The 55,163-nt window shown below is 64.6% G+C and carries 59 protein-coding genes and 3 tRNA genes (2 of these 62 cut by a window edge); 31 read left to right on the forward strand and 31 right to left on the reverse strand.

Translation table 11 applies throughout. The features are described 5' to 3' along the window. On the reverse strand, window positions 1–1,025 hold the 5' portion of the coding sequence (locus HNP60_RS09135) for an MFS transporter (protein WP_184152742.1). The gene continues 157 nt to the left of window position 1, outside the view; 1,025 of the gene's 1,182 nt are visible here — the first part of the coding sequence; it begins with the start codon at window positions 1,023–1,025; the stop codon falls past the left edge of the window. 122 nt (window positions 1,026–1,147) lie between these two features. Here HNP60_RS09135 and HNP60_RS09140 point away from each other — a divergent pair, with 122 nt between their 5' ends. Continuing rightward, window positions 1,148–2,059: a LysR family transcriptional regulator gene (locus tag HNP60_RS09140; protein WP_420825226.1), complete on the forward strand. Its 912-nt coding sequence runs from the start codon at window positions 1,148–1,150 to the stop codon at window positions 2,057–2,059. Between the two features lie 76 nt (window positions 2,060–2,135). On the opposite strand, the gene HNP60_RS09145 is transcribed toward HNP60_RS09140, so the two are convergent. From HNP60_RS09145 to HNP60_RS09260, 24 genes are all read right to left on the reverse strand, one after another. Further along, on the reverse strand, window positions 2,136–2,912 hold the full coding sequence (locus HNP60_RS09145; protein ID WP_184152745.1) for an SDR family NAD(P)-dependent oxidoreductase: 777 nt from the start codon (window positions 2,910–2,912) through the stop codon (window positions 2,136–2,138). 6 nt (window positions 2,913–2,918) lie between these two features. After that, complete coding sequence (locus HNP60_RS09150) at window positions 2,919–3,125, reverse strand: hypothetical protein (RefSeq protein WP_014076326.1); 207 nt, start codon at window positions 3,123–3,125, stop codon at window positions 2,919–2,921. Beyond that, window positions 3,122–4,684 (reverse strand): phytoene desaturase family protein, encoded by a 1,563-nt coding sequence (locus HNP60_RS09155; protein ID WP_184152748.1) that lies wholly within the window; start codon window positions 4,682–4,684, stop codon window positions 3,122–3,124. The genes HNP60_RS09150 and HNP60_RS09155 overlap by 4 nt, the downstream gene beginning before the upstream one ends. Window positions 4,685–4,744: 60 nt before the next feature. After that, the gene (locus tag HNP60_RS09160) at window positions 4,745–5,890 is read right to left on the reverse strand and encodes a serine hydrolase domain-containing protein (protein WP_184152750.1); all 1,146 of its coding nucleotides are present in this window, start codon (window positions 5,888–5,890) and stop codon (window positions 4,745–4,747) included. Between the two features lie 16 nt (window positions 5,891–5,906). Next, window positions 5,907–6,668, reverse strand: a complete 762-nt coding sequence (locus tag HNP60_RS09165; RefSeq protein WP_184152753.1) for a glucose 1-dehydrogenase — start codon at window positions 6,666–6,668, stop codon at window positions 5,907–5,909. Next, window positions 6,665–7,075, reverse strand: coding sequence for a nuclear transport factor 2 family protein (locus HNP60_RS09170; RefSeq protein WP_184152756.1), 411 nt, complete (start codon window positions 7,073–7,075; stop codon window positions 6,665–6,667). Before HNP60_RS09170 ends, HNP60_RS09165 begins: the two co-directional genes overlap by 4 nt. Beyond that, on the reverse strand, window positions 7,072–7,557 hold the full coding sequence (locus tag HNP60_RS09175; protein WP_184152758.1) for a nuclear transport factor 2 family protein: 486 nt from the start codon (window positions 7,555–7,557) through the stop codon (window positions 7,072–7,074). The genes HNP60_RS09170 and HNP60_RS09175 overlap by 4 nt, the downstream gene beginning before the upstream one ends. After that, window positions 7,554–8,006 (reverse strand): 4-carboxymuconolactone decarboxylase, encoded by a 453-nt coding sequence (pcaC, locus tag HNP60_RS09180; protein WP_184048925.1) that lies wholly within the window; start codon window positions 8,004–8,006, stop codon window positions 7,554–7,556. Before pcaC ends, HNP60_RS09175 begins: the two co-directional genes overlap by 4 nt. A 12-nt stretch (window positions 8,007–8,018) precedes the next feature. After that, entirely contained in the window at window positions 8,019–9,230 is a 1,212-nt protein-coding gene (locus tag HNP60_RS09185; protein WP_184152761.1) for a serine hydrolase, read from the reverse strand. Window positions 9,231–9,327: 97 nt separating this feature from the next. Beyond that, a complete protein-coding gene (locus HNP60_RS09190) occupies window positions 9,328–10,221 on the reverse strand; it encodes an NAD(P)-dependent oxidoreductase (protein ID WP_184152764.1) in 894 nt (297 codons plus the stop codon). Next, window positions 10,218–11,036: an N-acyl homoserine lactonase family protein gene (locus HNP60_RS09195; RefSeq protein ID WP_184152767.1), complete on the reverse strand. Its 819-nt coding sequence runs from the start codon at window positions 11,034–11,036 to the stop codon at window positions 10,218–10,220. The genes HNP60_RS09190 and HNP60_RS09195 overlap by 4 nt, the downstream gene beginning before the upstream one ends. Continuing rightward, window positions 11,033–12,214, reverse strand: coding sequence for a cytochrome P450 (locus tag HNP60_RS09200; RefSeq protein ID WP_184152770.1), 1,182 nt, complete (start codon window positions 12,212–12,214; stop codon window positions 11,033–11,035). The genes HNP60_RS09195 and HNP60_RS09200 overlap by 4 nt, the downstream gene beginning before the upstream one ends. Then, window positions 12,214–13,113 (reverse strand): MBL fold metallo-hydrolase, encoded by a 900-nt coding sequence (locus tag HNP60_RS09205; RefSeq protein WP_184152773.1) that lies wholly within the window; start codon window positions 13,111–13,113, stop codon window positions 12,214–12,216. The genes HNP60_RS09200 and HNP60_RS09205 overlap by 1 nt, the downstream gene beginning before the upstream one ends. A gap of 63 nt (window positions 13,114–13,176) precedes the next feature. Next, the gene (locus HNP60_RS09210) at window positions 13,177–14,820 is read right to left on the reverse strand and encodes a GMC family oxidoreductase (protein WP_184152776.1); all 1,644 of its coding nucleotides are present in this window, start codon (window positions 14,818–14,820) and stop codon (window positions 13,177–13,179) included. Window positions 14,821–14,927: 107 nt separating this feature from the next. After that, a complete protein-coding gene (locus HNP60_RS09215; protein WP_014076339.1) occupies window positions 14,928–15,080 on the reverse strand; it encodes a hypothetical protein in 153 nt (50 codons plus the stop codon). Window positions 15,081–15,124: 44 nt separating this feature from the next. Beyond that, window positions 15,125–15,898, reverse strand: coding sequence for an MBL fold metallo-hydrolase (locus HNP60_RS09220; protein ID WP_184152779.1), 774 nt, complete (start codon window positions 15,896–15,898; stop codon window positions 15,125–15,127). Window positions 15,899–15,903: 5 nt separating this feature from the next. Next, a complete protein-coding gene (locus tag HNP60_RS09225; RefSeq protein WP_184156984.1) occupies window positions 15,904–16,686 on the reverse strand; it encodes a TatD family hydrolase in 783 nt (260 codons plus the stop codon). Further along, the gene (gene metG, locus HNP60_RS09230; protein ID WP_184152781.1) at window positions 16,686–18,251 is read right to left on the reverse strand and encodes a methionine--tRNA ligase; all 1,566 of its coding nucleotides are present in this window, start codon (window positions 18,249–18,251) and stop codon (window positions 16,686–16,688) included. The genes HNP60_RS09225 and metG overlap by 1 nt, the downstream gene beginning before the upstream one ends. A 121-nt stretch (window positions 18,252–18,372) precedes the next feature. After that, window positions 18,373–18,804: a hypothetical protein gene (locus tag HNP60_RS09235; protein WP_184152783.1), complete on the reverse strand. Its 432-nt coding sequence runs from the start codon at window positions 18,802–18,804 to the stop codon at window positions 18,373–18,375. 246 nt (window positions 18,805–19,050) lie between these two features. Beyond that, the gene (locus HNP60_RS09240; RefSeq protein ID WP_184152786.1) at window positions 19,051–20,049 is read right to left on the reverse strand and encodes a DNA polymerase III subunit delta'; all 999 of its coding nucleotides are present in this window, start codon (window positions 20,047–20,049) and stop codon (window positions 19,051–19,053) included. Then, complete coding sequence (tmk, locus tag HNP60_RS09245) at window positions 20,046–20,675, reverse strand: dTMP kinase (protein ID WP_184152789.1); 630 nt, start codon at window positions 20,673–20,675, stop codon at window positions 20,046–20,048. The genes HNP60_RS09240 and tmk overlap by 4 nt, the downstream gene beginning before the upstream one ends. 8 nt (window positions 20,676–20,683) lie before the next feature. Next, a complete protein-coding gene (locus tag HNP60_RS09250) occupies window positions 20,684–21,841 on the reverse strand; it encodes a D-alanyl-D-alanine carboxypeptidase family protein (protein ID WP_184152792.1) in 1,158 nt (385 codons plus the stop codon). A 48-nt stretch (window positions 21,842–21,889) separates the two neighbouring features. Continuing rightward, entirely contained in the window at window positions 21,890–22,969 is a 1,080-nt protein-coding gene (locus tag HNP60_RS09255; protein WP_184152794.1) for a septal ring lytic transglycosylase RlpA family protein, read from the reverse strand. Further along, complete coding sequence (locus HNP60_RS09260; RefSeq protein WP_260394802.1) at window positions 22,953–23,975, reverse strand: lytic murein transglycosylase; 1,023 nt, start codon at window positions 23,973–23,975, stop codon at window positions 22,953–22,955. Before HNP60_RS09260 ends, HNP60_RS09255 begins: the two co-directional genes overlap by 17 nt. A 283-nt stretch (window positions 23,976–24,258) precedes the next feature. Here HNP60_RS09260 and HNP60_RS09265 point away from each other — a divergent pair. Together HNP60_RS09265 and HNP60_RS09270 are read left to right on the forward strand one after the other, a co-directional pair. Beyond that, window positions 24,259–24,348: transfer RNA gene (locus HNP60_RS09265), tRNA-Ser, on the forward strand. Window positions 24,349–24,530: 182 nt separating this feature from the next. Then, window positions 24,531–24,761, forward strand: coding sequence for a hypothetical protein (locus HNP60_RS09270; RefSeq protein ID WP_184152800.1), 231 nt, complete (start codon window positions 24,531–24,533; stop codon window positions 24,759–24,761). A gap of 222 nt (window positions 24,762–24,983) precedes the next feature. Here the strand turns inward: HNP60_RS09270 and HNP60_RS09275 are convergent, their stop codons facing one another. The 3 genes from HNP60_RS09275 to HNP60_RS09285 form a co-directional block, all read right to left on the reverse strand. After that, the gene (locus HNP60_RS09275) at window positions 24,984–25,463 is read right to left on the reverse strand and encodes an SRPBCC family protein (protein WP_184152803.1); all 480 of its coding nucleotides are present in this window, start codon (window positions 25,461–25,463) and stop codon (window positions 24,984–24,986) included. Continuing rightward, window positions 25,432–25,803, reverse strand: coding sequence for an ArsR/SmtB family transcription factor (locus tag HNP60_RS09280; protein ID WP_184048851.1), 372 nt, complete (start codon window positions 25,801–25,803; stop codon window positions 25,432–25,434). The genes HNP60_RS09275 and HNP60_RS09280 overlap by 32 nt, the downstream gene beginning before the upstream one ends. Window positions 25,804–25,915: 112 nt before the next feature. Beyond that, a complete protein-coding gene (locus tag HNP60_RS09285; protein WP_184152806.1) occupies window positions 25,916–27,004 on the reverse strand; it encodes an Acg family FMN-binding oxidoreductase in 1,089 nt (362 codons plus the stop codon). A 197-nt stretch (window positions 27,005–27,201) separates the two neighbouring features. On the opposite strand from HNP60_RS09285, the gene HNP60_RS09290 reads away from it, so the two are divergent. The 5 genes from HNP60_RS09290 to hemA all read left to right on the forward strand — a co-directional run bounded on the left by HNP60_RS09290 (window position 27,202) and on the right by hemA (window position 31,137). Then, a complete protein-coding gene (locus tag HNP60_RS09290) occupies window positions 27,202–27,543 on the forward strand; it encodes a hypothetical protein (RefSeq protein WP_184152809.1) in 342 nt (113 codons plus the stop codon). A gap of 30 nt (window positions 27,544–27,573) precedes the next feature. After that, a complete protein-coding gene (folD, locus tag HNP60_RS09295; RefSeq protein WP_184152812.1) occupies window positions 27,574–28,497 on the forward strand; it encodes a bifunctional methylenetetrahydrofolate dehydrogenase/methenyltetrahydrofolate cyclohydrolase FolD in 924 nt (307 codons plus the stop codon). A 57-nt stretch (window positions 28,498–28,554) separates the two neighbouring features. Beyond that, window positions 28,555–28,872, forward strand: coding sequence for a YnfA family protein (locus tag HNP60_RS09300; RefSeq protein ID WP_184152815.1), 318 nt, complete (start codon window positions 28,555–28,557; stop codon window positions 28,870–28,872). Window positions 28,873–28,998: 126 nt separating this feature from the next. Continuing rightward, window positions 28,999–29,811, forward strand: a complete 813-nt coding sequence (murI, locus tag HNP60_RS09305; RefSeq protein WP_184152818.1) for a glutamate racemase — start codon at window positions 28,999–29,001, stop codon at window positions 29,809–29,811. A gap of 105 nt (window positions 29,812–29,916) precedes the next feature. Then, window positions 29,917–31,137 (forward strand): 5-aminolevulinate synthase, encoded by a 1,221-nt coding sequence (hemA, locus tag HNP60_RS09310; protein ID WP_184156986.1) that lies wholly within the window; start codon window positions 29,917–29,919, stop codon window positions 31,135–31,137. Window positions 31,138–31,203: 66 nt separating this feature from the next. Here hemA and HNP60_RS09315 read toward each other — a convergent pair whose 3' ends face one another. After that, on the reverse strand, window positions 31,204–33,255 hold the full coding sequence (locus HNP60_RS09315) for a putative bifunctional diguanylate cyclase/phosphodiesterase (protein ID WP_184152821.1): 2,052 nt from the start codon (window positions 33,253–33,255) through the stop codon (window positions 31,204–31,206). Between the two features lie 119 nt (window positions 33,256–33,374). Here HNP60_RS09315 and moaA point away from each other — a divergent pair, with 119 nt between their 5' ends. From moaA to HNP60_RS09335, 4 genes are all read left to right on the forward strand, one after another. Further along, the gene (gene moaA, locus HNP60_RS09320) at window positions 33,375–34,406 is read left to right on the forward strand and encodes a GTP 3',8-cyclase MoaA (RefSeq protein ID WP_420825227.1); all 1,032 of its coding nucleotides are present in this window, start codon (window positions 33,375–33,377) and stop codon (window positions 34,404–34,406) included. A gap of 13 nt (window positions 34,407–34,419) precedes the next feature. Next, the gene (locus HNP60_RS09325) at window positions 34,420–35,190 is read left to right on the forward strand and encodes an NAD kinase (protein WP_014076359.1); all 771 of its coding nucleotides are present in this window, start codon (window positions 34,420–34,422) and stop codon (window positions 35,188–35,190) included. Between the two features lie 66 nt (window positions 35,191–35,256). Continuing rightward, a tRNA-Asn gene (locus tag HNP60_RS09330) sits at window positions 35,257–35,331 on the forward strand. Between the two features lie 182 nt (window positions 35,332–35,513). Continuing rightward, window positions 35,514–36,746: a tyrosine-type recombinase/integrase gene (locus HNP60_RS09335; RefSeq protein WP_184152826.1), complete on the forward strand. Its 1,233-nt coding sequence runs from the start codon at window positions 35,514–35,516 to the stop codon at window positions 36,744–36,746. Here the strand turns inward: HNP60_RS09335 and HNP60_RS09340 are convergent. Then, window positions 36,747–36,820 (reverse strand) — tRNA-Trp (locus tag HNP60_RS09340). Window positions 36,821–36,909: 89 nt separating this feature from the next. Here HNP60_RS09340 and HNP60_RS09345 point away from each other — a divergent pair. The 16 genes from HNP60_RS09345 to HNP60_RS09420 all read left to right on the forward strand — a co-directional run bounded on the left by HNP60_RS09345 (window position 36,910) and on the right by HNP60_RS09420 (window position 48,533). Continuing rightward, complete coding sequence (locus HNP60_RS09345) at window positions 36,910–37,113, forward strand: helix-turn-helix transcriptional regulator (RefSeq protein ID WP_184152829.1); 204 nt, start codon at window positions 36,910–36,912, stop codon at window positions 37,111–37,113. Then, on the forward strand, window positions 37,110–37,316 hold the full coding sequence (locus HNP60_RS09350; RefSeq protein ID WP_184152832.1) for a hypothetical protein: 207 nt from the start codon (window positions 37,110–37,112) through the stop codon (window positions 37,314–37,316). Before HNP60_RS09345 ends, HNP60_RS09350 begins: the two co-directional genes overlap by 4 nt. Next, window positions 37,309–38,022 carry a hypothetical protein gene (locus HNP60_RS09355; RefSeq protein ID WP_184152835.1) on the forward strand — a complete coding sequence of 238 codons (714 nt, stop codon included), beginning with the start codon at window positions 37,309–37,311 and terminating at the stop codon, window positions 38,020–38,022. Before HNP60_RS09350 ends, HNP60_RS09355 begins: the two co-directional genes overlap by 8 nt. Beyond that, window positions 38,019–38,183 carry a hypothetical protein gene (locus HNP60_RS09360; RefSeq protein WP_184152838.1) on the forward strand — a complete coding sequence of 55 codons (165 nt, stop codon included), beginning with the start codon at window positions 38,019–38,021 and terminating at the stop codon, window positions 38,181–38,183. The genes HNP60_RS09355 and HNP60_RS09360 overlap by 4 nt, the downstream gene beginning before the upstream one ends. Continuing rightward, window positions 38,180–40,303, forward strand: coding sequence for a terminase gpA endonuclease subunit (locus HNP60_RS09365; protein WP_184152841.1), 2,124 nt, complete (start codon window positions 38,180–38,182; stop codon window positions 40,301–40,303). Before HNP60_RS09360 ends, HNP60_RS09365 begins: the two co-directional genes overlap by 4 nt. 70 nt (window positions 40,304–40,373) lie before the next feature. Next, the gene (gene gpW, locus HNP60_RS09370) at window positions 40,374–40,595 is read left to right on the forward strand and encodes a gpW family head-tail joining protein (protein WP_184152844.1); all 222 of its coding nucleotides are present in this window, start codon (window positions 40,374–40,376) and stop codon (window positions 40,593–40,595) included. Window positions 40,596–40,702: 107 nt separating this feature from the next. Next, entirely contained in the window at window positions 40,703–42,316 is a 1,614-nt protein-coding gene (locus HNP60_RS09375) for a phage portal protein (RefSeq protein ID WP_184215000.1), read from the forward strand. 2 nt (window positions 42,317–42,318) lie between these two features. Beyond that, entirely contained in the window at window positions 42,319–43,614 is a 1,296-nt protein-coding gene (locus HNP60_RS09380) for a S49 family peptidase (RefSeq protein WP_184152850.1), read from the forward strand. A gap of 12 nt (window positions 43,615–43,626) precedes the next feature. Beyond that, window positions 43,627–44,085 (forward strand): hypothetical protein, encoded by a 459-nt coding sequence (locus HNP60_RS09385; RefSeq protein WP_184152853.1) that lies wholly within the window; start codon window positions 43,627–43,629, stop codon window positions 44,083–44,085. Between the two features lie 39 nt (window positions 44,086–44,124). Beyond that, on the forward strand, window positions 44,125–45,225 hold the full coding sequence (locus HNP60_RS09390) for a major capsid protein (RefSeq protein WP_184152856.1): 1,101 nt from the start codon (window positions 44,125–44,127) through the stop codon (window positions 45,223–45,225). 64 nt (window positions 45,226–45,289) lie between these two features. Further along, entirely contained in the window at window positions 45,290–45,682 is a 393-nt protein-coding gene (locus HNP60_RS09395; protein ID WP_184152859.1) for a hypothetical protein, read from the forward strand. Between the two features lie 2 nt (window positions 45,683–45,684). Next, the gene (locus HNP60_RS09400; protein WP_184152862.1) at window positions 45,685–46,059 is read left to right on the forward strand and encodes a hypothetical protein; all 375 of its coding nucleotides are present in this window, start codon (window positions 45,685–45,687) and stop codon (window positions 46,057–46,059) included. Next, window positions 46,056–46,667, forward strand: coding sequence for a hypothetical protein (locus HNP60_RS09405; protein WP_184152865.1), 612 nt, complete (start codon window positions 46,056–46,058; stop codon window positions 46,665–46,667). Before HNP60_RS09400 ends, HNP60_RS09405 begins: the two co-directional genes overlap by 4 nt. Continuing rightward, the gene (locus HNP60_RS09410) at window positions 46,664–47,209 is read left to right on the forward strand and encodes a hypothetical protein (protein ID WP_184152868.1); all 546 of its coding nucleotides are present in this window, start codon (window positions 46,664–46,666) and stop codon (window positions 47,207–47,209) included. The genes HNP60_RS09405 and HNP60_RS09410 overlap by 4 nt, the downstream gene beginning before the upstream one ends. Window positions 47,210–47,270: 61 nt before the next feature. Continuing rightward, window positions 47,271–48,035, forward strand: coding sequence for a phage tail tube protein (locus HNP60_RS09415; RefSeq protein ID WP_184152871.1), 765 nt, complete (start codon window positions 47,271–47,273; stop codon window positions 48,033–48,035). Between the two features lie 15 nt (window positions 48,036–48,050). Next, window positions 48,051–48,533, forward strand: a complete 483-nt coding sequence (locus HNP60_RS09420) for a phage pre-tape measure protein (protein WP_184152874.1) — start codon at window positions 48,051–48,053, stop codon at window positions 48,531–48,533. Window positions 48,534–48,603: 70 nt separating this feature from the next. Here HNP60_RS09420 and HNP60_RS19755 read toward each other — a convergent pair whose 3' ends face one another. After that, the gene (locus HNP60_RS19755; RefSeq protein ID WP_221416050.1) at window positions 48,604–48,753 is read right to left on the reverse strand and encodes a hypothetical protein; all 150 of its coding nucleotides are present in this window, start codon (window positions 48,751–48,753) and stop codon (window positions 48,604–48,606) included. 26 nt (window positions 48,754–48,779) lie between these two features. Here HNP60_RS19755 and HNP60_RS09425 point away from each other — a divergent pair, with 26 nt between their 5' ends. The 3 genes in view from HNP60_RS09425 to HNP60_RS09435 are tightly spaced (at most 5 nt apart) and all read left to right on the forward strand, a layout consistent with a single transcriptional unit that may run on beyond the window. Then, entirely contained in the window at window positions 48,780–52,886 is a 4,107-nt protein-coding gene (locus HNP60_RS09425) for a phage tail length tape measure family protein (protein ID WP_184152877.1), read from the forward strand. A gap of 3 nt (window positions 52,887–52,889) precedes the next feature. Next, complete coding sequence (locus tag HNP60_RS09430; RefSeq protein ID WP_184152880.1) at window positions 52,890–54,155, forward strand: hypothetical protein; 1,266 nt, start codon at window positions 52,890–52,892, stop codon at window positions 54,153–54,155. A 5-nt stretch (window positions 54,156–54,160) separates the two neighbouring features. Beyond that, window positions 54,161–55,163, forward strand: the 5' portion of a protein-coding gene (locus tag HNP60_RS09435) for a hypothetical protein (RefSeq protein WP_184152883.1). It continues 2,603 nt past the right edge of the window; the window shows 1,003 of its 3,606 coding nt (coding positions 1–1,003); it begins with the start codon at window positions 54,161–54,163; its stop codon lies beyond the right edge, outside the window.

Genomic DNA, 55,163 nt, shown 5'->3' on the forward strand with positions numbered 1-55,163 from the left:
GCGCCGATCGCATTGCCGAGATTGAAGGCGCCGATGTTGACGGCGGACGCCAGATTGGGTGCCTCGGCCGCCGCCGTCATCACCCGCACCTGCAACGGCGGCACAAGCGCGAAGCTGGCCACACCCCACAGGAAGACGAGGACCGCCGTTGGAGCGGCATAGGGCATGAGCATGGCGAACAGCATGAGGATGACCGTCAGCGAGGCCAGCGTGACGATCAGCGTACGGTCGACCGAACGGTCGGCATAGCGTCCGCCCAGCCAGTTGCCCACCGTCAGGCCAACGCCATAAGTGACCAGCATGGCGGTCACGAAGCCGAGCGAGGCGTGAGTCTGCTCACGCAGGATCGGTGCGATATAGGTAAAGACCGTGAACATGGCGCTGGACCCGAGGACCGTCAGGCCGAGGGCTGAAAGCACTGGCCCCCTCGAAAGGACGCGCAGCTCCGCCCGCATGTCGCCACCAGCCGGCGCCGGCAGCTTTGGAAGCGTGAGGCGCAGGGCGACCATCGTCACCACGCCGAGGCCGGAAATGCCCCAGAAGGCCGCGCGCCAGCCCAGCCCCTCGCCTGCCCAGGTGGCGAGCGGCACGCCGACCACATTGGCGATCGTCAGCCCCATGAACATGGCCGCGACCGCCCCGGCCTGCTTGTGCGGCGGGACAAGGCTCGCCGCGACGATCGACCCGACGCCGAAGAAAGCGCCGTGGTTCAGCGAGGTGATGACCCGTGCGATCAGCAGCAGCCCGTAGCTGCCTGCAATAGCGGAGAGCAGGTTGCCGGCGGTGAAGATGGCCGCGAGGCCGATCAGCAATGTGCGACGCGGGACGCGCCCCGTGGTCAACGTCATCAGCGGCGCGCCCAGCATGACGCCGATCGCATAGGCACTGATGAGAAGGCCTGCCGCGGGAATGGAAATGCCGAGGTCGCCGGCCATCACCGGGAGCAAGCCCATCGGCGCGAACTCGGTCACCCCGATGCCGAAGGCACCAACCGCGAGGGCGAGGAGCGGTGGATTGAATTTCATCTTTGGTTGCTCCCGATCCGGAGGTGAACAAGGCAGGATTTGAGTTCAACGCACAGATGGCTTGCCCGACGCGATTGCGGTAGAGAGGGCTGACACGAAGGATTTTTGCACTGGACGCAAAGATGCAGTTCAACTCCGATCGAGCCCGTTCACTTGAAGTGTTTGCCGCAGTAATCGAGCACGGCAGCTTCTCGGCCGCCGGTCGGGTCCTCGACCTGACTCCGTCGGCCGTCAGCCGAACGATCGACCGAATCGAGCAGCGGCTCGGGGTGAGATTATTGCTCCGAAGCACGCGGGCCCTCACGCTGACCGCCGAGGGCGCGGCCTATCTCAGCGCCGCGCGGCGCATTCTGGCCGACCTGGACGATGCCGAGCAGGCGATTGCGGATCGCGGGGCGCCGCGCGGACGGTTGCGGGTCAGTGCGTCACAGGCCCATGGCCGGCTCTGCATCGTCCCTCTGCTCAAGCCCTTCATGGCGCTTCACCCGCATATCCTGGTTGACATCAGCCTCAGCGACCGGCTCGTCGACATCGCTGGCGGCGAAGCCGATGTGGCGATCCGCTTCGGCCCGCTGGCCGACAGCGCACTGACGGCCCGCAAGCTCGGCGAGAATGGCCGGATCATTGTCGCGTCCCCGGCCTATCTGGCCGAGCACGGCACGCCGCTCGTCCCGGAGGATCTCCATCGGCATAACTGCCTCAATTTCAATTTCAGGCGCGCCGAACCGGTCTGGCCGTTTCGCAGGGACGGGCAGGACTATGCGCTGAGCGTCACGGGCAGCGTCGAGGCGAACAACGGAGAAACGCTCGGTCAGCTTGCCGCCGACGGGGTGGGCATCACGCGCGTGGGACGGTTCAGCGTCGCGCCGGAGATCGCATCGGGCCGGCTCATTCCCCTTCTCGAAGACTTCAACCCCGGCGACGTCGAATCCATTCACGCCGTCTTTGTCGGCGGCGCCAACATGCCGGCACGAGTCCGCGTGTTCGTGGACTTCCTTGTCGAGCGCCTGGGACCCGCTCATCCCCAGGGTTGATCGAGGTTCAGCACTGGCGCTCTGCGAGTAGAGGTCCATGATCCGGGTCGGTTACCCTTCCCCAACCGGCCCGACCTCAGTGCTTGATCGTGCACAGGGCCCCGCCGTCCACCGGCCAGGCGGCGCCGGTGACGAAGCTCGCTTCATCCGAGAGCAGGAACGAGACGACATGGCCGACTTCGGCCGGCTTGCCGCAGCGGTTCATGACGGACACCCAGCCGAGCGTATCAAGGCCCTTCTGCAGGTCGCCATCAAACATCTGCACCAGGACCTCGTTCAGCAGCGGCGTCTCGATCACGCCCGGTTCCACGCAATTCACCCGAATGCCTTTCGGGCCAAGATCCGCCGCTGCCGTCCGGGTGAGGCCGACCACGCCATGCTTCGCCGCATTATATGCCGCGCCACCTGCGAGACCCCGTTCCGAACCGATGGACGCCGTGTTGACGACGGCTCCACTGCCCTGCGCCACCATCTGCGCGAGCACGAAGCGCAGGCCGAGGAACACGCCCCGGAGATTGACCGCCAGAATGCGGTCATATTCATCGATCGGATATTCGTGGATGGGCGTGATGACTCCTTCCACTCCGGCATTGTTGAAGAAGCCATCGATGCGTCCGTGTTTCGCGACGGTCTGGTCGACATAGGCGCGCACGTCGGTTTCGCTGGCGCAATCGGCACGGATGAAATCCACCTCGCCGATCTTCGCGAGCTCGGCGGCCCGCTCCTCCAGCGAAGCGGCGATGTCGACCATCACCACCCGCGCGCCTTGTGCGGCGAGAATGCCCGCGGTGGCATAGCCGATCGCGCCGGCGGCACCGGTGATGATGATGACGCGATCCTTGTGGCTGGGCATGGCCGGTTATCCTTTGCGAAAGGGAAGCGTGAGGAGAAAGAGGATGAGGCGCGGTGACAGCAGCTTCAGGGCAGCGCGCGCTTCCTGCGGCTTGAGCCGGGCGCTCATCGGCATGGTGCCGAACACCTTGCCCTTGATGACGAGATCATTGCCGTCCCGCTCGATGGCCGAAACCTGCATGAGCTCGGACTTGTCGGACGAATAGATCTTCATCCCACCCGTACCTTGTCGAAATCGACTCCAAGGTCGTCGAACATCACCTGCGCGGTGGCCCTGCCCGCGCCGAACACGCCGCCGCCGGGATGCTGGAACGGCCCCACGAGATAGAGCCGGTCCACGCCCGGCACGCGATACTGCCCCAGTTCCGGCGTCGGCCGATGCGCGCCGGACTGGTAGGTCGTCGTCGCGATGCCATGGAGATCGCCGCGCATGAAGCTGGGCGAGGTGCGCTCCATGTCGACCGGGGAATCCACATGCGCCTCCAGCAGGATCTCGCGGATGTTGGGAATGAACCGGGCCATGCGGTCGATCATCACCTCGGCATAAGCGCGCTTGCTGTCGTCCCAGCTCTGCCCGTCCGGCCGATGATAAGGCACATAGTCCCAGGCATGGAGCACGGCCTTGCCTTCAGGCGCGCGACTGGCATCGAACTGCGAGAGCGAGCCAAGGCCGATGAGCGGCGTGCGGACGAAGCCGCCATAGCGCAGGTCATCGAAGGCGCGGCGCAGCGTCTCGTAGCTGTCCGGCATCAGCTCGACCATCACGGCATCGACATCGGGCGCCGAGAAGCGCAGCGGCGCGTCGAGCGCGGCGTGAATGGTGATGCAGGCCGCGTCGGTGATCTGGGTGCGCAGTGCGCCGCTCGCCGCCTGTGCGTCCATGCCCGGCACCATGTCGGGCAGCAGATGCGGATGGATGGCGCCAATCACGGCCTCCCGTGCTGCGTGCCGCGTCCCGTCATCCAGCACGACACCGGTCGCGCGACCACCCGCGCTCGTCACTTCCCGCACCGATGCGCTGGCGATCACGGCGCCGCCATGATCCTCGATGCAGCGGATCAGCGAAGCGGTCAGGCTCCCGGAGCCGCCCCGTGCCACGCCGAAGCCGAAGCGCTCGAGAAAGCCGAGGAACACATACATGCCGATGCCGGTCGCCTTCTCGTCGGGCGAGACGAGGTTCTCACCGGCCACCCGCGCGAAATGCATGCGCACCTCGTCGCTCTCGAACAGCTCGCACAGATGATCGTGGCTCGACATCTGCATGACGCGCCAGAGCTCGCGTCCTTCATGGCTGCTGTCGAGCATCGCATTGCCCGCGCCGACGGGCATGGGCGGCGTGTAGAGCGACGCCTGGATCATCGGCAGCCATTGGGCCGCCTGCGCGGAGATCTGCCGGAAGGCCTCCGCATCCTTCTGCGAGAAGCGCGCGATCGACGCGGCTGACCGCTCCGTATCGCGATACAGCTTCAGCGTCCGCCCATCCTCGAAGACGGACATCATGGGCACGTCCGGGAACAGATAAGTGAGGCCATAGCGGGACTTGAGGCCCAGCTCGTCATTCACCAGCATCGGATTGCCCTGAATGAAGATGTGGCTCATCGAGTGCTGGTCGTGCCGGAATCCCGGAAGCGTCAGCTCGCGCGTGACGACACCGCCGCCGAACCAGGCATTGCGCTCGAGCACCAGCACCTTGCGGCCGGCCACGGCGGCATAAGCGGCCGCGACGAGGCCATTGTGGCCGGAGCCGATCGCGATGACGTCGTAATCAGCCATGGTCCCGCTTCATCCTCTTCGAGCCGCGACGGCGCGGCATGTCAAACTCCGCCCGGATGCTCACACGCATGCCGAGACCACCAGGTCGGACAGTTTCTGGAAACGCGCGATATTCGCCGCCTGCGTCATCACGCCGGCCGTCAGGCACGCGAAGCTCACATCCAGCGCCGGGTCCACCCAGAAGAGTGCGCTCCCCGCGCCATAATTGCCGAACGTCTCCGGACTGGTGAGCGTGCCGAGCTGATGATGCCCGATGCGCGTCCCGCGGACGTTGAAGCCCAGCCCCATATAGGCGGGCATTTCCTCCCACCCCATGCGCAGGTGGACGGCGCGATACAGTTCGTTGGGGAAATCGCCCGTGTGCACCTGCCGCGCGAGCCGCACCATCTGCGGGGAGAGGATGCGCACGCCATCCAGCTCGCCGCCGCGCCGAAGCATCTCCGCGAAGCGGGAGAGGTCGGGCACGGTCGATGCGCAGCCGACATGGGGCGCTTCCACGTCCGGGTCCTCGAACAGCGCATGATCGCCGGGGATGGTGCGCGAGAGATGCCGGATGGGAACCGTGCCGCGCATGTCGGGCCGGACGTGGCGCGCATTCAGGTCCGCGCGCAGGCCCATGGAACTGTCGGTCATGCCGAGCGGTTCGAACAGGTCCTCGCGCAGGATGTCCCGGAAGCGCCGCCCCTTGGGATCGGTGCGCCGCAGCGCTTCCCCCATCAGCACATGGTTCGCGAGAGGCGAATAATCGCAGCGGGTGCCCGGCTCCACCGTGCCATGGACATGCGCGATCACGGCTTCGAAGAGCTCGTCCAGCCGGTCGAGATACATGTCCGGCCGGGGCATCCAGACCCCCGGCATCCCGGCGGTGTGGGACAGGAGATGGAAGAAAGTCGCGCGGTTGCGCGGCTCGCCGGTGAATTCGGGGAGGATGTCGCTTACCCGCGTCGTGAGGGCGAAGCGGCCTTCCTCAATGGCGCGCAGGATCAGGATGTTGGTGAAGGCCTTGCTGGTCGAGAAGATGGAGAAAACGCTGTCCTTCGACAGTCTTTTCTCCCCCGCGCCATCGGCAAAGCCGATCGCCTCGTCGAAACCGATGACGCCGCCCCGCATCACGCGCAGCACCGCGCCATAATAGGCGCCGGCGCCCACGTCGGCCTCTATCACTGCCTTGAGGTGATCCAGCCGCTCCCGCCAGAAACCGCTCATGCTCCCCTCCCCGGCCCTAGCCCGCCGCGATGATGCCGCCGTCGATGGCCAGCATCGCGCCGTTGATGAAGTCCGCATCCTCGCCGATCAGGAACGCGACAGCCCGGGCGACATCCTCCGGGCGCCCATTGCGGCGCAGCGGTATCCCGGCGGCACGACGCTCATAATCTTCCGCCGAAACGAAACCCGCCGTCGCGGGCGTGGGCACGGAGCCCGGCGCGATGGCATTCACCCGGATGCCCCGTGGGCCGAGCTCGCCGGCAAGGACGTTGGTGAGCGCGGCCACCGCGCCCTTGATCGCCGTATAAGCGCCCGTGTTGGGACGCCCGCGATAGGCAACGGGCGAGCTGTAATTGATGATCCATCCCTTGCTCGCCTCGGGATCGCGATGCGCCAGAAACGCCTGCACGCCCCAGAAGACGGACTTGAGACCGCTCGCGATCATGCGGTCCAGCGTCTCCTCGGTCACCCGCTCGATCGGCTCATAGACCAGATAGGAAGCATTGTTGATGAGCGTATCGACTGGCCCATAAGCCCGCGCGAATGCCGCCATGGTCTCATGAAAGACCTCGCGCGCGCCAAGGTCGCCGCCATAAGCAACCGCTTCGCCACCGGCGGAAATGATGCGCGCGGCGACTTCCGCCGCAGCCTCCTCATTGATGTCGCAGACCGCCACCACCGCGCCAAGGCTGGCGAGATGAGCGGCGATCGCCTCGCCCAGTCCCCTGCCGGCGCCCGAGATCAGGACGTTCCGGCCCGCAAGGCTCCCCGCGCTCACAGGCCGAACAACCGCGCCACATAATGGCTGTCCATATATTCATGGAGATAGCCGATCTTGCCGTTGTTCATGCGGAAGACCCAGGAATAGCGATTGTGATAGGTCCGCCCGTCCTGCAGCTTCCCGTCCGAATAGCTCTCGACCGCGACGAAATCCCCGTCCGAGAAGATGGTCTGGACATGGACCTTGGGGTCCCCCTGCGCGAACATGCCGCGCACCGGCGCCAGAAAATCATCGATGATCTGGTTGCCCCGGTAGGATCCGGCGCCGGGAATGTCCTTCACCATCGGCTCCCAGACGCTGTCCTCGTCGAGAAAGGGCCGCAGCCGGTCGAGATCCCCGCTCGACAGTGCCTCGAAGAAATCGAGCGCCAGTTGCTCATTGGCATTTTTCGCGGTCACGCTCATTGGGGCGGCACTCCCGTCTCTTCGATGCTCGGCACGGGAATCGCGGGCACATGGCCACCCTGATAGAGCGCGACGTTGCCGATGCGGGATTTGAACTTCCAGCCGTTCCCGGTCTTCACGAACAGATCGTCGAACGAACCGATGAACACCCCCTCGCCCTCGCGCGGCCATGGCGCATCCGGATCGGCGGCGGACATCATGGTGACATAGCTGTTGCCCTTCGCTTCCGTCGGCGAGAGCACGGTGATGAGGATATTGGTCATCACATGGCGCGTGAGGCGCGCCTTGCGGTCCCGGAAGATGGCGTGGACCTTGTCCCTGCCATAATAAGGATGGGCGGGATCGAGCGGCCGGGCAAAGACGCAATCCTCAACGAACAGCCCGGCCAGCGCCTCATGATCCAGGTCATCGTTGAACTTCGCGAATTCGAGGACGAGCCGGGCGCAGGCCCGCTCGATCTCCGCGACCTCGGCAGCGTTCATCCCTTGCCTCCCTTTGCCTTGGGCTTCGCGGCCTTGCTTCCCTTGCCCTTGGCGCCGGACTTGCCCGGTTTCTCCGCATCGATTTCGGCAAAGGCCTCCCCGGCGATACGGAAGCTGTCGACTGCTGCGGGCACGCCGCCATAGATCGCGACCTGAAGCAGCACTTCGCGGATCTCTTCCCGGCTGAGGCCATTGTTGAGCGCGCCGCGCACATGGGCCTTGAGTTCGTGGGAGCGATTGAGGATCGCGATCATGCCCAGGTTGAGGAGGCTGCGGTCCCGCCGGGAGAGCCCCTCACGCCCCCAGACTTCGCCCCAGCAATATTGCGTGACCAGTTCCTGCAACGGCTTGTTGAACGCGTTCATGTTGGCCAGCGCGCGGTCGACATAAGCGTCGCCCAGCACCGACCGGCGAATATCGAGCCCCTTGTCGAACATGTCCTTGTCCATCAGTCGGTCCCTTCAAAGCGCGGAATAGAGAGCATCGATCAGGCGCCGGGCACGCGGCCCGTTGTCGCCCACCGAGTGAAGCTTGTTGCAGCAATAAGAGAAGCCGATCCGCGCATCCGGATCGCCAAAGCCGATCGAGCCGCCGATTCCATGATGGCCAAAGCTGCGCGGGTTCGGCCCCATATAGACCGCTTCCGGCGTGTTCAGCAGCACCCCGAGCGCCTGATGATAAGGCCGCTCCTGCAGCAGCTCGGTCTGGTTGTGCTGTTCCTCGATCATTCGCTCCAGGCCATCCCGGCTCAGGAGCGTGAGCCCGTCGATCTCGCCCGGGTCCACCACCGCGCCGTAGATGCGCGCAACGCCGCGCGCATTGCCGTGGCCATTGCCGCTGGCGATCTCCACTTCGCGCCAGAGCGGCTTGTTGAGCGTGACATGCCAGGGCTCATCCGGGTTCTGGCGGAACGCGAGGGGACGCAGCACCTCCCCGGTCCATTCCGGATCGGCCGTCAGTTCGACATCCTTGGCGGCGAACAGGCGCGCATTCATGTTGGGCATGATCTCGGCCACGGTCGCCTGCTCGGCCGCACTCATCCCGCCGATCCAGTATTCCGCGCCCAGCGGCTGCGCGATCTCCCGGCGCAGGAAAGGGCCAACGGTAAGCCCGCTCACGCGCCGCATCACCTCGCCCAGCAGATAGCCCTGATTGTGGACATGATAGGCGGCCCGCGTCCCCGGCTGCCAGAGCGGCGTCTGCACTTCCAGCGCCTTCACATAGGCTTCCCGGTCGAACATGCCGCCGGGATACATGGGATCGTCCGTGAGCACGGGGATCGCCGCGCGATGATCGAGCAGCCAGCGGACAAGGATCTTCTCCTTGCCGTTCTGCCCGAACTCGGGCCAGTAATCGGCCACCGGACGGTCGATGTCGATGAGGCCGCGATCGACCAGCATGTTGAACGCGATGCCGGTGATGCCCTTGGCGACGCTCATCATGCAGACCGTGCTGTGGGCATCCCATCCGGTGGTCATCGCGCCGTCGCGCCAGCCGCCCCAGAGATCGACGACGGTCTTGCCATCGATCACGACGGAACAGCCGGCGCCGATCTCCTCTTCCTGCCGGAAATTGTCGCCAAACGCCCGCAGCACCGGCTCGAAGCCATTCGCGACGAATCCCTCGATCGCGAACTGCGCACCCCGCGCGTGGATGTTCTCGTTGACCTGCACGCTCTCTCCTTCCGACGCCAGCGTCGTCGCTTCTAGGCCCGTCCACCCCGTCCCGGCTTGGGTCCGAGCGAAAGGCGCTTGTCGGTCCGCGAACGGCTCATGCCGGCCGCTCCGGGTCGAGCCCGGCATCCGCCTCGACTACCTTGGCCATGGCTGTGAAGTCCGCGTCCGGCCCGACTTCCTCGAGCACCCGGCCCAGCAGGTCCCGCACCTGTGCACCGAGCGCCAGATGCACGCCCAGCGCTTCCGCTTCCTCGACGCACAGGCGCATGTCCTTGTGGCTCAACGCGGCGGCGAACCCGAAGTCGAAGGTCCGCGGGAGGACAGCGCGCGGCCATTTGTCGCGGGTGGCGCTGTTGACCCCGGTCGACTGGTTCAGCACGTCGATCATCCGGGCGGGGTCCAGCCCGGCCTTGATGCCCATCGTCATGCCTTCCGCAGTCACCGCGATGGCAACGGCCCCCAGCAGATTGTTGATGAGCTTCATCGTCTGCCCCGCACCGGGGGCCTCGCCCATGTAGAACAGTTTACCGAAATGGCTGAGGACAGGCTCGACCTGGGGCCATGACGCTTCCGGACCGCTTGCCATGAGCGAGAGCCGGCCGTCGCGCGCGCCCGCAACGCCACCGGAGACCGGCGCGTCGAAGCTGGCAATGCCGTTCGCGGCAAGCCCCGCGTCGAGGCGCTTGGCCATGGCCGGGCCGGATGTCGAGAGATCGACGACGATCTCCACCGCCCGTCCGTCCGCCACGCCATTGGGGCCAAGCAGGACTTCATGCACGATATCCGGCGTCGGCAGGCTGACCAGCACGATCTGCGCCGCATGCGCCACGTCGAGCGCGCTGTCGGCGGCCTCCGCCCCCTGCGCGGCCATGGCGCGGACGGCATCTGTCGAGACGTCATGGACGATGACAGGCAGGCCCGCCGCGCAGAGCCGCGCGCACATGCCCGCGCCCATGCGCCCGAGGCCAATGAAACCGATGCTGCTCAATCGAAATCTCCAATGGGTTTGCGCGGCGGCAGGTCCACGCGCGCGACATCCGGCGCTTCCCCGGCCGGAAACGCGGCCAGAACCAGCGGATCATGGCCGGGAATGATATGGTCGAGCCCCGGCACGAGCGCCCGCAGGCGCGCATGCGCGGCCAGATAGGCCGGCACGTCCACGACGATCGGAAAGGGCGTCTCGCGCAGCAAATTGGCATAGAGATGCGCCACGTCCGAGGCGAGGATCACAGGGCCGCGCGCCGTGCTCACTTCCACCGCCTGAAGCCCTGCCGTGTGCCCCGGCAGCAGCCGCAGGCTGACGCCTGGTGCCACCGCCGCATCGCCATCGTGAAAGACCAGCCGGTCGCCAAACAGCAGATGCACCATCTCCGCCACCGGCCCGGCATCGAACGGCGCGCGCACATGGCCATGGGTCATGGCCCGTCCGGTTGCGAACGCCATTTCCCTGTCCTGCACATGGAAACGCGCGTTCGGGAAGAGCCCGAGCGACCCGGCATGGTCATAGTGGAGATGCGTGAGGATCACGTCTTCGACAGAGGCCGGATCGATCCCGATGGCGCGCAGCCCGTCTTCCACCGGCCGGATCATCGTCCGCCCACGCCGTGCGGCGGCCTCCGCCCCGAATCCGGTATCGACCAGAAGCGGCGCCATGTCGTCATGCTCGATGACCCACACGAAATAATCGAGCGGCATCATGGCGGCATGATCGTCCGCTCCGCCACCCAGGAAATTCTCCCGCGCCGGCCGCTCGTGCCGGGCATAGCGGATCGTGTGGATGCGGTGATGCGGCGCGTGCGTCATCTGAAATGCAGGCGCACCGGCACGCGGGCGGGGCCATGGCCCACCGTGGTCATCCAGGGCTCGACCGGGCCGGTCAGCTCGATGCTTTCGAGTTCCTGCGCGAGCACCCCGAGCAGCGCGTCTGCTTCCATATAGGCAAGAGTGCGACCGACGCAGGCGTGAATGCCGTAGCCGAAGCCGAGACTGTGCCGCAGGTCGCGTCCGATGCGGTAATCCAGCGGATCGTCCCAGAAGCGCGGATCGCGATTGGCGGCGGCGAACATCAGCCCCACCCGCGTCCCCGCCGGCACCACCATGTCGTCTACCGGCACATCCACGGTCGTGATCCGTCCCGCCATGCGCGATGGGCTGTCCCAGCGCAGGCTCTCGTCGAAGGCGTTGCGCACCAGCTTCGGGTCTGCCTGCACCTTCGCGAATTCCTGAGGAAACTCCGCCCAGGCGCGCAGGGCATTGGCCATGGTGATGTAGGTGGTGTCCGCACCGGCAGAGAGGATCGTCTGCAAAAGCAGCTTGGCTTCGTCCAGCGTGATCTTCTCTTCATCCGCCGCCCTGAAGAGCAGCATGCCGAACCCGTCGGGGTCCAGCGCCTCACGATCGCAGACCTCGTTGAGCCATGCGATGACCGGCCCGAAATCCTCCACCATCGCTTCGCGGAACAGCGCGTTCTCTGGCCCCATGGTCGCCCAGACCATGTTGGAAAAGCCATGCATGTGCGTGCGGTCGCCGGGCGGCAGACCAAGCGCATCCGGGAAGACGGTGTAGACGAAACGGCGCGTAACATCTTCCACGGCATCGATTTCCTGCCCGTCGCGTGCCTTCAGCTCGGCAACCAGTGCCTGCGCGCCCGCCGTGAAGATCGTCTTCATCGCGTCGAGCGTCCTGGGCGAGAGCGCATCGCCGATCACCCGGCGCACCCGCGTATGCCGGGGCGGATCGTCCGTGAGCAGAATCTCGGGCCGGAGCGATGCCGGATCGTGCCATGGCCGCGATGTTGACGAGAAGCTCTTCCAGTCCATGAGACCAGGCGCCACATGCGCATGCCGGCCGATCATGACCGTGCCGTCCGCAAGGCGCACGGCGGGCGCGAGCTCGCGCAGGGCATCGTCCACGTCCCGCGCATTGCGGACCGCCTCGTGCGTGAAGATGTCCAGCGGATAATCGGGAATATCGCGTGTCATCAGCTTCCCTCCAGCCCGATGCCGAAGAAGCGCGTCCCTTCCCCTTCGGAGCGGATCCAGCCGGCGGTGGGATCCGCGAAATGCGCCCCGATCACGAGGACGCCGCTGTCCCTATATTTTTCGACAAATCCCGTGCGCGTGGCGATGCCCTGCGCGGTATCCATGTCGAAGCGCGCCGGACGGGAGGGCAGTGCCGTCTGAATGGGATGATGCATGAGGTCGCCGGTGATGACGCCGCGCTCGCCGCGCGATTCGATGCACAGATGGATGTGGCCGGGGGAATGGCCATGGCTCGGCTCGGTCCACAATTCATCGCTGATGCGGTGATTGGCATCGATGAAGTGCGCGAGACCGCGCCGGACGATGGGGTCGACGGAATCGGCGAGATGCCGCACGTCATGCAGCCCATGGTCTTCATGGCGCCGCATCTCCTCCCAGGCGTCATATTCGGTCTGGCCGAACAGATAGCGGGCATTGGGGAAAGTCGGCGCCCACTCTTTCCCGTCCCAATAGGTGTTCCAGCCGACATGATCGAAGTGGAGATGCGTGCAGAGCACCACGTCGATATCGTCCGGCTTCAGGCCGAGCGTGCCGAGGTCTTCGATGAAGCTGGTATCGAGATTGCGGAAGACGTCGTAGGCGCGGTCGCGGCCATTGCCGATGCAGGTGTCCAGCATGACGTTCATCGTCGGCGTCTGCACGACGAAGCCCTGGAAGTTCATGATCTGCTGCCCGTCCGGCGTCGCATAATGCGGGTGCAGCCAGTCCATGGCGATCACTTCCTCCGGCTCGGCGTCGGCGATCGTCATGTTGATATGATCGGTGAACTTCCACAGCTCGACGAGGCGGGCCACGGTGACGTCACCGATCTGCCAGCTCCTCATATGCTCGACGGCCATCTCACTCTCCTGCGCTGTTCTTTGCTCTCGTGCGGGGCCCGGCCGGCAAGGCTGGCGGCGACCTCATGCCTTGCGTCCCACGGATTCAGGCGGCAGGTCGGCGGGCGGCAGGTCCGGCTTGCCGAGGATCTTGTCCGCGCCCCGTTCACCCACCATGACGGCCGGGGCATTGGTGTTGCCGCCGATCAGCAGCGGAAAGACCGAGGCATCGGCGACGCGCAGCCCCTCGATGCCATGCACCCGCAGATCGGGATCGACGACGGCCTCGGCGTCGATGCCCATCCGGCAGGTGCCGCAGGGGTGATGCACGGTGTAGCCCGCCGCGCGGATGAAGGCCTTGATGTCCTCGTCGCTCTGCACATCCGGTCCGGGCGCGACTTCCACGCCCCGATATTTCGCGAAAGCCGGCGCGGCAAAGGCCTGGCGCGCGATCTTCACGGCGCGCAGCAGCGGCAGGATGTCATCCTCCTCCGCGAGCAGGCGTGGATCGATGAGCGGCGCATCGCGCACGTCCGGCGTCGCGAGACGCAACGTGCCGCGGCTCTTGGGATACAGCGCGACGGGGCTGATCGCATAGCCATGGCCCATCGGCAGCGGCAGCTTGGTCGTCAGGCGCTTTGCCGGCTGGAAGACGAACTGCACGTCCGGCTTGGCAAGGGAGGGATCGGTGCGCAGGAACGCCACCGATTCAAAGACATTGCCGGCGAGCGGCCCCGTCCGTCCGAAAAGATACTGGAGGACATTCCAGGCGCCGCGCGGCAGCGCTTTCCAGCTTATGCCATAGGAGGTCGGGTCCTGCGTCTCCATGTGGACCGGGCAAGCGACATGATCGTGATAATTACCGCCCACGCCGGGGAGATCATGCACGATGTCGACGCCCAGTTCCTTGAGATGGGCGGCTGGGCCGACGCCCGAGGCGAGAAGGATCTGCGGCGACTGGACCGCCCCGGCGCACAGCGCGACCTCGGCCCGCGCCTTCACCGCGCGGCCATCCGTCAGGACGACGCCGCTAGCCCGTCGCCCCTCGAATATGATCCGCGCCACTTGCGCCTGAGTGAGCACGGTCAGGTTGCGGCGGCTTCGACTGGCCGGAAGAAGCATGGAGCGCGCCGTGGATTCGCGCCTTCCGTCGCGGAGCAGTCCCTGCCGGAAGCCATATCCTTCCGGATCGGGTCCGTTGAAATCCGCGCAGGCTGGATACTGGAGCGATGCCAGAGCCGCCATGTAATCATGGTTCATCCGGTTGGGATTGCGGACATATTTGACGTTGATCGGCCCGCCTTTCCCGTGGAACACGGACTGGGGAAAATCCTCGTTATTCTCCGTCCGCGTGAAATAGGGCAGGACTTCGCGGTAGCTCCAGCCCTTCGCGCCCATGTCCGCCCAGCTGTCGAAGTCCGTGGGATGGCCACGGAAATAGACCATGCCGTTGATCTGGCCCGATCCGCCCACCACCTTGCCGCGCGGCACGGGGATGCGCCGGCCCGCCATGCCCGGCTGGGGCACCGTCTCGAACCGCCAGTTGAGCGAAGGGGTGCCGATGGCGGCGGCGACGGCGGCAGGCACATGGATGAACGGATGGGTCGCGTCCCCGCCCGCCTCCAGCAAGGCGACGGTGCGGTCTTCCCGTTCGGACAGGCGGGCGGCCAGCGCGGCGCCGGCCGATCCGCCGCCGATCACCACATAATCGAATTCGAGATCGGACATCGCCTCTCCTTCCGCCCTGGAGCAGGACGTTAGGCGAGCAAGGTGATGCTGGCTTGGCCGAGAGCGAAGGCGAATTGCACCCGCGCGAACGCGCCGGCGCACGCGGCTCAGCTTATGCCGGTCAGCAGTCTTACGAGCAGGAAGGCGATGGCGAAAATCGTGATCCAGAGCAGGATCAGCCGCATCAGATGCCCGCGCGGCAAGCGGCGCAGGGCAAGGTTGCTGCCGACGAGCACCAGCACCAGGATGAGCCAGATCATGCTTGCGGCGATATCAGCCAGCGGCTCGTCCTTTCATTCCCCGGTCAGACATCAGCGACAAGGCCATCATAGCCCGGCTCGACCCCCTCGGGAAGCTCGGCGGCAAGCACTGCATAATCGAGGCTCTGGTCCATATGCGTGAGGATCGCGCGTTTCGCCCGCACCCGCGCGATAATCTCCAGCGCCAGATCGAGATGCGCATGCGAGGGATGCGGCTTGCGGCGCAGCGTATCAATGACCAGGCAATCGACATCGGCATATAGCGCGAGCATTGCGTCCGTCGCTTCATGAAAATCCGTGGCATAGGCAATCGACCGGCCACCGGCATCGAAGCGGAACCCGCTGGACCAGATCGCGCCATGGGGCTGGGCGACATGGCTGACGAGAATGTCGCCGATGCGCGTCGCGCCCTCGCCCAGTTCATGCGCCGCCACGGTCGGGCGATAGCCATTGGCCCCCTGAAACACATAATCGAACCGATCGCGCAGCCGGGTTAGCGTGGCAGGATGGGCATAGCCGGGCACCGGACTACGGCGCTGGTGCATCACCTGGCGCAGATCGTCGATGCCATGGACATGATCGGCATGATCGTGGGTCCAGAGCACGGCATCGAGATGAGCGACCTGCGCCGCCAGCAGCTGCGCGCGCATGTCCGGCGAGGTATCGACGAGAATGCGCGTGGTGGCGCTTTCCACGAGGATCGATACGCGGCTACGCCGATTGCGGGGATTGGACGGGTCACAGGCGCCCCAGTCCCCGCCGATGCGCGGAACGCCGGAGGACGTGCCGCTGCCGAGCATGAGCAGGCGCAGCGTCATGCCGATCAGGCCACCGGCGCAGCTTTGGAGAACAGGGTGAAGAAATTGCGCGTCGTGGCCGCCGCGAGATCCTCGAGCCTGTCCCCGCGCAGATCGGCCAGGAAGCGGGCCGTGTCCGCGACATAGGCAGGCTCGCACGGCTTGCCCCGGTGCGGCACGGGGGCGAGAAACGGCGAATCCGTTTCCACCAGCAGCCGGTCCGCCGGAATGCGGCGCGCGCTCTCCTGCAGGGCCGTGGCTTTCTTGAAGGTCACGATACCTGAAATGCTGATGTAGAAGCCCAGTTCCAGAGCGATGTCCGCGAACGCATCGCTCGCGGTGAAGCAGTGGATCACGCCCGGAAACGGGCCCGCCGCCATTTCCTCGCGCAGGATTGCGGCGGTGTCCTCTTCGGCATCGCGCGTGTGGACGATCAGCGGGAGACCCGTTTGCCGCGCGGCCACGATGTGAGCGCGGAAACTCGCCTGCTGGCGCGCCCGATCACTATGGTCGTAATAATAATCGAGGCCTGTCTCGCCGATCCCGATGACGCGCGGATGCGCGGCTGCGGCCACGAGGCGGGCCGTGTCCACATGAGGATGCTCGTCCGCCTCATGTGGATGAATGCCGACCGTGGCCCAGATGTCCGGCGCGCTGTCCGCCACCGCAATGACGTCATGCCATTCCCGCTCGCGCGTGGAGATGTTGAGCATCCCCCCAATGCCGGCCGCGCGCGCCCGGGCGATCACCGCGTCCTGATCCTCGACCAACCCCTTGTAGTTGAGGTGGCAATGGCTATCGACCAGCATCATTCGGCCTCGGCCGGCAGCTCGAGCCGGGGAAACAGGGGCTGGGGCGGAGCGACGACGAAATCGCTTTCCCGCAACGCTGCGTACCAGTCTGAAGACAGAGCCGCATAGCTTCTGTTTTCAGGCGATATTCCCATATGATCGAGCAGCTTCTCGGCGCTCGACGGGATCACCGGTGCAATCGCGGCCGCGAGCTTGCCGATGGCGACATAGAGCGTCGCCAGCACCGCTTCCATGCGCGCCGGATCGGTCTTGCGCAGGGCCCAGGGCGCCTGCGCATCGATATAGGCATTGCAGGCATAAGCTGCGCGCAACCAGGCCTGAATGGCCTCATGCGGTGCGAGGGCGCTGAAGCCGTGCGGCATAACCTCCTGCGTGGCCTCGCTCACGATGGCCAGCAGCGCCTCGTCCTCATCGGTGGGAGCCGGGACAGGCAAGCGTCCGTCGAGATTCTTCGCGATGAAGCTGAGCGTGCGCTGCGCCAGATTGCCGAACGCATTGCCAAGTTCAGTATTTGCCCTGTGAACAATAGCTTCCGCGCTATAGCTGCCGTCATTTCCGAAGCTGACCTCGGCCAGCAGGAAATAGCGCAGCGCATCCACCCCGAAGCGCCGCGCAAGCTCAAGCGGGTCCGCCACATTGCCCAGCGACTTGGACATCTTCTCGCCCCGGTTGAGCACGAAGCCATGGCCGAAGACCGTGCGCGGCAAGGGCAGATTGGCGCTCATCAGGAAGGCCGGCCAGTAGACGGTGTGGAACCGTACGATATCCTTGCCGATGATGTGGACGATATCGCCGCCCTCGGCCCAGTAATGCGCCATCCGCGCCGGATCGTCGGGATAGCCGCAGCCCGTGATATAGTTTGTGAGCGCATCGACCCACACATACATCACATGGTCGGGCGAACCCGGCACAGTGACGCCCCAGTCGAAGCTGGTGCGGGAGACCGAGAGATCGCGAAGCCCGCCTTCGACAAAGCGAAGGATCTCGTTGCGGCGGCTTTCCGGCTGGATGAAGTCCGGCTCGTCCCTGTAGAGCGCGAGCAACCGGTCCTGATAGGCTGACAGGCGAAAGAACCAGCTTTCCTCGACGGTCCACTCGACGGGCGTGCCCTGTGGCGATAGTTTTTCGCCGCTTTCGGAAGCGCTTAGCTCGCTTTCATCATAATAGGCCTCATCACGGACAGAGTACCAGCCCTCGTAGCGATCCAGGTAAAGATCGCCATTGGCGGCCATGGCCTGCCAGATTGCCTGGCTCGCGACATGATGTGCCGGTTCGCTGGTCCGGATGAAACGATCATAGCTGATATCAAGAGCATCATCCATTTCCTTGAAATAGGAGGACATCTCATCAGCAAGCGCGATCGGCTCCATGCCGCGTCCGCGCGCAGTCTGCGCCATTTTCAGCCCATGTTCGTCCGTCCCGGTCTGGAAGAACACGTCCCGCCCCATCATCCGCGCCGCCCGCGCAAACACGTCCGTGGCGATCGCTTCATAAGCGTGGCCGATATGCGGGCGTCCGTTGGGATAGCTGATGGCGGTCGTGATGGTGAACGGAGTGGGCATGATATCCTGCTGGGTCTGGTGCGCGGCCTTGAGACATGCTCTCTAGCGGGGCACCGCCGCCATGCCTAGCCCGTCGCATGGCTGGGTACCGAGCAGAGCGATGCACAGGGCCGCACCGGCATCAGAACGGCAGAGGGGCGAGATCCGGCTCGACCCACGTCCGCCGGGCCGCCACGCTGAACAATGCCTCCTCCCGCCAGAATGCCGCAAGCCAGCCCGGATGCCCCTGTGGAGACGCCATGAGCAGGCGCAGCACCTCATGAAGCGGCGCTTCCGGGCCATGACTGGCCAGATGATGGCGCGCCGCCCGCATCGAGGCCAGGGTGATGCTATGATGATAGCCGCCCTTATCGGTATTGGCCGTCCCGGTGGCCTCATTATAGCCGGAGATCAGCCGGCGGATTTCATCGGCCCGTGTGAGATCGGGCCTATGCCTGAGCAGCCAGAGCGCGGCGGCGAAATGCGCCTCATGCGTCCATTCGGCTTTCGGCAGCGTCCTCGCCAGCAGGCCGGTCGCCAGCCGCTCGATATGGAGATCGTCAGACAACGCCATGATTTTTCGGTCCTTTCATGAAAGGCCCGATCGGCATGAAAAACCCCGCCGATCGGGCGGGGTGGAGCATCAACGGTTTGGAAAAGCGGACTTCAGCAGCTTCGCCAACCGAACATGCGCACGAACGCCGCCGGAAAGCAGTGCCCTTGTTGGCTGCGCGGATGGAGGCTGTTGTCCATAACGCAGCCCATAGCCCTTCCGGGGGTTCCCGACAAGCCGCGCGGCTATGCCCCCCCGCGCTCCCCCTCAGCGGGCGGCCCCCGCCTCGCCCAGCCCGGCAACGGTATCGCACAAGGTGAAAACCAGCGCGCCGGGCTCAAGCTGAAGCGGCGTCACGGCGCCGGCCCCCAGCCGCTGCGCTTCCTCGAAGGCCTCGAGCCCCCGGCCGAGCGCAGGGCCCTGCGCGGCGCGAAGCCGGCGGGCAATGAAGCGCGGCACAAGCTCCACGAACGCTTCCAGCCGCGGCCGGGCCGCGACGCCGGACAAGGCGGACATCAGCTTCGCGCGCTCCGCGTCCGCCGCGCGTCCGCCCCCGGCAATCACGCCCAGCGATTCCTCCAGCGCCGGCAGGTCCAGCGCCCGCATCGCGAGGGCCTGCCCCGGCGAGCCCTCCCCACTCGCGACGAGCCGGGCGCGCTCGGCCGCCGGCAGGTCCGGCATGGCCTGCGCCAGCGCAGCCTGCATGACGTCATCGTCGAGCGCATGAAAACGCAGCATGCGGCAGCGCGAGCGGATGGTCGGCAGCAGCCGTCCGGGCCGATGCGCCACGAGCAGGAACATGGCGCCGGCCGGCGGTTCCTCGAGATTCTTGAGAAGCGCGTTGGCCGCACCGGCTTCCAGATCATCCGCGCTGTCGATGAGGACGACCCGGCGCGATCCCATGGAGGGCGCGCTGTGCAGCAGGCGCGCAAGGCCGCGCACCTGGTCGACGGTGATGTTGCGCGCGAGCGTGCTTCCGTCCCCCTTGCGATCGTCGCGTTCGAGCCGTTCCAGCCGGACGAAATCCGGGTGCGCGCCGCCGTTCAGCAGACGCACCTGCGTGTCCTCGTCGCCCGGCGCCAGCGTTGCGGCCGGGACGGGCCCACCTGCACCGCCAACCAGCAGTCGTTTCGCGAAATCAAAGGCAATGCCCGCCTTGCCGACGCCTTTCGGCCCGGCGAAGATCCAGCCATGATGCATGCGCGCGGCGGCGCTGGCCGCGATGAGCTGCGCGATCTGCGCGTCATGGCCGAACCAGCGCGTCACACCAGCCAGTCCGCCAGTGCCGCGCAGAGCCGCGCCTCGACGTCCTCGGGCGTCCCATCGGCATCGATGCGGTGGAAGCGCGCGGGCTCGGCATCGGCGAAGCGCTCGAAGGCTTCGGCCACCGCCCGGTGGAACATGGTTTCGCGCCCGCCGATCCTGTCCGCCTCGCCCTCGTCCCGCAGGCTGGCACGCGCGCTGCTCTCGCCCAGCGGCAGGCGCAGTAGCAGCGTGCGGTCCGGCAGCAGTCCTTCCGAGCCGACGTCATGCAGCGCCAGTATATCGGCATCGGCAAGGACGCCGCCGACCCCCTGATAGGCACGGCTGCTGTCCAGAAAACGGTCGCAGATCACCCATTGGCCCGCTTCCAGCGCCGGGCGGATGGTGCGCGCCACATGGTCGGCGCGCGCCGCCGCGAAGAGCAGGGCCTCGGACCGTATCGTCCAGCGGTCCGCCGCGCCGGAAAGCAGCAGGCCGCGAATGGCTTCAGCACCCTCGCTCCCGCCCGGCTCGCGCGTCAGCACCACGTCCAGGCCGCGCCGCTGCAGCGCAGCCGCGAGGCGCCGCGCCTGAGTCGACTTGCCGACGCCCTCGCCGCCCTCCAGCGAAATGAAGCGGCCGCGCGGCATCCCGCCCGTCAGCCGAACAGCGAGAGGAAGCCGATCCAGAGCCGGCCGAAGAAGCCCGCCTCCGAGACCTCCTCCTTGGCAACGAGCGGCAGCGACTGGGTTTCTCCGTCACCCGCGTCCACGAGCAGCGTCGCGATGGCCTGCCCCTGCGCGATCGGCGCCTTCACCGGGCCGTTATAGACAATGCGTCCCTTGACCGGGCCATTGGCCGAGGCGGGAATGGTCGCCACCAGATCGCGCGGCGCGACGAGATCGACCTGGCGTGCCCAGCCGCCCTGCACCTGGGCCTGGCCCAGCACGGCGCCCTTGCGTGCGAGGGGGCGCGACCGCCAGGACTTGAAGCCCCAGTCCATGAACCGCACGGATTCCTCGATCCGCCCGTTGAAGCTGGTGAGCCCCGCCACGACCATCACGATGCGCCGTCCGTTCTGCACTGCCGATCCGGTGAAGCCATAGCCCGCTTCCTCGGTATGGCCGGTCTTGAGCCCGTCCGCGCCGTCGATCCGCCCGAGAATGGGGTTGCGATTGGCCTGGCTGATGTCCGATCCGCCCATGGTCTTGCCCCAGGTGAAGGAGCGGGTCGTGTAGAACTGCCGGTAGAGGTCCGGCGTCTCCTCGACCGAGGCGCGCGCCAGCACGCCCAGATCGCGGGCGGTCACATAGGTCCGCCCTTCGTCGGGCCAGCCATTGCTGTTGCCGAAATGGCTGTTGGTCATGCCAAGACGCTTCGCCTCGGCATTCATGAGATCGGTGAAAGCTTCCTCGGAGCCGGAAATGCCCTCGGCCAGCACCACGCAGGCGTCATTGCCCGAGAGCGTGACGATGCCGTGCAGCAGATTCTCGACAGACACCTGCTCGTTGGCCGAGAGGAACATCGTCGAGCCCTGGCTATGCCATTTGCGCCAGGTTTCCGGTCGCACGGTGAAGCTCTGGTCGAGCTTCAGCTTCCCTTCCCGGATGAGCTTGAAGGCCACATGAGCCGTCATCATCTTCGCCATCGAGGCAGGCGGCATCCGCTTGTTGCTATCGCGCTCGAACAGCACCCGCCCGGAAGACAGGTCGACCATGTAAGCGACGGGCGCGGTGGAACTATAGCTGGGTGTGGCAGCTTGGGCGGCCGAGAGAAGAAACGGCAGCGCCAGGGCAATCGGCAATATGAATCGCATCGGGAAGTCCGGTCATAACGGTCATTCGGTCAGCGGCGGCGCCGCTGCTCATCGAGCGTCATTAGCCATCACGCGCGCCTCTGCATAGCCCTTGGCATGGATGCCGCGAAGCGCGGCGTGGGCCGCCGCCTGCGTCTGGAAAGGCCCCGTCCGCACGCGGAACAGGGCGCCCACAGGCATGACAAAGCCGTCCACCGACTTCGCCAGCGCATCGGCTTTTGCGCGGGATGAGAGGGCCGCGAGCTGAACGACATAGCCGCCCCGTCGCGACATGGCGTCAGGCGCAGAGGCAGGCGGCGAAGCGGCGGACGTGGCCGCTGGACGGTGCACTGGCTGCGACGAAACGGGCGCCGGCCCGGACGGCCCCTCGGGGAGAGGCGTTCCCGGCGATGCGGGCGGGAGGATGGTTTGCGGTGCCGCGAGCGTCGTCTCGGGCGCAGCCTCGGCGCGCGCTGCGGGGGCCGGCAGGTCCACGGCGGCCATCGCCGGCGCAGGCGCGGAAGGCTCGGCAGAATTCCCCATGCTCAGCGTGCGCACCGGCACATCCAGCGGCAGCGGCGCAGGCGGCAAGCGTTTCATAAGGGCCGCGCGCAGTCCCGGCGGCGCTTCCATCCGCTCTCCGACCGGCTGGCCCGTCCGCAGCGCCGCGCGCTCCTGCTCCGTCGGGTTCACCTTGCGCACCCGGACCCGGGCAGTACCGTCGATCGCCGTCAGCCCGAGTTGACGAGCAGCCCCCGGCGAGAGGGCAATGATGCGATCGTTGAGCAGTGGCCCCCGGTCATTGACGCGAACGAGGATCGTGCGGCCGCTCTCCAGCGCCGTCACTTCCACATAGGAGGGCAAGGGCAAGGTGCGGTGGGCAGCGGTGACCGCGTCCGGCGCATAAGCTTCGCCCGAGGCCGTCCGGCGCCCGTCCGCCGTTTCCCAGAGCAGCGCGGCATAGCCGGTCTCGTCCAGGGCGAGGACGGCCGCGGGCGTGTGGAGCGTCCCGTCGATCATATAGGGCTCGCCGATCACCGGTTGGCCGTCGGGCGGTGCCCCCGTGGCCGTCGCGGGCCGCGCAGACGCGCCGGCGGCAGCGCATCCCAGCATGATGATCGCGATGAACGACCTAGTGCCTGACCTCATCTGCAAGGAGCCCCACTGACAGCGCATAGAAATTGGAACAGTTGTAGTCCAATATCGCGCGATAGTTACCAGTGAGTAAGTATGCGGTGCGGCCGGGTCCGTCGGGCTCCAGCAGCGTCGCCATGATGTTGCTGTCCGGCCAGCTGCCCGAGACGGGCGCGATGCCGAGCGCTTGCCATTCGCGCATGGTCAGCCAGCGGCTGTGCCGCTCGAATACGCGCTTGCAGCGCGGCGGAACGGTGCGCCCGGCCAACGCGGCCCGGTCCAGATTCGCCGGGACGCGCACGGCGACGCCCCAGGGCTCACCCTTGCGCCAGCCTGCCCGCACGAAATAATTGGCGATGGAAGCAAGCGCATCGGGCTGGCTGGACCAGATCGCGGCGAGGCCATCCCCATCCGCGTCGCGCGCATCGCGCAGATAGACGGACGGGAGGAACTGCGGATAGCCGAAGGCACCGGCATAGCTGCCGACCAGCCGCTCGCGCGGGATGCCCCGCTCCATCATGACCATGACGGCGATCAGCTCCGGCTCGAACAGGGCGCGCCTGCGCCCCTCATAAGCCAGCGTGGCAAGCGAGCGGAGCAGGTCGAAGTCACCGGTGATCGTGCCGTAATTCGTCTCATGGCCGAAGATCGCGACCATGATTTCCTCGGGGACGCCGGTATCCCGCTCGATGCCGGTCAGGAGCGCGCGATTCGCCTGATAGACCGCCCGCCCCCGGGCGATCTTGCGGTCATCGATATGGCGGCGGCGATAGGGCTCGAAATCCGGGATAGGCGCATCGGCGGCGGTGGGCATGTTGCCCCGGTCCAGCGCGGCAACGCGCGGATTGAAGGTCAGCCCCGCGATCGCCCGATCGAACGTCGCATCGCTCACGCCCTGGACACGAGCCTTGGGTCGCAGGCTCTGGAGATAAGTGGCAAAGCAGCGTTCGGTCTCCACGCCGACCGTGGAACCCGACTGCTGGCCATGCGCCGCCGGCCCCGCGATGAGGGCGCCAATCATGCAGAAAGCGAGAAGGCGAAGCGGGCGAAAGGGACGAAGCTGATGAAAGGACATGCCTATATAGTGCCAGACTTTGAGGCCGAGGCAAGGCAGCGACCGAGGATCGGCAAGAGAAGTCTCCCTCATTCCGAGTCGCGTCCGCCCCGCCGAGCCGCGCGATGCTCCCGGCCGGACGCAAAAACCACGGCCTGGAAGGCCATTCGCAGTGCAGACACGCCTTCGCCCCGCCCCTGCATCGACCGGGCTTTCCTTGATGCCGATATTCCATTAGGCCGCCGCGCGAGGACAGGTGGCCGAGTGGTTTAAGGCAGCGGTCTTGAAAACCGCCGTGGGTTCACGCTCACCGTGGGTTCGAATCCCACCCTGTCCGCCAGCCCCCTCTTTCCCGAACCCTCTCCGGGGCCCCGGCTTAACTGCGGGTCCTAGGCGCGATTCGCGCGAAGATCTCTGGTGCCTGAAAGAATGAGCTCTCCGGGGCGGCCCAGCGCGAATAGCGTCCCGTCGTGAAGACGAATTGTCTGGCATAAGAGGCTGATGTTCATCGCTTCGCTTTATATGATGGAGCCCGTTCTATCGCGCGCGTTCGACCCGTTCGATCCGTTGCTGGCCCGGTTCGCTGAAAGCCAGATCGAGACGGCATGGTGGGTGTTTTTCGTGATGGTGTGGAATGCCCTCTTCCTTTCACTTCTTGTCTACGACTGGAAAGTGTCAGGACGCATCCACCCGGTCACGGCAGGCGGCTATGGGTGGTTCTGCATCCTGTGGGCGGCGATCTGGTTCTTCTAAGGGCTCATCCAACCCGTTTGGAGCTTTTAGACCGCGAAATGCGGGATACAGTTATTTCATGCATGGATTGGACTTGATAAAACGGACCTGTCCGCCATTGTCGCCATGCGCCGACGTTTCCCGACGCTTAAGTCCTTCAAGCCCGGCCGCCCGCCCGGCAGGCGCCTTGCATCCCGGCAGAGACCAGAGGCTCGCACCACCGGCCACTGCACCGGCACCAACTCAACCGGCAAGCCAGCCGGCAAGCTTGTCCAGCGTCTGCATGCCATATTCGACGGCGCCGAAGTCGATGACGACCCTGCGCCGTTCGGAGCTGGGGTGAAGCTGGCGCATGGTCAGGACGGTCTTGCCGTCGGCCTGTTCGTCGAAGGTTATCGTCATTCGGAAGCGGTCAGGATCGTCGGGATCGAAAGTGCCGTAATCGACGACGATCCTTTCGCCGGGCACGATTTCCAGGAAGCGCATCAGGTTCGGAAAACGCTGCTCCCTGCCATCGAAGAAGCCCACCATGTCGAACCGCCACACCCCGCCTTCGCGGATATCGGCTTCGTGAGTCTCGATCTTCAGGCCGGCCGGCCCGTACCATAGAGCAAGCGCATTCGGGTCCATCCAGGCAGCGAACACCTTGTCGCGCGGGTGCCTGAAGACCCTCGTCAGCACGATCTCCCGATCAAGCGCCCAGTGGTCCAGTGGGTTTGCCATGTTCATCGTCATCCTTATGGGTATCGTCCAGATAGGCTTCCAGTCGATCGAAACGATCGGCCCAGCGCTGTCGCTCCGCAGCCATCCACTCCGCCGCCTCGTCGAAACGCGCGCGCTCCAGTCGGCACCACCGGCTTCGACCGCGCTTCTCGCTCGCAATCAGGCCGGAGGCTTCCAGCACTTTGAGATGCTGCGTGAAGGACGGCAGCGCCATTTCGAACGGCTCCGCCAGAACGGTGACAGGGAGCTCCCCGTCAGCGAGCCGGGAAATCACGGCGCGCCGCGTGGGATCGCTCAGGGCATGGAACGCTGCGTCGAGAGGCGTTGAAAGGTAAGGCATGCACCTTACTAACCAGCCCGCTGCAATCGGTCAATATACAAAGTAGATTGCCTAAGTGTTGTGGAAATCGACACGAGCGACGACTTCGCCGTGGCCCCCTTCCCCGCACCGCCTATGCCAGGACGTCCTCCACGGGTCGTCGAGGCGAATATGGCAGGGCCGGCCCGTAGCCGAAGCGCATCACGATATCGGGGCGCAAGCCGGCTTCGCCGACCAGGGACGCGAGCGCCGGCCTCAGCCGCGCCACTTCCACCGGCTGGTTGACGAAGGCCTGCTTGAGGCCGAGCGCCGTCGCGGCCAGGGCGCAGCGCTGGCAGGCGCGTCCCACCGCGACCCAGTGCGCTTTGTCCTCATGCTCGGCGAGAAAGACGGCGATCCCGGCGGAGCTGTCGATCTGCCGGGCATATCGGTCATTCTCGCCTTCCGCCGTGACGAACATGTCGAATGCCATATGTCCTAAAATGTCCGGCATCACCGGATTGCCGCTCGCCGCCGTGAACAGGCCATCGCCCTTTTTCGCGGCGCTACGGGGGTTAAAGCGCACCCAATCCTTCAATTCGGCCCTGAAGGCCGCATCCCGCATCTGTCCATCATTGCCGGCCACGATGAGGTCCCGCACCGGATCGATCCGCCGCCGTTCGGTGAGCAGCACGAGGCGCACACCCGGCACGGCCGCCGCTTTCCTCAATGCCTCGAGGTCACGGGCAGGAACGGGTCTGCCATCATAGTCGGCACGCGTCGATTGCCGCCTGGGAATGGCTGCGAAGAGCGGATCGGCGTGTGGCGCTCCTGGGGAATGACGGAACTGGACCCTGCCCTCGGCATCGGCCTGCGCTTCGCCGGGACGCCCCGTCGCAGCCGCCGCGATCGCGAGATTTTCGGCTGCGCAGCCCAGGCTGACGAAAAGATGATGATCATCGGGGTCGACGACGCGCGTGGTGCGGGCGAGGTCCGGCAGGATATCGATCGCGCCGGGCCGAATGACGAATTTCCATGGCTGGGTGTTATGGCCGCTGGCCGCGAGCGTCGCGAACCGGATCAACTCCCTGTCATGCCGATGCACATCGAGCGGCGCGCGCAGATGACGAACATACTCGGCATAGTCAGCCATCGAGCCAGTGGACGAGCGCCATCCATAGGTGCCGATGCCACCCAGCAGCACTGCCCCGCCCGCTCCGAAAAGGACGTCGCGTCTCAGCATCACCTTTCCCCTTCACCGCCCATGCTATCGGAAAGGGGAGGAACAGGACTTGATCTCGATTAAGGGGATAAGCCCCCGGACTGGGTCTCCTGTCACCGCTCGGGCACTTGCTGGCCGGAAGCGGACCGATCCGCATCCGGCCCCAGGATCAGGTTCAGCGCTTGCTATCCTTCTCAGCCGCCTGCTGAACTGCGGCATTGCTCGACGTCTGGGTCGTCGTTCCCGGCGTCGGCTGGCTAGGGGACGGGTTCTTGCCCGGCTGCTGCTTGTTCGGGTCGAAGGCGGGTGGCTGGTCTGGCATCATGCTCTCCTCTGGTTGCCGCCGCTCGGCGGTGGTCGCCAGGAAAACGGCCGACATCCGCGATCCGTTCCTCAAAATCCGGGCTCATGCGACGGATCGCCCGTTCCTTTCCGTCCGCCTGCCGACAATCTGTCCCACACACGTCCCGCGCCTCGTCGCCATGCATCTCGACGGATGGACCGGTTGCCGTTATCGACCTGAAAATGAGATGCGCGACAGAAGCATCCTCTTCCCCTGAGAGATTCGACAAAACACGAAAGGTTTCCCCGTGACCTCGATTGCCCTCAAGGCCGAACCAAAGACCGGCGCAAAGATCATCGATGGCCGCGCCGTGGCGCGCGAGATGCGCGCGGAGCAGAAGCTGCGCGTCGAGGCGCTCAAGGAAAAGACCGGCGTCACGCCCGGCCTTGCGGTGGTGCTGGTCGGCGACGATCCCGCTTCGGCGCTTTATGTGGCCAACAAGGTCAAGGCCTGCGATGCCGTCGGCATCACCTCCTTCAGCCATCGCTTCCCCGCGACGATCACCAATGAGGAGCTGCTGGGCCTCATCGAGACGCTGAACGCGGACCCTGCCGTCCACGGCATTCTGGTGCAGCTCCCCCTCCCCCGCCACATCGACATGGCAAAGGTGCTCGAGACGATCACCCCCGAGAAGGACGTCGACGGCTTCCACCTGTACAATGTCGGCGCGCTGGTCGTCGGTCGCCAGATTTTCCCGCCCTGCACGCCCTATGGCGTCATGAACCTGCTCAAGCATGAGAATATCCCCATCGAGGGGCGCAATGTCGTCGTGGTCGGCGCCTCCAACATCGTGGGCAAGCCGATGGCGCTCATGCTGATGGCGCAGGACGCGACCGTGGCGATCTGCCACGCCAAGACGCGTGATCTCGCCCAGTTCACCATCCTGGCGGACATTCTGGTGGTGGCGGCAGGCGTGCCGAACCTCATCCTGCCGCAGATGGTGAAGACCGGCGTCGTCGTCATCGACGTCGGCATCAATCGCCTGCCGGATGGCCGCGTCGTCGGCGATGTCGATTTCGAGGGCGTCAGCAAGAAGGCAAGCTACATCACGCCCGTTCCCGGCGGCGTCGGGCCGATGACCATCACCATGCTCATCGACAACACCATCCTGTCCGCCGAGCGCAGCACCGGCCTACGCACGGACGATCCGCGCGAAGAGGCAGTGGCCTGAGTTGATCGGGGACGGCGGCCATCGGCGACAGCCGCCCCGGAGAAGGCGCTTTCCGGATTGAAGACGTTCCTGCTCTTCGCGGCGACTGCGCTCGCGGAAATCATCGGCTGCTATCTGCCATGGCTGTGGCTGAGAGGCGGCAAATCGGTCTGGCTGCTGTTGCCCGCCGCGATCAGTCTCGCTCTGTTCGCGTGGTTGCTCACGCTGCACGGCACGGCGGCCGGCCGGGTCTATGCCGCTTATGGCGGCGTCTACATCGGCATGGCGATCCTCTGGCTGTGGGCGGTCGATGGCGTCCGCCCGACGGGCTGGGATATGGCGGGCGCGCTGGTCGCGCTCACCGGCATGGCCATCATCATGTTCCAGCCACGCTGATTGACCGCCCGCCCGAGCTGCTGCTTTCCGCCCCGGGGGATGCTGGCCTCGCGGCGGCTGTCCCGATGACCGGGGGATCAAAGCGCGCGGATTGACTTGCGGGCGCATCCGGCCGCAAGGAAGCGCATGCCCGACCCGACATGCGCACCGGACTCTCCCGTTCTCTTCTTCGACTCGGGTGTTGGCGGCCTGTCGATTCTCACCCCGGCGCGGCGCCTGCTGCCGCACATGCCCGTGGTCTATGCAGCCGACAGCGCCGGCTTCCCTTACGGCACCAAATCGGAAGGGGAGATCGCGGCGCGCGTCCCCGCTCTGCTGGGCCGGCTGGTGGAGCGCTATCATCCGCGAATGGCCGTGATCGCCTGCAACACGGCCTCGACCATAGCACTCTCGGCCGTCCGGGCGGCACTCGATATTCCGGTGGTGGGGACCGTGCCGGCGATCAAGCCCGCCGCGCTGGCGTCGCGTACGCGAGTCATCGGCGTGCTCGGCACAAACGCGACGGTCCGCCAGCCTTATGTGGATCGACTCGCGGCTGAGCATGGCGCGGATTGCGTGATCCTGCGCCATGGCAGCGCCGAACTGGTCACTTATGCCGAGGCGCGCCTGCGGGGCGAGCCGGCCGATCCTGCCGTGCCGCGCCGCGCGCTGGCCGGCCTTCTCGATCAGCCCGGCGGCGAGCGGATGGACATGGTGGTCCTCGCCTGCACGCATTTCCCGCTCGTGGAGGATGAGCTCGCCGCAGCGGCACCGCGCGCCCTCACATTCCTGGATGGCGGCGCTGGAATCGCCCGCCGCATCGCTTATCTCAATGGAGATATGCCCTGGCCCGAGGAGAGGCCGGAAGGTGTCGCGGTGTTCACGCGCGTCGATCCCGCAATCGAAGCCCTGGCGCCTGCTTTGGCCCTGTACGGTTTGTCATCGATCAAGGCGCTCTAGCCGCCGTGCGATCATTATGATGGAAATTCTGCGAACTGTTATCAGTGGCTTTTCCGGCATTTGCTGGTAGAGGCGCGAAATATCGAAGTCGGGGTGCTGCCAAAGATGAATTATCAGCATGTCTTCAATCAGGCCATCGAGCGCCTGCATGCGGAAGGGCGCTATCGCGTCTTCATCGATATCCTGCGCAACAAGGGCATGTATCCCAATGCGCGCTGCTTCGCGGGGCATAACGGCCCCAAGCCGATCACGGTCTGGTGCTCCAACGACTATCTGGCGATGGGCCAGCACCCCAAGGTGATCGCGGCGATGGAAGAAGCGCTGCATGATGTCGGGGCCGGCTCTGGCGGCACGCGCAACATCGGCGGCAACACGCATTACCATATCGATCTCGAATGGGAGCTGGCGGACCTCCACGGCAAGGAAGGCGCGCTGCTCTTCACGTCGGGCTATGTCTCGAATGAAGCCACGCTGGCGACGCTGGGCAAGGTTCTGCCGGGTTGCATCATCTTTTCCGACCAGCTCAATCATGCGTCCATGATCGCCGGCATCCGCAATTCGGGCTGCGAGAAGCGGGTCTTCCGCCACAATGATCTCGACCATCTGCGCGAGCTGCTGGCCGAGGCCGATCCGGAAGCGCCCAAGCTCATCGCTTTCGAGAGCGTCTATTCGATGGACGGGGACATCGCGCCGATCCATGAAATCTGTGATCTGGCCGACGAGTTCAACGCGCTGACCTATTGTGACGAGGTCCATGCGGTCGGCATGTATGGCGCGCGTGGCGGCGGCATCACCGAGCGTGACGAGGCGGCCGACCGCGTGACGATCATCGAAGGCACGCTGGGCAAGGCTTTCGGCGTGATGGGCGGCTATATCGCGGCGGACAAGGTGATCGTCGACGTGATCCGCAGCTATGCGCCCGGCTTCATCTTCACGACCTCGCTTTCGCCTGTGCTGGTCGCCGGCGTGCTGGCGGCTGTCCGCCACCTCAAGGAGAGCCAGGCCGAGCGCGACGCGCAACAGGCGGCTGCGGCCTTCCTCAAGGCGGAAATGGCGTCGAACGGCCTGCCGGTCATGAATTCCACGACGCACATCGTGCCGCTGATGGTTGGCGATCCCGTGAAGGCCAAGCGGATCAGCGACATTCTGCTCGCCGAATATGGCGTCTACGTCCAGCCCATCAACTATCCTACCGTCCCGCGGGGAACCGAGCGGCTGCGCTTCACGCCCGGTCCTCAGCATTCCGAGGAGATGATGCGGGACCTGGTGAGCGCGCTTTGCGAGATCTGGGATCGACTCGAGCTGGAATTCCGTCAGGCCGCCTGAGGCCCCTCCCCGGCTTTTTCTCGGTGCTGTCCGTCCGGCCATGAGAAAGGCCGGGCAGGCGCGCCGTCAGCGCCCCTTGACGAGATCGGCCAGTGCCGCGCTCGTGATCGGCGGCGAGCGCAGGAAACCCTGATAACTGGTGCAGCCGGCGCGGGCGAGAAGTGCGAGCTGCTGCTCCGTCTCCACCCCTTCGGCGATGACGCCGAGGTCCAGCGAGCGGGCCATGTCGATGATGGCGCGCACGATGATGCGGTCGCGCCCCGTTCCGGTGATATCGCGCGCGATGCTGCTGTCGATCTTGAGATAGTCGAGCGGCAAGGACTTGAGATAGGCGAGGCTCGAATAGCCCGTGCCGAAGTCGTCCACCGCGACCGCCAACCCCGCTTCGCGAAGCTGCGTCAACAGCAGGGACGCCGTGCCCAGGTCCTCGACCAGCCCGCTCTCCGTCAGCTCCACCGTGAGTCGGTCTCGCGAGAAGCCGGACTCGTCGACAAGCTGCAGGAAGCTGGTGAGAAAATCGGGTTCGGATATGTCGGCGGCCGTCACATTGATCGACAGGCGCAAGGACCGCAGTTCCGCCGGCCATGCGGCCGCTTCGGTGAGCGCGCGGGCATGGATATGGTCTGACAGCGGCAATATGAAATCGGACCGCTCGGCAATGGCGAACAAGGCGCCGGCACCGATCTCGCCATAATGGGGATGCTGCCAGCGCGCGAGCGCCTCGGCGCCGATGATGCCGTCCGTCGCCATGTCATATTGGGGCTGGAAGAGGATTTGGATCTGTCCGCTGTCCAGCGCGTGGCGCAAGTCGCTGTGCAGCCGGTCGTCGTCCACGATCCTGCTGCTGTCGTCCGCGACACGGACGCGAATCCCCCCTTGCGGCCCGCCCCGCCGCGCATCGGCCAGCGCATTGCTGGCGCGGCGCAGGATCGTCTCCGCGCTGTCCCCATCCTGCCCCGGCGCGATGCCGCAACGGCTGGAGAGGCGGATGAGGAAATCGCCCGCATTGAACGGCCGGCTGATCTCGACGACGATCTGGCGCGCCAGAAGCCCGGCACGGTCGAGCAGGGCCTCGGAGGCATCGCGTTCACCGACGAGACCGACCAGAAATTCGGTGCCGGTGAGCCGCGCCACCAGCGCACCCCGCCCGCCCATGGCCTCCACGAGTCGCGTGAGGCGCATGGCCACGCGCGCCAGCATGGCATCGCCGACCAGCCGGCCATAAGCGCTGTTCACGCGGTCGAACTCGCCCAGTCCCACCAGGATTGCCAGGGGTCGCCGTCCCGCTGCCTGAACCTGATCGAACCAACGCATCGCGCCCTGCCGACTGGCCAGGCCCGTCATCGGATCGCGATCGCGGGAATTGGAACGGGGCTGCGCGTCCAGTTCCTCGACTTCGCCGCTGAAACCTCTCGAATCAGGATAGAGATGCTGCACGAGCCGGCGCGCCTTCTGCCCCGGCAGGCTGTGCGCGAACGCCGAGGGCATGAGCTCATCCACCGCCTGGCGGATCGCGGCGATGGCTCCGGCACGATCCGGCCGGTCCAGCGCGCGCACGAGATCGCTGATCGTCCAGCGGCTGTAATCCACGCCTGGCGCCATCAGCTGGAGAAGCTCGGCGAGCGCGGGGCTGATCGAAAGGGTTCGTTCCGCTCCGTTCCACCGCCAGAACAGCGCATCGCTCCGTTGCACGGCATGGCGGTTGCGCGCAGCGGCGAGACTGCCGATCAGCCGCTCGGCCAGCTTGTCGGCCGCCCGCAACGCGACGCCAAGTCGATTTTCCGTGATGTCGCCGTCCAGAAGATGAGTCACGCCCGACGAGATCAGGTCAGACACATGAGGCGCCGCCATGTCGTCGAGCAGGACGAGCATCGCGCCACCGGATGCTTCCACCGCATCGGCCAGCGTGGTGACCACCGCCAGCGACTGGGCGGCATCCAATGACCGCAGATCGAGAAGCGCTGTCCTGGCAAGGCTGCCGAGATAGCGGCTTTCGGCCCGCTCGCGGCTGCGCGCGGCGACGGGCTTCCAGCCAAGCCGGTTGGCCAGGAAGGACAGCGGATCGCGATGCCGGGGTGAAAGAATGAACAGCGGCAGCCGGTCCGGATCGTCTGGCAATCCGCCCCCGGGAGCTTGCTCTCCCTGCGTCTGCTTGACTTCGGCGTCTGTCAAAGCGCGGTGCGACCTGTTCGAGTTCTTGCGGGATGGTTGCGCCAGCCCTGTGCATCGCCTAGCTAATGCTTATGGCGAACGCAATCGAGACACAGGCGAAAGCGGCTGCGGGCATGCGCGATTCTCATGGTCGGCAGATCGACTATCTGCGCATTTCCGTGACGGACCGGTGCGATCTGCGCTGTCGCTACTGCATGAGCGAGACGATGCAGTTCCTGCCGCGCCGGGAAATCCTCACGCTGGAGGAAATCGCCATCATCGCCGAGCGCTTCATCGCGCGCGGCGTGCGCCGCATCCGCCTGTCAGGCGGCGAGCCGCTCGTGCGCCGGGATTTCGCGGATCTTGCCCGCGCGCTCGGCCGTCATGTGAAGTCCGGGCGGCTGGACGAACTCACGCTCACGACCAACGGCACGCAGCTCGCCAGGCATGCGGACATGCTGTTCGATGCCGGCATTCGTCGCATCAATGTGAGCCTCGACGCCCTTGATCCGGCGATTTTCGCGGACATCACGCGCGGCGGCGACCTGCCGGCTCTCCTGGCGGGTTTGGAAGCGGCGCGCGCGGCCGGGCTGAAGCTCAAGATCAACATGGTGGCGCTGCGTGGCGTCAACGAGGATCAGGTCCTCCCGCTGCTCGATTTCTGCGAGACGCATGGCCATGACCTGACGCTTATCGAGACCATGCCGCTTGGCGACGTGGCCGATGACCGCGCCGACCATTTTCTGCCACTGATCGAAGCGATCGCCCCTATTCGCGCCCGGCATGACCTCGTGCCGCTGTCCGAGCGGACCGGCGGGCCGGCACGCTATTTCGCCCTGTCCGGCCTCAGGACGCGGCTCGGGCTGATCACGCCGCTCTCGGAGAATTTCTGCGCGGGCTGCAACCGCATGCGGCTGACCTGCCAGGGCCGCATCTACATGTGCCTCGGCCATGAGGACCATGTGGACCTCAAGGCCGCTTTTCGCGCGGACGGCGTCGCCGGCATCGACGCATTGCTCGATCAGGCGCTCGCGGCCAAGCCTGCAGCTCATGATTTCAGCGTCTCCAGAGGCGCTTCGCCGTCCACGCGGCGCCATATGAGCGTTACCGGCGGCTAGGCCGGCACACGCCATGGATCGCAAACTCGCTCTGCTCGCATCGCCGACGGACGCGGCGCAGGAAGCGGCGCGGCGCCTGAGCACCATCTCCCATTTCGTCGAGATCGGACAGGCTGATGCCATCATCGCGCTGGGCGGCGATGGCTTCATGCTTCAGACCTTGCACGGCATGCTGGAAAACCACCGCACGGTGCCGGTCTTCGGCATGAATCTCGGTACCGTCGGCTTCCTGATGAACGAGTGGCGGCTGGCAGGGCTGGACCAGCGCCTCGACCGGGCGAAGGCCTTCAAGGTCAACCCGCTACGGATGCACGCCACCACGGTGAGCGGCGAGCAGATCACCCTGCCCGCCATCAACGAGGTCTCCCTCCTCCGCGAAACGCGCCAGACAGCCTGGATCGAGGTATCCGTGAACGGCCGCGTCGTGATCCCCGAGTTGGTCTGCGATGGCGCGCTGGTGGCGACGCCCGCCGGCTCCACGGCCTATAATCTCTCCGCGCAGGGCCCGATCCTGCCGCTGGGCTGCGGATTGGTGGCCCTGACGCCGATCAGCCCCTTCCGCCCGCGCCGCTGGCGTGGCGCGATCCTGCCGGAGCGCACGCGCATCACCTTGCGGGTCGTGGATCCCGTCAAACGGCCCGTTTCCGCCGTGGCCGACCAGCGCGAGGTGCGCGATGTGGCGCAGGTGCAGATCGCGGTGGACTTCGCCATGCCGCTGACGCTGCTGTTCGATCCGGAGCATACGCTGGACGATCGCATCGCCGCTGAACAATTTATCTCCTGAGAGCTCTTGCCATCCTTTGAAACCCGCTGCTATAGGCGCGGCCTCGCCGGGCAGATGCCCGGTTGCTCCCCGATAGCTCAGCGGTAGAGCTCTCGACTGTTAATCGAGCGGCCGTTGGTTCGAATCCAACTCGGGGAGCCACTTCTTTTCTCAGCGTAGTGTCCTGACGTGTCTGTGCGTCTCACGCAGCCGAAAATTCGGCGGAAATCCATTAAATCTTAGCCAAATGGCGCTCAGCGTAGTGTCCTGACGTGTCTGTGCGTCCCAGCGCCGTGTTGGTAGATTTGTTGGTAGGTTTTCAGCAGAGAGGTTTTCATACCAACATGCTCAACGATGCTCAGCTCAGAAATCTGAAGCCGCGCGAATCAGCGTATCGGGTATCTGATGGCGGCGGCCTGATGATTCAGGTCGAGAAGAACGGCTCCAAGCTGTGGCGTATCGCGTACCGCTTCGAGAAGAAGCAGAAGATGATTTCGGGCGGCAAGTACCCGACCGTCACCCTGGCGGCCGCCCGAGCCTGGCGCGATCGGATCAAGGATATTCTGGCGCGCGGAGAAGACCCCTCGCTGGTGCTCAAGGCCGAGCGCGACGCCTCGCCCGTGGATCATAGCTTTCGCGCAGCCGGAGAACGGTGGTTCGAAATCAAGACCCGAAACTGGGGAGAGAAGGCCAGGCGGCGCGTCGAGAGTCGCTTGCTCGGTGACGTCTACCCGGCGATCGGAAAGAAGCACGTCGCCGACGTGAGCCCGCAGGACGTGATTGCGTTGCTTCGGAAAGTGGAGGCGCGCGGCGTCGGTGAGACGGTGTGGCGTGTGCGCAGCTTCTGCCATGACATCTTCGCGTTCGCCAAGGTCGAGGGCTGGTGCGAGACCAATCCGGCGTCAGATATTCAACCCGCGCTCAAGACGAAGCCTCCTGCCGTCCATCGGCGTCGCATCGCTCCGAAGGATATGGGGTCGTTTCTCGCGCGCCAGCGTACCGACGAGGCGTCCGAGATGACTCATCTCGCGCTAAGGCTCACCATCCTGACATGGGCGAGAACCGGAGAAGTCCGCTTCGCATCGATCGACGAGATGGAGGGGCTGGACGGACCAGAGCCGCTGTGGCGGCTGAGCGCAGAGCGCATGAAGATGGATCGGGAGCATGTCGTGCCGCTGAGCCGGCAAGCCGTTGCGATCGTCAAGCGGCTGCGTGAGATGAACCCTCACAGCCGGATGCTGTTCAGCGTCCACTACAGTAAGAGCGGGGTCATCAGCGAGAACCGGATGCTGGACGTAATGTATCGGCTCGGACTGAGAGGCAAAGCGACGGTTCACGGCTTCCGTGGAACGGCCTCCACATGGGCGAACGAGCAAATGATCGTTGCCGGTGATCCGCCGATCGAGGTGCGCAAATATCATGAGGATTGGGTCGAACTGGCGCTGGCCCATGGCGAACCGAACAAGGTCCGCGGCGCCTACAACTCTGCGCTCCATCTCGGTGCTCGCCGCCGCCTGCTACAGGACTGGGCGGATTGGCTCGATGAGCAGGAAGAGCTCGCTGCCCTGGTGGGCTGATGGCACAGGCGCAGGGAATCGAACCCTGCTCTCCGGTTTTGGAGACCGGAACATCGCCACAATGCTTCGCCTGCGAACGTGACACTGGCATACTCTAGCCCGGTTGCGTTGTCACTATAATAGTGATACTTCGATTCTCGACGGACAATGAGGATCGGTTTTCATGCAATTTTGGCGCCTACCGCGCGTCATGGAAGAAACGGGGATATCGAAGTCCTCGATCTATCGCGACATGCGCGAGGGGAGATTCCCCAGATCATATCAATACAAGGACCGACCGGAAGATCGGTTCTGGCGATCCGACGAAGTCGAAGCCTGGAAGCGCCACCAGCTCGGGCTTGATGAATTCGACGAGCTGGTCGGATGAACAACTTCGTCATCGCGGCGTGCATGGGCAAGCACGGCTTCAACAACTGGAACGAAGCCTCAGCGGCACTGAAGCACATGTACCGCAAACGCCGCAACAAGCAGGATATCGATCATTCGATCGGCATCTATCGCTGCCCATATTGTCCGAAATGGCATCTCGGAAGTCAGACGCGACGCAACAAGAGGGTCAAGAGTGTCTGAGTTCGATGAACTGCTTGGTGCCGGCCCGGCCGAACCGGAAACGCGTACGTCGCGCGCAGAGCGCATGTTGCAGGAGCAGCAGCGCCTTGCCGACGTAAGGCGAGCCGCATCCGGGCAGACGAAGATTTCAGTCGAGGAGTTTCTGCTGCCGGTCAGCCAGAACTTCATCGGACGCGTGCTCCACATGGATCCAATGACAGTCGGCAAGCGGCTGCTCAACACGCCCGTCAAGCGTCACACCGTCGGCGCCGGACGCTATGTCTATTATTTCCATGAGGTGCTCCCGTATCTCGTGAAGCCGAAGATGGACATCGCGACCTATCTTCGCTCCCTCAATCCCGGGGATCTTCCGAACAGCATCAACAAGTCGTTCTGGGAAGCCGAGCGCATCAAGAACCAGGTGCTGCAGCAGACCGGCGAAGCGTGGAACTCCATGAAGGTGCTGGAGGTTCTCGGGCTCGTCTTCATGACGATCAAGGACCGCATCCCCCTCATCAAGGAAGCGCTGCGCGAGATGAACATCTCCGACGAAGCGCAGAAGAAGCTCGATGAAATGTGCGACCTGTTCCAGTCGGACCTCTACCAGGCGCTGGTCGAACTGCCGAAGCAGCGCAAAACGTACAGCCGCATCGTCGAGATCGATCCCGGCGACGGCCCGGCGGCCGGCGTCGAATGGGATGATGACGCGGAGGACGTCATCGGATGAGCGAGGATAAGCCGATCGTCATTCCGTCAGAGCCGATAGCAATGCTGACGGCTCCCGAATATTCGCTCGACTATGACGAGTTCGTAAAGCGAGCCCTTAAACGGATCGCAGATAGCCTTGGCATCTCCTACGAGCAGCTTTCGCGAGACTATCTGCGATGACCTTCGGCATCGGCCATAACAGCGGGCCGCAGTTCGAAACCATAGAGGAAATGGTGGTCGCGGCCGCAGAGGCGCTGCGACCGTCGGCTCGGATTACTGTGTCCGAAGCCGCCGAACGCTATCACATCGTCAAGAACCCCGGCCAGCACGAAGGCCCCTTCTCACTCGACAAGACGCCATATCTGCGCGAGCCGATGGACGTTCTGACGTCGCTGGACTTCACCGGCATGGCCTTCGCCGGGCCGGCGCGTACAGGCAAATCCGCGATGGCCATCAACTGGCTGTGTCATACCGCCATCACCGATCCGGCGGACATGATGATCGTTCACATGGCGCAGCACACAGCGCGCGACTGGTCGAAGGCCGACCTCGCAAAGGCGATCCGCAACAGCCCGGAACTGCAAAAGCGCCTCAAGCCGACGCCCGATGCCGACAACGTGTTCGACAAAGAGTTCCTCTCCGGCATGCGGACGATCGTGACATGGCCGACCGTCAGCAACCTGTCCGGCAAGACGATCCCGCGCTTGTGGATCATGGACATGGACCGCATCAAGCCGCAGATCATCGAGAAGGAAGGCCACGTCTTCGATCTGACGCGCAAGCGCGCCGGAACCTTCAAGCGTTACGGCATGACCGCGGCCGAAGCGTCGCCCGGCTTCCCGATCACAGACCCGAAATGGCAGCCGAGTGAAGATGCTCCGCATGAGGCTCCGCCATGTGAAGGCATTCTGTCGATATACAACCGCGGCGACCGGCGTAGATGGTACTGGTCGTGCCCGCACTGCGACGGAAAGTTCGAGCCCCACTTCGACCTGCTGCGGTGGCCGTCACTCGACACTCGCGACATCATGGAAATGGCCGAGCAGACGCAGATGATCTGCCCGCACTGCACGACCAAGGACGGCGTGCTGCTCGATCCGTCTATGCAACGGGAACTCAATCTCGGCGGCCGCTGGATCAAGGAAGGGCAGATATGGCTGCCTAGCGGCGAGATCGTGGGCAAGCCGCGTCGTTCCGACATCGCGTCGTTCTGGATGTTCGGCCCGGCCGCCGGATTCACCGACTGGCCGCAGCTCGTGAGAAACTATCTGCAGGCGTGCGAAACATACGAGAAGACCGGCGACGAAGGGCCGTTGATGACCACGGTCACGACGGACCAGGGTAACGCCTATCTATACAAGTATCTCGAGAGCGGCCGCAACGCCGACGTGCTCAAGAAGCGCGCCGAGGAGTGGGGCGGTCACGACGAGAACGGGACGCCGTATGTTCCGCCGAGCACCCGCTTCCTCGTCGCCATGGTCGACGTCCAGGGCGGCGCGAGCGGTTCATTCGTCGTGCATATTTTTGCCGTCGACGCGAATATCGATATCTGGCACGTCGATATGTTCAAGATCATCAAGTCCGATCGCCGCGACGAAGATGGCGAACGACTGCGCATCAACCCGGGCGCTTTCAAGGAAGACTGGGACGTCCTGCGCAGCCAGGTGATGGAACTCACCTACCCCCTTCCCGATGGCAGCGGGCGTCGCATGGGCATCCATCTGACCGCCTGTGACTCAGGCGGTGAAGCTGGCGCCACGAGCAACGCCTATGACTTCTATCGATCCCTGCGAGCAGAAGGCGCGCATGGTCGCTTTCACCTGCTCAAAGGCGCATCGCCGAAGAACGAAACGGCGCTCATTCGTCTGACCTACCCGAATGCGCAGAAGAAGGACAAGCTGTCCGCCGCGCGCGGAGACGTCCCCGTGTGGCTGATCAACAGCAATCTCACGAAGGACGCGGCGAATAACCGCCTCGAGCGCGACACGCCCGGCGGCATGGTCCACTTCCCGAACTGGGCCGAGGACTGGCTGTATAACCAGCTCACTGCGGAAATCAGGCTGCCAACCGGCGCATGGGACAATCCGGCCAAGCGTCGCAACGAGGCGTGGGACTTGCTGACCTACGCCGTCGCTTTCCTCGATCATCCGGAGATCCGCATTCGGTTCATCGACTGGGAGAATCCGCCCCTGTTCGCCGCCGAGTGGGACAGCAATGACATGGTCTTTGGCGCCGATCGCAAACCGCAGCGCGAGCAGCCTGAACTGTCGCTTAAGGACTTCGCGAATCGATTCGCTTAGGGGCGAGTCACCAAAACGGTGTCTGTCAAGCATTATTGCGTTATCACTATAATAGTGATAAATGCCCTTCATGGCGTCTCTCCAGGAACGGCTCACTGAAGCGCAGGATGCTCTGCATGACCTTGTCATTGGCAAGGCCGTGGTGCGTTGCCGCGACGCCGACGGCAGCGAAGTCACCTATACGCAGGCGACGCGATCGAGCCTCATGGCCTATATCGCCAAGCTCGAACGTGACATCGCGGCGTCCTCCAATGCCGCTCCGTGCTACGCGCCGATGCGGCTCATCTTCTGATGGTCGGAGAGTTCGACGAACTGCTTGGGGTGGCAGTGTCCCCCGCTCCCCAGGCACCGCCCCCCGCTGTGGTGAAAGCCCCCGCCACGGTGGGGGGCGAACGTGCAATGGGCGCCTTCGACGGCGCTGACCGTCTGAATTCGTCGATTGCCAATTTCATCCCGACACTGGGTTCGGCCGATGCCGACATCATCCCCAGCAAGGAACTGGCGGACGGCCGCGCGCAGCATCTGCTGAACAACGACGCCTATGTGCAGGGCGGACAGACGCTCCACAAGGACAACATCGTCGGATCGCAGTTCCTGCTGAACGCGCGCCCGATGTCCCGCACGATCTTCGGCAAGGTCGACGATCCGTGGGAAAACGAGTTTCAGGAGGAAGTCGAAGAGATTTTCGACCTCGCCTCCGAAAGCCCGGATCATTTCTTCGACGCCCAGGGCATGAATACGCTGACCGGCCTCGTGCGCCTGGCCGTCGGCATCGCCTGCGCGAGCGGCGAAGCACTGGCCTCGGTCGAGTGGATCAAGGACGGCCGCCCGTTCAACACTGCGATCCAGATGATCGACGTCGCGAGACTGTCGACTCCTGACTCGCTGCCAGAGGCGCTCGACCCGAACATCCGTGGCGGCGTCAAGAAGGATCGGCGCGGCAAGCCGCAGTCCTATTATATCCGGAACGTCCATCCGCATGATCTGAACTATCATTTCACGCGGGCCATGGAGTTCAACAAGTGGCGTGAAGTGCCTGCGCGAACCAAGTGGGGTCGCGCGCAGATGATTCACATCATGGAGCAGTCGCGTCCGGATCAGACGCGCGGCATCGCCGATCTGACGGCAGCGCTCAAAGAGATCCACATCACGCACAAGTTCCGGGACATCACGCTCCAGAACGCTGTGACGCAGGCCCTCTACGCCGCCGCGATCACCTCCGAACTGCCCAGCGAGACCGTGTTCTCGCAGCTCGGCGGCGGAACGATGACGCCAGAACAGATCGAGAAGGCCATCCAGTCCTACGCGATCGGCTTCTACAACACGATCGACCAGTTCGCCGGATCGGCGAAGAACCTGCACGTCGACGGCGTGCGCATCCCGCATCTGCTGCCCGGCACGAAGTTGGAGATGATTTCGCCCGGCAAGGGTGGTCCGCTCGGCGAGAATTTCGAACAGTCGCTGCTGCGCTACATCGCCGCGACGCTGGGCGTCTCCTACGAGCAGCTTTCGCGCGACTACACCAACACGAGCTACGCCTCTGCGCGTGCCGCCATGGCCGACACCTGGCGGTTCATGCAGGCCCGCAAGAAGTCCGTGGCCGACAAGTTCGCCACGATCATCTTCCGCCTGTGGCTGGAAGAGATGATCAACGCCAACGCGCTGAGCACCTTCCCGGCCTCGAAGGCGCCGATGCTCTACACCAACGGGCGCCTGAACATGAAGTTCGAGGCGATCTCGCGCTGTGAGTGGATCGGCGCATCGCGCGGCCAGATCGACGAGCTCAAGGAAACGCAGGCCGCGGTGCTCCGCATCAACAACAACCTCTCCACGCGCGAAGACGAGATCGCCCGCCTTGGCGGCGACTGGCGCAAGAAGATGCGTCAGCTCAAGCGCGAACAGGATCTCTTCGACAGCCTCGGTCTGCGCGACGCGTCCGGCGCCTCGGCCAACATGATGAACGCGGCGAACGGCACCGCCGACACCGCCGACGAGAAGGGCAAGACGAAATGACCATGAACCCGTTCGCAGCCCTGGTCGAGAACGGCCCCGTGCTTGTCGATGCCGAGCACAAGGCCTGGTTCAGCGCCTGCCTGCATAATGCCGCACAGACGCCGAGGCTCGACGAGCTCATGGCGGATCAGGGTGACGGTTTCTGGTACGCATCGGATGACTGGCGCGCGCCGTATCGCCCCTATGTCGTGAAGGAGGGCATCCTTCACATCCCGGTCAAGGGCATCCTGCTCAACAACTTCGGTTGGCAGATGGGCAACTGGGCAACCGGCTACGACTATATCTGGCGCGCCTTCGAGCGCGGGCTCGACGATCCCGAGGTGAAAGGCATCGCGCTGATGGTGCATTCGCCCGGCGGACTGGTTGCGGGCAACCAGGTGCTCGTCGACAAGATGTCCGAGCGTCGCGGCGAAAAGCCTCTGCGCGGCTTCGCGCAGGAGTCCGCCTGCTCGGCCGCCTACAACATCATCGCCGTCGCGCCGCATGTGAATGTCAGTCCGACCGGCACCGTCGGCTCGATCGGCGTCTATACCATGCACCTCGACTGGAGCGCTGCCAACGATCGGTTCGGCGTGAAGGTGACGTACATCTCGGCCGGCGAAGGCAAGGTCGACGGCAATCCCGACGAGCCCCTGTCCGAACGTGCGCTCAGCCGCATGCAGGCGCGCGTCGATGATCTCTACTCAATTTTCGTGGCCAGCGTGTCGCGAAATCGCAGCGAACTGACGGAGGAGGCGATCCGGAAAGACCTGGGCGCCTTCACCTACTCGGCCGCTGAAGCCGTGTCGAACGGGCTCGCCGACAGCATCGGCAGTCACGACGACGCACTGTCCGCCTTTGCGGGCTCCCTGGACGACCCGTCCAATCAAGACGAAGGAGAAAGAGAGATGTCCACTCCGGACAACTCGGCGGTCGACCAGGCCGCCCATGAGAAGGCCATCGCCGATGCCGCGACCACTGCGGCCGCAGCGATGCAGGCACGCATCGGCGGTATCCTGCAGCACGAGGAAGCGAAGGGGCGCGAGGAACTCGCCAACCATTTCGCGTTCGCGACCGACATGAGCGTCGAGGCGGCCGCCGCTGCGCTCGCCACGGCTCCCAGGAAGGTCGAGGCTCCGCAGGCTCAGCAGACGCAGGCCGAGGCGACCAATCACCTGGACGCTGCGATGAGCAACATCGACCAGCCCAACATCGATGCCGGCGGATCGGGCAACGATCGCCAGGCCAACCCCGACGACGCGTCGGCCGATCTCGCGCTTGCCAAGCAGTTCGGTCTGCGCGGCTTCGTGCAGGCATAAGGAGAATTCGCGATGGCCAACATCATTATGTCCTACAAGAACGCCCACGTCCGCGGCGTTCCCGCCTTCGAGGTGATGGATCTCTACACCGACAGCAATCTGCTGGCCGGCGCCGAACCGGCGGTGCAGGGACCGCGCCGCATCCTGCTCGGCGACAGCCTCACTCTCGCGCCGTTCAGCGTGGTCGGCCTCTCCAGCGGAAAGCTCGTCATGGCGACGTACAACGCCACCCTGTCGAGCGCCATCAAGCCGATCGGCGTCCTGCTGCACGGCGCGACGTCCGGCTCGAGCAACACGACCGTGTTCGGCGAAGTGCTGCTCACCGGCAACTTCAACGCAGGCGTCAATGATACCGGCGATGACAGCCCGCTGGTCTGGCATGCGTCGTTCGACACGCTCGCCAAGAAGACGACCTGGGAAGGCGTGGTCGGAAACCCGCTGCTGGTCTTCCGCCAGCGCCGCATCGTCTGACGTTCGCCCAACTTGTCAACATTATAGGGATTTCGCACTATGACCACCTATGCTTCGGCGAACCCGTATGAGCTGTGGACTTCGCGTCGACTGCTTGGCGTGTTCCGCCAGAATCGCCCCGAGACCTGGGCGTTCGGCCGCTACTTCACGAACCAGATGCGCTCCACCGAGGAGTGGATCGACTTCGAGAAGCTCCCCATCCGCAGCCGCTCGCTGGCCCCGTTCGTGAAGCCGAAGGGTGAAGGCCACGGCGTCTTCACCGATCGCGTCCAGGGCTACCGCTTCAAGCCGGCGAACATCGTTGTGCAGGATGCCGTCGACGAACTCCGTCCGCTGACGCAGCAGCCCGGCATCGACTATTCGATGCTGTCGCTCGGCACCCTGACTCCGATGCAGCGCATCGCTCTCATCAAGATGGCGATGGCCGCCGAATTCCAGCTCGCCGTCGAACGTCGCTGGGAGTGGATGAAGGCGCGCGCCATCATCGACGGCAAGGTGACCTGCGTCTATCGCGATGGCACCAGCGTGGAAGTCGACTTCCAGCGCGCGTCCGGCCACACCGAGGTGCTGTCGTCCGGCAATCGCTGGGGCGATTCCGGCGTGTCGATCTACAGCAAGTTCCAGTCGGTCATGGACACCATGAACAACGCGGCTTTCGGCGGCACCATGGTGCATGCCGAGATGGGACAGGGCGTCGCCAACGTGCTGCTGGCTGACACCGAGATCAAGGCGAAGATGGAACAGTACCATCCGGTGCCCGGCGTCAACGTCGAGCGCGGCCTTATCAACGGTTCTGGCGAGAAGCGCTACTCGATCGGCTCGTTCACTGTTGGCGGCAACAGCGGCCAGCGCATCGAACTGTGGGTGAACAACGAGACCTACACGGCCGACAACGGTTCGGCGGCGCGTTATCTCGGCACCAACGAGATCGTGTTCACGTCCACGCCGGAAGCGATCAACGGCTACGAGTGCTTCGGCATGATCGTCGACAAGGATGCCGAGTATCAGGCGCTCCCGATGTTCCCGAAGAACTTCGTGACCGGCGAGCGCGTGAAGACCGAGCACATCTCGATCGAGAGTGCGCCGCTGTTCGTGCCGATCAACCCCGACGCGACCTACAAGCTCACGCCGATCGCATAAATCATCTGCGGCGGGCGGCTTCGGCCGCCCGTCTCGTCAACATTATCGTGATTGAGGATCTTTTATGGCCAACACAACCAAGACTCCGGCGGCTCCCGCCGAAACGACGCCGCCCGCTCCCGCTCCCGAGAAGGCGAAGATCGCGCCGGTGAAGAGCGTCCTGCGCATCGACTCCGTAATCATGCCGGACACCATGTTCGTTCCGGACAGCGCCGAGCAGCGCGAAGAGCTTTTCGCGCTGAACGCAGTCGTCGAACTCGACGAGGCCGAAGCGGCCCTGGCCGAGAAGATCGCGGTGCTCAGCTACGGTGAGCTCACCGTCGCCAACGACATCGCGCGCAAGCGGATCATCGCCGAGCAGGAAGAGAAGCAGCTCGCGAGGGACTTCGCGAAGAAGGCGCTGCTCGACGCCGTCAAGGCCGTCGCCCCCATCGCCGCTGCGTCGGACGACTTCTGACGATGGCAAGCCGCGCGCAAATTGCGATGCGGCGCATGCGCCGGGACGCCCATTCGCAGTGGGCTGTCCCGGCGCTCTACATTGCATTTGCAGGCGCAGAGCCGCGCGACGTTACCGTGCGCCTGTGGCTGAAGTCCGACAACAACATGGTCGGGGCGCTTCAGGGCATGTCGTCGGCAGAGATGGCCGAGCCCTCCGACCGCATCCGCTTTGATCTCAAGGAAATTTCAGCGGTACGCCGCAACGCAATCGTCTCCGTCGAGGATGGCGAGGCGTACCGGATCGACTTCCAGTATCCGCCGTATCGCGGTTTCCAGACTGCTCGCGTAACCCGCTTGAGCACAGAGGAAGCCGAAGGACTTCCGGTGCCGGAATGAGCGAGGCTTATGTCATCGCCATCGAAGGTTTCGCGTCGGATCGGCCGTTCGAAACTCTTCCCGCTGCAATCAAGACCGCAGCGCGTCGCGCCGTCAATCGCACGGCCGATCGCGCGCGAACCGATGCGGCGCGACGAATGCTGCAGCAGGTGAAGCTGCCGCCAAGCTACCTGCAACCATCGCAGGGCCGCCTCACCGTATCGAAGCGCGCCTCCGGCGACGACATGGAAGCCATCGTGACCGGACGGCAGCGTCCGACGAGCCTGGCTCGCTTCGCGCGCGGCAATGCACCTAGCAAGACCGGCGTATCGGTGGAAGTGGCGCCGGGTTTCGCCAGGTTCATGCGTCGCGCTTTTCTCATCCGCCTGCGCGCAGGTTCCGCTGATCTCGACACGAAGTCGAACCTCGGCCTCGCCATCCGCCTCAAGCCCGGAGAGAGGATCGAGAGCAAGCGCCAGATGATCCGCATGAAGGGGAATCTCTATCTCCTTTACGGCCCCAGCGTCGATCAATTGTTCAATACGATCCGCGAAGACATCGCGCCGGACACGCAGGATTTCCTCTCCGCAGAGTTCCTGCGGCTCGTCGAACTGGACGGTATCCAATGAGCGACCCCTTCAAGCTACGGGTCTTGAAGGCGCTGACTGCTGCCCTCAAGACCATCACGCCGGCCAATGGCTACGATCATGATCTGTCCGACGGGACGCACGGCGACGGCGCTGCGCTGGAACGTGTCTTCCGAGGCCGCGAGTGGTTCGGCGATTCCGATCCAATTCCGATGCTCTGCGTGCTCGAAGCCACGAGCGGCGAAGACGAACTGCTCGCGATGTCGCAGACAGCCGCATCGCAGTACGACTGGCCGATCCTCATCCAGGGCTTCGTCAAGGACGATCCGGCGCACCCGACCGACCCGGCGTACAAACTTCTCGCCGACGTGCGGCTGTGTCTGGCGCGGGAGAGCACGCGCACGCTCGAAGGCAGTCGCGGCATCAAGGATCCTCTGGGCCTCGGCTCGGGAGCGAACCGCATCGAGAAGATGGCCATCGGCGCCGGGACCGTGCGTCCGGCGGGCGACGTGTCAGCCAAGGCCTACTTCTGGCTGATCGTGACGCTCACCGTGATCGATCAGGCGGGAAGTCCATACGCCTGAACCGTCTAGTTTTACCATCAAATCACTATTATAGTGATAATACGCAAGGAGTGTGTAGCATATGAGCACCCATAACGACAATCTCACGCTCGGGCGTGGCCAGCTCTGGTTCAAGAAGGACGGCATGTCCGGCTTCCGGTTCCTGGGCAACGCTCCGGCGTTCAACATCAACGTGACCAGCGAAAAGCTGCCGCATTACCGGTCGACCCGGGGAATTCGCGAGAAGGACCGCGACATCGTCGTGCAGACCAATCGTACGTCGACGCTGCAACTCGAGGACATCTCCGAGGAGAACCTGGCCCTGTATCTGCTCGGCAGCACCTCCGAGATCGCGCAGACGTCAGCGACCGCGCAGAGCGAGACCTTCACCGATGTCAATCTCGGCGGTCTCTATCAGGTCGGCGCGACGACCGCCAATCCGACCGGCATTCGCAAGCTGTCGAATTTCGTGCTGAAGAAGGGGGCCACGACTCTCGTTCTCAACACGGATTACGAAGTCGATCTGGACCGCGGCACCTTCGAGGTTCTGGCAACCAGTTCGACCGTCGATGAAGGTGACGATCTGACGGCCGAGTTCGACCGGGCAGCGATCAAGCGCAAGCAGACGGTATCCGGTTCCAACTCGGCCGCGGGCGAGATCAAGTTTGTGGCTTTCCCCGCCGAAGGTGAGCCGCGCGATTTTCTCATGCCGTCGGCAACGATCAGTCCGAACGGGGAATTCGCGCTGATCGCCGAGAACACCCTCCAGTCGATCCCGCTCACGGTGGAGATCCAGACCAAAGGGAATCTCAGCGCCATCTACTGCGACGGCGCGCCTTACGCGTAAGGAGAACCAGGGGCTATGACTTCCTCGCTCAGAAAAATCTCGAACCCGATCCCGACTATGGCCGTGCCCGTCTCCGATGAGGAGTCGTTCACGGTCAGAGGGGTCGGGCCGAACGACATCATGCATGTCTATTATCGCCATGTCGGAGCCATTTCGACGGCGTTCGACAAACTGGCGGATCGCTACCGTCAGATCGGCGAAGTCGGTCAGACCGACGTCTCTGCGCTTATCGCCGGCATCGTGGAGGATGCTCCGACCGTTGTGGCCGAGATCATCGCCATCGCGTCCGGCTCCGATCCGACCGCCGAGGCGGAATTCGAAGAGGACGTGAAGCTCGCCCTTTCCCTGTCGTTCGGCACAACGGTGTCGGCGCTCGAGAAGATCGGTCAGCTCACCTTCACGACGGAGATGCCGGCGGGAAAGTTCTTCGCCCTGATCGCAAGGATGGTGCCGGCGAGACTGGGCGAAACGGCGGCACCGAGCGACGACGCGAACTGAAGGACTGGCTCTGGGAGATCCGGCAGAAGGTCAATCTTCTCCTCGATCATGGGCACCCAGACGCAGCGAACTACACCTTGGGGCGCTTGTCGGACGAAGCGGCACTGGTCGTTGAGCGATTGAACCGAAGCACTGTCGCGACGGCCATCGCCTTCCAGACTGCATATATCTCGTCACGCGCCGAGGCCGACAAGGGCCAGAAACTGATGGGGGACTTCATAGCGCGGCTGTTGCCGGGAGAATGAAGTGGCCACAGTAAACTCTCGCGACGTCTCCCTTGTTATCAAGGCCCGTGACGAGGCATCGCGCGCGCTCGACACCATCGCGGAGTCCATGAACAAGCTCTTCTCCGGTCAGGAGAAGGTTGCCGGCTCTGCGCGCAGCACCGGCGCGAGCATGGCCGAGATGGTGGCGGCGTTCGCTACTGTCGATCGGGCAGCGGCCACTGTCGCCTCGGCCGCCGATAAGGCCGAGCGCTCCCTGAATGCCCTGACGAGCTCGATCACCAAGCGTCGTCAGGAGCTCGCCGATTATCGTCGCCAGGCCGAAGAGGCTGCGCGCGCAATCCAGTTGTTGAGCAGCGCCGATGCGATCGTCGATGCAGGACGCAATCAGGCTGGCCGTCTGACTTCGCTCCGCGAGCTTCAGGCGACCTACGACGGCCTGCAAAACAAGATCACGGCTGTCACCAAAGTCCTCGACGCCGAGGAGCAGAGGCTCGCTTCCAGTCGCTCATCGTTGCAGCAGCTCGGCTCAACGGCCATTGCCGCCGCCGATCAGCAGGAAAAGCTCACCCGCGCGCTGAATGACCGGCGCGAGGCACTGGCAGCCATCGCAGCAGAGGAAGAGCGCGCCGCGCGCGCCCAGGCCAATGTCGCTGCGCTCAACGCCCGCATTTCTCCCGCATTGGCCGGACGTTCGGCCAAGGACAACGGCGCAACGACCAGCGCACTGGACGCACGAGAAGAAGCGCGTGTTCTCCGGGAAGCGGCTGTCGCCCACGAACTCTTCGAGGCGCGCGTCAAGCAGGGCGTGCGTGAAATGCGCAGCGCCGAAGCGGCGACGAAGGCCTACGATAACTCCATCGAAGAACTGAAGCGCGAGCTCAATCCGCTGATCGCCCTTGAGGAGCGCTATCAGGCGAAACTTGCGCTGCTCAAGAAGGCATACGCCGACGGAAAGCTCGGCGCCAAGGAACTAGGGGACGCCGAACGCCTTCTTGCCAACGAGCGGAAGCGCGCCGAAGCGGATATCGCGCGAAACGGGCGCCAGGGCGTAACGCTGTTCGGGCTGCGCCCTTACGAACTGACCAATCTCAGCTACCAGATCAACGACGTCGTCACCCAGCTCGCATCCGGAACTTCGCTGACGCAGACTCTGGCGCAGCAGGGCGGCCAGATCCTGCAGCTTTTCCCGCGCGCCGGTTCGGCCATCGCCGCGGCGTTTTCGAGCAAGGCGTTCATCGGCGCATCGGTCGTTATCGCCGGCATCGCGTTGGCGATCAAGGGCGCCGCGGACGAAGCCGAGCGCCTGCGCACCATCACCGGCAATCTCGAACTTGATGCGGCCGGCGGCAATTACAACGCCACTGCCATCTCGGCGGTCGTCGATAACATGCGCAGCCTCGGCGCCTATGCCAAGGACGCCATGGCCGCCGTCAAGACGTTCACGGACGAAGGGCTTCGGCAAGATCGCTTCGATCAGTTCGGTCAGACTGCCATCAATATGTCGCGTGTGCTTGGCATCGAAGTGGTGGACGCCGCCAAGCAGATGGCCGAAGCCTTCTCGGGCGGCTACGATGCGATCGTCAAGCTGGACGAAGCGACCAACTTCCTCACGGCGCAGCAGCGCGAGCGCATCCGCACATTGTTCGAGGAAGGTGATGCCGAACGCGCCCGCGCCATGGCGCTCGACCTCTACACGACGAAAATGGACGCCGTCGCCGACAAGCAGCGCGGTAGCTGGGAGCAGTCCACGCAGGCGCTGAACCGTGGCTGGCAGAACCTCAAGGACACAATCGGCGACACGGCATTCATTCAGGGCGCCTACAACGCCCTTGAATCGCTCGGCAACCTGCTCGATCGCATCGCCAACAAGCTGAGCAGCACGCGTACCGTCGGTGTCATTAATCAGGACATCGGCGATGCCACGGCAAAGCTGACGCGCGCGCAGCAGGAACTCGAGAAGGCCAGAACGCCGCTTGAGCGCTCCTACTATCAGCAGACGATCGCCCAGCTTGACGCGCGCATCCTGGAACTCACCTTCGAGCGTGCGCGCGCCGCCGCGCGCGGCGGTGGCGGTGTTACGAACGAGAGTGACGCCGACAGCCGGGCCGCAAAGGCGCGTTCCGACAAGCTGCGCGAGATTAATCTCGAGCGGGAACTGGAAGAGCTTCGCCGCAAGAGCGACAAGGAACGCCTTTCTCAGAGCGAAAAGGCCCGGCGCGAAGAGATCGCCGGCATCCTGGCTGCGAAGAGTGCGCAGGACACCCAGGTCGCTGCCGCGCTGCGTCGCAACGCCATCGAGAAAGAACACGCCGCGATCCTCAAGGATGAGGAGAAGGTTATCAAGGCCGGCGCATCGGCCATGAAATCCGCCGCCGCCGAGCGCGAGCGAGCCATCCAGCAGTTCAACAGCCGGGTGGTCGGCGCAGAGGGCGGAACGGCGAAGAACCCCAACTCGTCTGCGGTTGGCTTCGGTCAGTTCATCGACAGCACCTGGCTCGACCAGTTCAAGCGCGTCTTCTCCGAGCAGTCGAAGTCGATGAGCGATCAGCAGATTCTCGCGCTTCGCAACAACCAGCAGGTCGCGCGCGCGATCATCGACAACTATGCGCGCGAGAACGCAAGGTTTCTCGAACGCTTCGGCCAGAAGGTCACGGCGGCCAACCTCTATCTGGCGCACTTCCTCGGTGCCGGCGACGCTCTCAAGGTGCTGCGAGCCGACGGCGACACGCCGGTGGATCAGATACTGAGCCGCAGAGTCATGCAGGCGAACCGCGGCTACCTTTATGAGAACGGCCGCGCGCGCACCGCAGACGAACTCGAGCGCTTCATCGCCAATCGCATCGGCGATACCGGTGCGGCGCAAACCGCCGGACAGGCTGAAATCGAGCGTCTCACGCAGGAAGCCGCAGAGGCGCAGGAGCGCTTCAACCGGGAGATCGAGAAGGCGAACGATGAGCGCGAGCGGAGCATCGCCGCGCTGCGCACGCAGAACGAGCTCCAGGACAGCGCACTCATCGCCGCCGAGAAGGAAATCGCTGTCGCCAAGGCGGAGTTCGATCTCCGTCAGCGCGTGGCGGACATCAACACGCGTCTGAAGCCCGGGCAGGACGCAATCCAGCTCACCGAGGCGCAGATCCAGCGCACCCGCGAACTGGCGGCCGCCGAGTTCGATCTGGCCAAGGCGCGCGATCTCGCGCAGGCGCAGACGCGCGAAGTTCAGGCGCCGATCGATCGCCTCACCGCAGAGCGCGACGCATTGCAGGCGCGTATCGACTACCTCAACGAGAATGGTCTCTACGATCAGGCGCGCTCCCTTGTCCCCGACCTGACTGCGACGAACAGCGAACTGCGCGACGCCATCGCCGCGGCGATCGAGTTTTATGAGGCGCTGGATCTCTCCAATGATGCGCTTCATCGCACGCCGGAGGAAATTCGCGCCATCATCGAGCGTCTCAAGACCGCCAATGACGAGACCCGGCAGTGGGTGACAGTCATGGGGATCGGCGGCAAGACGATCGCCCAGACGTTCAGCGGCAGCGCGGTCAGCGCGATCGACAGTTTCGCGCAGGCAATCGCGCAGGGGCAGAACGCCTTCGGTGCGCTCTGGTCGTCGTTCCGCCAGTTCGCTGCGGACTTCCTGCTGCGGATCGCACAGATGATCCAGCAGCAGCTCATCTTCAATCTGGTCAGCGGATTGCTTGGCGGTCTTGCCGGAGGGCTGGCAGGTGGCGCCGCAGGCGGTGGCTTCGGGGCTTCGAACCCCTTCGTCCCCACCAGCATCGCGCATAGCGGCGGCGTCGTCGGCCATGGGCTGCAGCAGCGCATGGTTGCCCCTCAGTGGTTCAATAACGCCACGCGTTACCATAGCGGCGGCATCGCAGGACTGGCACCCGATGAGGTGGCGACAATCCTGCGCAAAGGCGAAGAGGTGTTGACCGAAACCGATCCGCGTCACCGCTACAATGGCGGCGGCAGCGCCGGTCGACCGCAGGATGTCACCGTCATCAACGCCTTCGACGCGGCCGACATGCTGGTTCGCGCTCTCGAAACGAGAGAAGGCACACGCGCGATCCTCAATTTCGTCGGGTCCAACGCCCGGGCCTTCTCTCAGGCGATGGGGGGCTGACGCATGGCCGACGATCTTGCCAGGGTCCGCTACCCATTTCCCCACAACTGGGCGAACCAGTATCGGGTCAAGTGGGAATATCTGACGGAGATCATAACGAGCGAGGCCGGCGTCGAACAGCGCATCGCGCTGCGCAGCACGCCGAGGCGCAGCATCTCGACATCCGTGCAGGCGAACCAGGCGGATTTTCGCAAGTTCATGCGCATCGTCGCTGCTGCGCAGAACCTCCCACTGGTGGCGCCGGACAGATCGTGGTCGACGACGGTGAGCGATTCCGCTTCCGCAGGCGCGATCAGCTTTCAGTGTGCCTCTGTGGACCGTCTCTATATCGGCCAGGAGATACTGATCGGAGAAGGCGCGGAGGCGCAACTCGCGGTGATCGACGATATCACCGGCCTCACCGTCATCGTCGTCGATCCGCTGGGTGCCATCGCCGCCGACACGCCCGTCTACGGCGCAGTGACGGCGCAGTGGCCGCAGCAGTTCAGTGCGCGCGCCTCGACAAACAATCTGATCGAAGCCGATCTCGAGTTTCGGGTAATGCCGCTGAAAGAGCGCGACGTTCCCTCGTCTCCGGGCGCGACGTTCAATGGTCGCGAAGTGTTCCCGTTCAATGTGAACTGGGCCGGAGCGGTCGAGATCGACTTCTCATGGCCGACGGTGAGCATCGATTACGAGCGCGGCGCCGTCGCGGTGTTCCGCCCGATCGACTTCCCGTCTTTCACGCCGAAGGGGCAGTATCTGTTCGCGAGCAGCGCGGATGCACTCGCGTTCGTCGATTTCTTCAAGCGCATGAAGGGTCAGCGCACTGCCTTCTACAAGCCCAATGAAACCGAAGACATGCGACTGGTCGGCACGGTTTCCATCGGGGACAGCAACTTCTTCGTGGAAGGGGTCGAACTCGCGAACGACTTCTCCGGGCATCCCGTTTTCAACGCCGTGCAGATCGATCTCAACGACGGCTCGACTCTACGGCGCAATATCACTATTATAGTGACATCGTTCAGTAACAGCCGCCTGACAGTGGACGTCCCGTTCGATCGAGCGTTCGGTGCGGCCGACGTCAGAAAGATCAGTTGGTTGCTGTATTCGCGCTTCGCCACAGACGGGATCGAGATGAGCTTCGAGACGGATCAGGTCGCCAAATCGTCCGTAGCCATTCGTTCGCTGCCCGCGCCGACGGACGAGTTCGCCGATCTGCGTTCAACCCTTGAAGGCGACGATCGCGAGACTGTTCCGGGCGACGATCGCGTCGTCTTTACGATCTGATCGCCATGGCGCTTCGCAAAACAATCGGCCAACTGCCGCTGATCGAGCCTGGCAATATTGTCGGCGATGTTGACATCGAGATCGAAGCCGGCGGATCCAGTTGGCGCGCAAAGCTCTCCCAGCTTGGCAATTTCATTCTGCCGGGTGGCGTGCCGTCGACCGACGATCTCGAGACGCAGATCACCGACATATCCGAGCGCGTCGAGGAACTGTTCGCAGCATATGACCAGACGGTCAGCGCGGAGGCCGCTGCGACCGCTGCGGATAATGCCAGACTGGCGGCCGTGGAGCAGCGTGGCATTGCGACGCAGATGGCCCAGTACGCCACGGTCGCGCGGGAAGCCGCCGATATTGCAGCCTCGGTCGCAGCGGCGGCGTCGAGCGGCTCGCAGGCATCAAGGCTGGCGGCAGAGGCCGCTCGCGATGCGGCGCAACTGGCGCGCGACGAAGCGCAGGAATATGCCAGCAACGCCGATGGGTCCGCTACGGCATCCGCTGGATGGGCGGCGCTCGCGAACACCAGTGCGACTGAGGCTGAGAATTCCGCCTCCGCCGCCGAAGCGCATGTCATCGCAGCGCAGGCGGCATCGGACCAGGCCGGCGTTCAGGCGGCGGCCGCCGTAGAATCGGCAAACACTTCTGGCACTTACGCTAGCGCGGCCGAGCAATCCGCTACGGCCGCAGCGGCATCCGAGGTAACAGCGTCACTCAACGTCTCAACCGGAATTTTCCCAAGCGATTTTCAGCGCGATGGGAAGTTCTTTTTCGGTGGCGTAAATGCCTATAACGGCGACCCTGCAACCAGAAGTCCGATCACCCCAAACGCAACCTTCTCGTTCGCCACCGTAACTGGTATCGGGCGAGTGCTTCAGATCAATACGGCCGCTGGGAATATCGATGTCTCGACAATCGGTGTGCGGAAACTGATAGCGAATCGTACATATAGGGTGACGGCGCTCGTGCGCACCAGGAGCGCGAGCGGAACGCGGACAGCGCAAGTTATCCTGA

The sequence above is a fragment of the Sphingobium lignivorans genome, assembly GCF_014203955.1.
Taxonomy (GTDB): domain Bacteria; phylum Pseudomonadota; class Alphaproteobacteria; order Sphingomonadales; family Sphingomonadaceae; genus Sphingobium; species Sphingobium lignivorans.

What these genes read in the sequence shown, in the direction of transcription:
- HNP60_RS09260 (WP_260394802.1), bottom strand. Translation starts at nt 23,975, where the DNA reads ATGATTGGCGCCCTCATCGCGGGGCCGGCGGCGCATGGCCAGCAGTCG.
- HNP60_RS09375 (WP_184215000.1), top strand. Translation starts at nt 40,703, where the DNA reads ATGGGCGCCTTCGACGGCGCTGACCGTCTGAATTCGTCGATTGCCAAT.
- hemA (WP_184156986.1), top strand. Translation starts at nt 29,917, where the DNA reads ATGAATTATCAGCATGTCTTCAATCAGGCCATCGAGCGCCTGCATGCG.
- HNP60_RS09420 (WP_184152874.1), top strand. Translation starts at nt 48,051, where the DNA reads ATGACTTCCTCGCTCAGAAAAATCTCGAACCCGATCCCGACTATGGCC.
- HNP60_RS09255 (WP_184152794.1), bottom strand. Translation starts at nt 22,969, where the DNA reads ATGAGGTCAGGCACTAGGTCGTTCATCGCGATCATCATGCTGGGATGC.
- HNP60_RS09415 (WP_184152871.1), top strand. Translation starts at nt 47,271, where the DNA reads ATGAGCACCCATAACGACAATCTCACGCTCGGGCGTGGCCAGCTCTGG.
- HNP60_RS09205 (WP_184152773.1), bottom strand. Translation starts at nt 13,113, where the DNA reads ATGGCCGTCGAGCATATGAGGAGCTGGCAGATCGGTGACGTCACCGTG.
- HNP60_RS09235 (WP_184152783.1), bottom strand. Translation starts at nt 18,804, where the DNA reads ATGGCGTTGTCTGACGATCTCCATATCGAGCGGCTGGCGACCGGCCTG.
- HNP60_RS09175 (WP_184152758.1), bottom strand. Translation starts at nt 7,557, where the DNA reads ATGAACGCTGCCGAGGTCGCGGAGATCGAGCGGGCCTGCGCCCGGCTC.
- HNP60_RS09250 (WP_184152792.1), bottom strand. Translation starts at nt 21,841, where the DNA reads ATGCGATTCATATTGCCGATTGCCCTGGCGCTGCCGTTTCTTCTCTCG.
- HNP60_RS19755 (WP_221416050.1), bottom strand. Translation starts at nt 48,753, where the DNA reads ATGAAGTCCCCCATCAGTTTCTGGCCCTTGTCGGCCTCGGCGCGTGAC.
- pcaC (WP_184048925.1), bottom strand. Translation starts at nt 8,006, where the DNA reads ATGGACAAGGACATGTTCGACAAGGGGCTCGATATTCGCCGGTCGGTG.
- murI (WP_184152818.1), top strand. Translation starts at nt 28,999, where the DNA reads ATGCCCGACCCGACATGCGCACCGGACTCTCCCGTTCTCTTCTTCGAC.
- HNP60_RS09220 (WP_184152779.1), bottom strand. Translation starts at nt 15,898, where the DNA reads ATGACGCTGCGCCTGCTCATGCTCGGCAGCGGCACGTCCTCCGGCGTT.
- HNP60_RS09405 (WP_184152865.1), top strand. Translation starts at nt 46,056, where the DNA reads ATGAGCGAGGCTTATGTCATCGCCATCGAAGGTTTCGCGTCGGATCGG.
- HNP60_RS09200 (WP_184152770.1), bottom strand. Translation starts at nt 12,214, where the DNA reads ATGACACGCGATATTCCCGATTATCCGCTGGACATCTTCACGCACGAG.
- HNP60_RS09410 (WP_184152868.1), top strand. Translation starts at nt 46,664, where the DNA reads ATGAGCGACCCCTTCAAGCTACGGGTCTTGAAGGCGCTGACTGCTGCC.
- HNP60_RS09395 (WP_184152859.1), top strand. Translation starts at nt 45,290, where the DNA reads ATGGCCAACACAACCAAGACTCCGGCGGCTCCCGCCGAAACGACGCCG.
- tmk (WP_184152789.1), bottom strand. Translation starts at nt 20,675, where the DNA reads ATGCCGCGCGGCCGCTTCATTTCGCTGGAGGGCGGCGAGGGCGTCGGC.
- HNP60_RS09385 (WP_184152853.1), top strand. Translation starts at nt 43,627, where the DNA reads ATGGCCAACATCATTATGTCCTACAAGAACGCCCACGTCCGCGGCGTT.
- HNP60_RS09270 (WP_184152800.1), top strand. Translation starts at nt 24,531, where the DNA reads ATGATGGAGCCCGTTCTATCGCGCGCGTTCGACCCGTTCGATCCGTTG.
- HNP60_RS09275 (WP_184152803.1), bottom strand. Translation starts at nt 25,463, where the DNA reads ATGGCAAACCCACTGGACCACTGGGCGCTTGATCGGGAGATCGTGCTG.
- HNP60_RS09360 (WP_184152838.1), top strand. Translation starts at nt 38,019, where the DNA reads ATGAGCGAGGATAAGCCGATCGTCATTCCGTCAGAGCCGATAGCAATG.
- HNP60_RS09160 (WP_184152750.1), bottom strand. Translation starts at nt 5,890, where the DNA reads ATGAGCGGTTTCTGGCGGGAGCGGCTGGATCACCTCAAGGCAGTGATA.
- HNP60_RS09365 (WP_184152841.1), top strand. Translation starts at nt 38,180, where the DNA reads ATGACCTTCGGCATCGGCCATAACAGCGGGCCGCAGTTCGAAACCATA.
- HNP60_RS09150 (WP_014076326.1), bottom strand. Translation starts at nt 3,125, where the DNA reads ATGAAGATCTATTCGTCCGACAAGTCCGAGCTCATGCAGGTTTCGGCC.
- HNP60_RS09285 (WP_184152806.1), bottom strand. Translation starts at nt 27,004, where the DNA reads ATGCTGAGACGCGACGTCCTTTTCGGAGCGGGCGGGGCAGTGCTGCTG.
- HNP60_RS09215 (WP_014076339.1), bottom strand. Translation starts at nt 15,080, where the DNA reads ATGATCTGGCTCATCCTGGTGCTGGTGCTCGTCGGCAGCAACCTTGCC.
- metG (WP_184152781.1), bottom strand. Translation starts at nt 18,251, where the DNA reads ATGCCCACTCCGTTCACCATCACGACCGCCATCAGCTATCCCAACGGA.
- HNP60_RS09335 (WP_184152826.1), top strand. Translation starts at nt 35,514, where the DNA reads ATGCTCAACGATGCTCAGCTCAGAAATCTGAAGCCGCGCGAATCAGCG.
- HNP60_RS09140 (WP_420825226.1), top strand. Translation starts at nt 1,148, where the DNA reads ATGCAGTTCAACTCCGATCGAGCCCGTTCACTTGAAGTGTTTGCCGCA.
- HNP60_RS09345 (WP_184152829.1), top strand. Translation starts at nt 36,910, where the DNA reads ATGCAATTTTGGCGCCTACCGCGCGTCATGGAAGAAACGGGGATATCG.
- HNP60_RS09195 (WP_184152767.1), bottom strand. Translation starts at nt 11,036, where the DNA reads ATGACGCACGCGCCGCATCACCGCATCCACACGATCCGCTATGCCCGG.
- HNP60_RS09225 (WP_184156984.1), bottom strand. Translation starts at nt 16,686, where the DNA reads ATGCTGGTCGATAGCCATTGCCACCTCAACTACAAGGGGTTGGTCGAG.
- HNP60_RS09390 (WP_184152856.1), top strand. Translation starts at nt 44,125, where the DNA reads ATGACCACCTATGCTTCGGCGAACCCGTATGAGCTGTGGACTTCGCGT.
- HNP60_RS09380 (WP_184152850.1), top strand. Translation starts at nt 42,319, where the DNA reads ATGAACCCGTTCGCAGCCCTGGTCGAGAACGGCCCCGTGCTTGTCGAT.
- gpW (WP_184152844.1), top strand. Translation starts at nt 40,374, where the DNA reads ATGGCGTCTCTCCAGGAACGGCTCACTGAAGCGCAGGATGCTCTGCAT.
- HNP60_RS09325 (WP_014076359.1), top strand. Translation starts at nt 34,420, where the DNA reads ATGGATCGCAAACTCGCTCTGCTCGCATCGCCGACGGACGCGGCGCAG.
- HNP60_RS09145 (WP_184152745.1), bottom strand. Translation starts at nt 2,912, where the DNA reads ATGCCCAGCCACAAGGATCGCGTCATCATCATCACCGGTGCCGCCGGC.
- HNP60_RS09170 (WP_184152756.1), bottom strand. Translation starts at nt 7,075, where the DNA reads ATGAGCGTGACCGCGAAAAATGCCAATGAGCAACTGGCGCTCGATTTC.
- HNP60_RS09155 (WP_184152748.1), bottom strand. Translation starts at nt 4,684, where the DNA reads ATGGCTGATTACGACGTCATCGCGATCGGCTCCGGCCACAATGGCCTC.
- HNP60_RS09210 (WP_184152776.1), bottom strand. Translation starts at nt 14,820, where the DNA reads ATGTCCGATCTCGAATTCGATTATGTGGTGATCGGCGGCGGATCGGCC.
- HNP60_RS09430 (WP_184152880.1), top strand. Translation starts at nt 52,890, where the DNA reads ATGGCCGACGATCTTGCCAGGGTCCGCTACCCATTTCCCCACAACTGG.
- HNP60_RS09350 (WP_184152832.1), top strand. Translation starts at nt 37,110, where the DNA reads ATGAACAACTTCGTCATCGCGGCGTGCATGGGCAAGCACGGCTTCAAC.
- HNP60_RS09400 (WP_184152862.1), top strand. Translation starts at nt 45,685, where the DNA reads ATGGCAAGCCGCGCGCAAATTGCGATGCGGCGCATGCGCCGGGACGCC.
- HNP60_RS09280 (WP_184048851.1), bottom strand. Translation starts at nt 25,803, where the DNA reads ATGCCTTACCTTTCAACGCCTCTCGACGCAGCGTTCCATGCCCTGAGC.
- moaA (WP_420825227.1), top strand. Translation starts at nt 33,375, where the DNA reads ATGCTTATGGCGAACGCAATCGAGACACAGGCGAAAGCGGCTGCGGGC.